We start from the raw sequence: 57388 nt of genomic DNA, 5'->3' as shown, positions 1-57388 counted from the left end.
GAGCTTACTCAACGTCCCTGCCGGTAAAGACCTGCCGGAAGATATCTACGTTGTTATCGAGATCCCTGCGAACGCAGATCCGATCAAATACGAAGTTGACAAAGAGAGCGGCGCCCTGTTCGTTGACCGCTTCATGTCCACCGCGATGTTCTACCCGTGCAACTACGGTTACATCAACCACACCCTGTCTCTGGACGGTGACCCGGTAGACGTTCTGGTCCCGACTCCGTACCCGCTGGAGCCAGGTTCAGTGATCCGCTGCCGTCCGGTTGGCGTACTGAAAATGACCGACGAATCCGGTGAAGATGCGAAACTGGTTGCGGTACCGCACACCAAGCTGAGCAAAGAATACGATCACATCAAAGATGTGACCGACCTGCCGGAACTGCTGAAAGCGCAGATCACCCACTTCTTCGAACACTACAAAGATCTCGAAGCGGGCAAATGGGTGAAAGTTGACGGTTGGGACAACGCTGAAGCTGCTAAAGCTGAAATCGTTGCTTCCTTCGAGCGCGCGAAGAAGTAAGTTCGCGTTAGCGTAAAGCCCTGAACACCAGCCCCTGGTTAGTAAGGGTTTTTTAATTTCTACTTTCTTTTCCCCCTCCCCTTCGCTGTTTTCTTTTTGACCTACCAGATTGGGTAGTCACATTTCATTTATCTTAATTGCGAATGAGATTAGATCTCATTATCATTCTCAGCATGTAAATAAATGTGAATAAAAGTCAATGAACCTCCACAATGTGAAGTCCCTGAAACGCTATTCCTGCGTGGCTCTCGCCACAGCACTGTTATTTACCAGCCTGTCCAGCGTGGCGCAGACGCTACCTGAGCAAGATTTTCTGACCCGCGACGTTGGCAACGGCGTGTATGAACTGGCGGTTGATAGCCAGCAGAATGCGCTTTTTGCTGCCTCGTCGCCGTCGTTTGATAAAGATAAAACCAGCGGGCTTATCTATAAACTCGATCTGGAGAAGCTCACCACGACTGAAGTTATCGAAACCAGCCGTCGTGCCTTTGCCACTGCCCTGGATGCAGAAAACCAGGTGCTCTATGTCGGCAACACGCTGGAGGGTTCGGTCACGCTCATTGATACCCGCAGCGGTAAAGAGCTGGCGATACTGCAACTGAGCGAAGCCAAAAACCCGAAAGAAATTGTCCATACCCGCGAAATGGTGCTCGATAAACAGCATCACCGCCTGTACGTTTCCGGCGTGGCTGAAAAGGGTATTGTCTGGGTGGTGGATACGCAAAAGCGCGAGAAAATCGCCACCCTTGAAAACATGGGCCAGTATCCGACCGGCATGGCCGTAGATGCCAATAAGAACCGCCTGTATGTCGTAAATGGCCGCAACGAACTTATTACGCTGGATACCACTAACCATCAAATTATTAACCGCTTTAGTATTGAGCCAGGCAAAAAACATTTTTTCCTGAATATTGCTTTGGATGCAAAAAATAATCGCGCATTCCTGACCGATCCTGATTTAGCGGATGTACTGGTTGTTGATATTAATACCGGTAAGGTTATTGCGCCCATTAAGGTTATCAACTCGCTGGCAGTGATATATAACGAAAAGCGCCAGGAAGTGTATATCACCCACCGTAATGCAAAGCGTATCAGCATTGTGGACAGCAAGACTTATCAGGTAGAACAAAGCATTGAAACCAATGCGTTACCTAATAGCCTGGCGCTCTCGTCTGATGCCAACACTCTGTATGTCAGCGTCAAACAGCCGGAAAAAACGGCAGGTGTGAAGCCCGATTACATGCTGAAAATCGACCTCTCCAAATATTAATAATTAATAACGCTTCTGACACCTTGCAGCTTTTCTGGGCTGCAAGGTGATGCTTTTATTTTTTACTTTTCAGGTGTCTATATTATGAAAACGCGTCAACTTATTACGCTGACAGGGATCGTTGCATTCTCAGGCGGTGTTATTTTCCCCACTCAGGCAGAAGAACTCACCGAAACCTCACGCAATAGCGAAGATGAAATGGTGATCACCGCATCCGGGTTCTCGCAGCAAAAGCGCGAAGCGCCGGCCACCATTTCCGTTATCGATCGTAAAACGCTGGATATTCAGCCGGACCGTAGCATTGGTGAAGCGATTAAAAACCTTCCTGGCGTCTCGGTCACCAACAGCAGCGGTATGAACGCTGGCAGCATTATGATTCGCGGCATGGACCCGTCCTATACCGCGTTTATGGTCAACAGCGTCAAACAAAATACCGGTGAATCTCGCCCTTACGGACATGACATCGGTACTGAAGCCAACTTCTTACCGCCGATGGAGGCCATTGAGCGTATCGAAGTTATCCGCGGGCCCATGTCCTCGCTGTACGGCTCAGATGCCATCGGCGGTGTGGTCAACGTGATTACCAAAAAACCGTATGGCGCAAAAGAGTGGACGACGGCAATTGCCGCCAATACCTGGCTTCAGGAACACCAGTATTTGGGTAATACCAGCCAGATGAATCTGTTTACCATGGGGCCGATTGTGCCCGATGTTCTCGGCCTTAGCGTAGCGGCCGACTGGCTCGACCGTCGCGATGACGATCGCAATAACTATTTCGGCAAACACAACCGTAAATCCGTTGATATGACGCTGGGCCTGGCCGCTAGCGAAAATAACCTGTTCGACCTCAATGTGGTCACCGGTGAGCAGGAGAAAAACCGTACCCAGAAGCGCGGCGCGCCGTGGTCATGGCTGTTCGATCGTAACGCCGCCACCTTAACGCATACCGGCTGGTATGCCGACGACACCATTGCAACGACCAACTACATAAATTATGAAAAAGGCCGTTCGAAGTACGTTTATGACGGCCAGTCGCCGCAGTATGTACAGATGGAGAACTACGTCGCTAATTCGCAAACCACCTTCACGCTCGACAACCATAAACTGACCGTTGGGGCGAATTTCACCCGCGAAGAGTTGAATGACCGCTTTGATGTGGCCAACAAAACGCTGCCCGGATCTGAGCCAGTGACAAAAATCAGCCGTAACGGTTGGGCATTGTTTGCTGAAGACGGCTGGAGCATTGACGACTTCATCCTGACCACATCAGCGCGTATGGACCAGGATGATAACTTTGGCACACATATTACGCCGAAAATGTACGGTAACTGGGCCTTCAGCAATGACTGGGCGCTGAAGGGCGGCGTTTCCGCAGGTTATAAAAAACCTGAGCTGCGTGCGACATCCAGCGACTTTGTCACCCCATACGGCTCGACCGTACCTTATCCCTTCCTGACCGTCGGTAACGACGATCTGAAACCAGAACAAAGCGTTAACTCTGAGCTGGGCCTCTACTGGACGGGGAATGCGCTGTCACTGGATAGCACCGTCTTCTATACGCAGTTCAAAGACAAAATTGCTGAACAAACCATTTGCGAAACTACATCGACGAATCAGTGCTCCGTGAATGGCTACAAGGCGGACTCCGTCAGTAAATACTTCAACGTCAGCAAGGCGGACGTGTACGGCATAGAACTGAATGCCGACTGGCAGATTAGCGCCGATGTAAAAGCCAACGCTAACTACACCTGGAACCATAGCGAACAGAAAAGCGGCGTAAACAAAGGCTACGCGCTCAACGATTACCCGCGCCATATGGCGAACCTGTCGCTGAACTGGGCGGCAACGCAGAGTCTGGACGTATGGAGTACGGTGAATTACCGCAGCAGTAACCGCAACAGCGGCAATAACTATAAGTACGATGACTACACGATGGTCGACGTAGGCGTACGTTATAAGCTCAATAAGCACACGCAGCTGATGGCAGGGATCTACAACGTGCTGGATGAAGATCCGAAACTGACGACTGCATGGAATGAATCCGCGCAGGTGGAAGGACGCCGCTATAACCTCGGCGCGCGCGTGGAGTTTTAAGCCTTTAATAAACAACGCCACCCGAAGGCGGCGTTGTTTATTCTGGTAGACGATATATCAGTACTGGTCTCTGTCTAACCAGTTACCGCTTTCAATCAGCGTTAAGCCATCAACCGGACGTTGGTACACGTACATCCATGCACTTCCGTACGGCGTTTGAATTAACTGGCGTGCGTATTCACCGCCACGGGTACGCAGAGCGTCAAGCTCTGCCAGCGTGGCGTTATCAATACGATAAACTTCCCCGTGTACTGTTCCATTTCCCGGAACCGCGCCTGGATAGTGGCCCAGGCTGTACAACTGGTAGTTATCGATACTGAAATTTCCCAGCAACAGGGCATTGGTCATCCAGTGGCTGTTGCCTTGTTTGGTTCGTAAACTGCCGTAGACAAATATTCGCATTGCTAAAACTCGAACTGATAGAGCAAATCAAGTGCCTGATCTACGCCAGACACTGCTTCCAGATATAGCTTAGGCATCAGACGATAACGTAGCGTGAGTGTCGCTAAGGAGTCAAATATACCCACACCATATTTCACCTGCAGACCTGGCAGTACGTATCCGCTGACAACCACCTGAGATGAGTCGCCCACCCCTTGCGTGTCCAGTGCCAGATTGCTTACGCCAAATGTCTCCCCGATTTTACCCACAACCTGACCACTTTGTGCAACCCCCAGACCAATAAGCATTGAAGTCATCGCTGCGCTATCGCTCTGTTCGCTATCCAGCCCTTGTCCACGTAGCAGGTAGGAAAGCGCCATTTGCTGCGACATTGCCGGGTCGGAGAAGATCTCCGCCTTCGGTTCATCGGCGGTACCGGTGACGCGAACGCCAGCGATCACGTCGTCTTCGGTGGCATCTGGGTTACGAATCGCTTCGATGTTGAGCAACGGCTGATCCGGCGGACCGGAGAACAACAGCTCGCCCTTACGCACAATCAGATCCTGACCATAGGCGTGGAAGCGACCGCTCGGGATATTAATTTGCCCGTTAAGTCCCAGACCTTGCTTATCCTGCACCACTTTCAGATCGCCCGTCAGACGCGCTTTCAGACCAAAGGCGTCAAGACGCACGTTGTTACCAACGTGGATGTTCAGGTTGCTGTTGATCGGAATGCCGGCGGTCTGCGGTTTCTCGGGCTGCAGGTTGTTGTTAAGCATGACCATATCGCTGGAAACCCCAACCGCACTTTCCGGCAGGTCATGTACCACGATACGCGCCCACGGCACATCCACGTTACCATCGAGAGTAAACAGGCTCGGCGTGGCTTCAAAGACCACGTCAGGCGATACGTCGAGGCGGACCATCGGCGGTACGGTAATACGTACCCTGCTGCCTTTAGCCGCGACACGCGCCCGCCAGTTGTCTATCTGACTCCAGTCGGCATCGCCGCTCAGGTTAATTTCTCCCTGCTGCGTACGCACCACGCCCGCCAGCGTTGAGCGTGTTCCATTGAAGTTAACGGCTAACTGGCTTGGCTGCATGTCAAACGGCATGAAGTTACCGTCGATATCCAGACCACTCAGTTGCAGCTGTCCGAGCAACTGCGGGCTTTGCACATCGCCGCCCAGCCGCAGGTTGGCGTTGATCATCCCTGCCGCTTTTTCACCGCGCGAGAAGATGGGGTTCACCATCGCCAGATTGAAGTTGCGAATATTGACGTTACCGCCCAGATTACGACGCCCTTGCGGGTCCGTTACCTGCACCTGTCCGTCAAACTGCCCGTTGTTGGTCAGACGAATCAGCCAGCCCAACTCGGCACGGTTGTTGTGCAGGTCGGCGGTCAGATTCAGCGTTTCAAACGCCACGGGGAGCGGGGCATCATTCACGCTTTGCGTGACCTTGACGTTACGTCCGCTCAGGGTGACCTGCCCCTGTGGCAGCCCCTCTTTGGTGGTGTCCCAGCTCACATCAGCTTTGCCAGTGAACACACCGCTGGCCTGGGTTGTCTCCGGCATAAACGGTTTTAGCATCGCCAGGTCGAAGCGGTTAAGATTCACCACCGCGCGACCTTCTGCACCGGCATCAATGGTTTGTGGTACGCACAGCTCCGCATTCGGGTTGTTCCAGCAGTGCGGTCCGATACTAATTTTCTGTTCCTGATTACGATAATCCAGCGCGATAGCCCGGTTGAGCGACCACGGACCGACCGGCGTCTGGAAGCGGGTATTGCTTAACTCCCCTTTCCAGCGCTGTTCTTTGCGATCAAAGCTCCCGGCAAGATCCAGTTGCCCTGAAACCGGCTCACCCTGAATGCGTAACTGCAGTTCATGCTGCTTTTCACTGCCTTTGGCGTTGAGCGTCACCAGACCAATATTCACGTCAGGTTGTACAATTCGCTCTACACGAACGTTGAGATTACCGGCGATTTGCTCGGCCGATTTCACATCGCCTTCGACGCGCACCTGAGCAACGGAAAGTTCCTGCCAGCGCAGACCACGGGCGGTAATATCCGCCAGCAGCTGTGGTGCTTCAACCGTACCGCGAACTTTTACCAGCCCTTTCGCCGTCCCGCCTAATCCCGGCAGCGCGTTATCCAGGCTTGGGGCATCAATCGTCGCGTCGAGGTTGAGGTCTTTAACCCCCAGTTCGCCTTTTACGTCCGCACTGTTGCGTCCCAGTTCCAGATGCAGGCCCGGAATCGTCCACTGCAGGTAGCTGTTCCCCTTCAGCGAACCGTTCACATTGACCTTGTTCTGCTTCACGTTGCCGGTCAGCTTCAGCTCCGGAACCTCCATCTGCCAGCTTCCGCCGTACAGACTGCCGCGCGTTTTCACCAGGCCATTCAGTTTTGACGGCCAGTCCGGGATCGCTTTCGCGGTATTGATACCATCCAGCGTTAGCTCCCCGCGCCAGCTGATCGCCTGCTGCCAGTCCACCAGCGCTTTCAGCTCGGTTTTCCCTTCCAGCGCCGCAACGCTGAGTTTGTCGAGATTAATCTGCTGCTCGTTGCCTTTGGCGTCCAGCGTGATGGTAGCTGGAGGAATATCCTGACCTTTCACGGCGGTACGCATCGACAGCGTATAGTCGGTCATCTTGCCGGTCAGTTTGAACTTGATGTCATCGGCCTGGAACTGTTTCTCACCGGTAAACGGCCAGTAAACCTGCTTACTCACCACCTCAATGTTGAGCGGCAATCCGGCTTCTGCCAGGCGCGTCTGAGCACGCAGGTCCATATCCACCGGACCAGACAGATTGACGCCGACTTCCAGCTGTTCGCGCAGCGCACCGCCGACCTTCAGCTTCACCTTTTCGCCTTTTAACGGGTCGATGTTTAGCGTGCTGTTTAACGTAATATCAACCGGCCACGTGTCGGTCAGTTGCGCCGTGCCGCTGGCTTTTACCGTTCCCTGATTCGAGTCGATATCCAGCGCGTCGAGCTTCATGTTGCCGTCTATGCTGCTCACTTTCAGCAGCATGCTATGTACCGTTAAATCCGTATCTCCGGTCACGCGCAGCTGCTCGCCGCGAAACTCTTCAATATTGAGATTGAGCGGCAGATGGACATCGGTCATTTCCGGCAGTACCGGCTTTGAGAACAGATCTTTTAGCGTTTCCCCGAGCGGCTTTTCATCCGGCTGCGGGTTTTGAATCTTCGGTTCGACAACCTCTTCCTGTGCCACTTCCGCCACTTTAGGCAGAGCAATCAGCAGCCCCTGTAATGACGTTGGCTTCAGCGTCAGCGTTTTTTCCTGCCAGTTCAGGCCGGAAGTAAAATCCAGCACTGAAACCGTGGTGTCATCGATTTTGATATTGATGTTGTTCAGCGCCACGCGCGAAAGCGTGATGGGGTAAGGCGTGGAAAGATTAAGCGGACCGCTCTCTTCTTCCTCAACCGGCGCGGATGGTGGCATCTTTTTGCTGTCGATCGCCACGTTGATGTTTTTCAGCGCCAGATCGTTGACGCACAGGCTGCTGTCCCACAGACAGTTAAGCCCCACGGCCAAATGCACTTCACCAGCATTCACCGCCACGCCAGGCTGGTCGTAGCGAATATTTTTCAGTGATAGATCCCGCCAGCCGCCGGTGACCTGACCAATTTCCAGACCCGGAACCCAACGATTAGCGGCTTTGAAGATCAGATGCAGGCCCGAGGTGGTACCGACGAGGAACGCCACCGTGCCTAACAACAGCAGGATAAAAACCAGCACGCCGAGGCTTATCTTCTTCCATAAACTCATAATTCAGGCCCCAGACCGATGTAAAACTGTAAACCATGTTCATCTTTGTCGCCGACCGGGACGGCAAAGTCGAGCTTGATAGGCCCAACCGGCGATTGCCAGCGTACGCCGACCCCGGCACCGGTTTTGAAATCGCTTCGGCGAATATCGCTGACCGCTTCACCGCTATCGACAAACATCGCGCCCCACCATTTACCGGTCACGTTGTACTGGTATTCCAGCGAGCCAGTTGCCAGCTTGGAGGCCCCTTTCAGCTTGCTGTCGCTGCCTTCCGGCGAAATAGATTTGTATTTGTAGCCACGAATACTGCGATCGCCCCCGGCGAAGAAACGCAGGTCCGGCGGCACTTTGTCGAAGTCTCCGGTTTCAATCCAGCCGAGATTACCGCGCATCACAAAGCGATGCCTGTCGTACAGCGTGCGGATCCAGACGTTTTGCGCCTGGAAAACGGAGAAATCAACATCTGAACCCCAGGCCGTGTTCGAGTAATCAATAGAGTAGCGCTGGGAATCGCCCCAGACAGGCATCAGGCCGCCGCGTGAACGCGTCCGGCTGATCATCACGCCCGGATAGAGCAGCATAGTGGTGTTGGTGACGTTACCCTGGGTAAAGTGGTCGAGGCTCCAGCGCAGGTTAATCGCGCGCTGCCAGCCGCTGGAGAGGTCCCAGTAGCGGGAAACCGCAAGCGTTGTGGAATCCTGCTCGGTGTCGTTTAAATCGGTACGCTTAAAGCCGCCCTGTACCAGGTAATACTGCTCCAGCGGGTTCTTTAACAGCGGCATTTTATAGCTGAAATCAAGCACCTGCTCTGGCGCCGAGATACTGGCGCTGGTCGTCAGGCTGTGCCCGTAGGAGTTCATCCACGGTTTTTTCCACGAGGTCTTCACCCGTGGCCCGACGTCAGTTGAATAACCGACCCCGGTTTCGATAGTGTTTTCGGTTCGCGGTGAGACCACGCCTTTCAGCGGCAGCACCTTGGTTTTGCGGGCTTTATCAAACTCCGGCGCGACGACCACGGAATTAAACCATCCGGTCGCCGACAGACGACGGTTCAGTTCGCCCAGATCTTTCGACTCGTACTCTTCACCTTCTTTAAAGGGCACCAGATTTTGCAGATACTCATCGCGAATTTGCGAGCCTTCAAAGGTGACATGCCCAAAGCGATAGCGTTCGCCGCTGTTGTAATCGATATCCCAGAACGCCTGGCGACGCTCAAGCGCTATCCCGAGCTGGCTTTTATTAAATTCACTATCGAAGTAGCCTTTGCGCAGCGCCACGCTGGTGAGTGACTTTTTGAAGTTGTCATAGTCCCCCTGATTCAGCACGGTGCCGATTGCCGGGCGCGTTTTCAGCAGATCCAGATAATCTTTATCCGTACGCGCGCCACCGCGCAAAATCACCTCGGTGCCACCAATCAGCACCGGCTCGCCGGGGGTCACTTTGGCAATCAGCACCTGGCGGCCTTTTGCCGGCGGTGGACGCAGTTCAAAATCAATGGTCGGCTCAAAGTAGCCCAGCGCTTTTAGCCCTTCGCGGATGGCATCATCAACGCGCGCACGAAAGCGTCGGTCTGGAGTGACTTCATCACTTTGAATCGTGGACAGCTGCGCACGGACGTTTTTCTCCAGCGGTCCTGATAATCCTTCGACCTGTAAGCGAACATTCGCGGCGGCGGCGGAGCCACTTAAGCACAGTAATCCCACCCAACATAACTGACGGATATGTGGCACATTTTCTCCTGAATATCCTTTTTTCCCACCCCTGGAAAAAAATACTATGCCGTTCCTCGGCTTAACAAAAAATCAACAATAAGAGTTGAAAAACAGACGACAACCCAAATATTTCTTATGTTTAACTCTAGACGTATTCACGCCGTTTATTGTGGGCAAAGACGCGTCTCGTTACAACCTTAACCCAAATGACTGATTTCGGGAGAACGGCCATGAGTTTATTTGATAGAAAGCATCTTGTTACTCAAGCAGATGCGCTACCTGGACGCAACACCCCGATGCCAGTGGCAACGCTGCATGCGGTTAACCAACATTCGATGACCAACGTGCCCGACGGTATGGAGATGGCTTATTTCGCCATGGGATGCTTCTGGGGCGTTGAACGTTTATTTTGGTCATTGCCAGGGGTCTACAGCACGGCGGCCGGGTACACCGGCGGCTACACCCCAAACCCAACCTATCGTGAAGTGTGTTCTGGCGATACCGGGCATGCCGAAGCGGTACGCATCGTCTATGACCCGCATGTTATCAGCTACGAACAACTGCTGCAGGTGTTCTGGGAAAATCACGACCCGGCTCAAGGCATGCGTCAGGGGAACGACCAGGGCACGCAGTATCGCTCCGCCATTTACCCGTTAACGCCGGAACAAACCGCCGCCGCACAGGCCAGCCTTGAACGTTTTCAGGCAGCAATGACCGCCGCAGGCGACGAGCGCACCATTACCACGGAAATCACTACGGCAACCCCGTTCTATTATGCCGAGGACGATCACCAGCAGTATCTGCACAAAAATCCTTACGGATATTGTGGCATTGGTGGTATTGGTGTTTGCCTGCCGCCACAAGGATAATTTCCCCCTCTGGCGACTTTACAGTGCCTTACGCTATACTAGCTTCTGAATTTACCGGCTCACTTCCACGAGCCGGTTTTCAATGAATATTCCATTGGATTTATACTCTAAGGATTTCGAGTTGCAGGCAGGCGGCAAACTCGTGAATCCCCAGGAGCACAGAAAACTATGTGACTGGGGTGAATGAGTGCAGCTAACGCACCTGCAGCTTGAAAGACGACGAGTATCAACTTCTCCCTTCCGAGGATCTGACCCGAACGGTCGGATAAGATATGTTAAACAGTATTTTAGTCATTCTCTGCCTGATCGCCGTGAGTGCGTTTTTCTCGATATCTGAGATCTCGCTTGCTGCATCACGCAAAATAAAACTTAAACTGCTTGCCGATGAAGGCAACGTAAACGCACAACGTGTTTTGAAGATGCAGGAAAACCCCGGCATGTTTTTTACCGTCGTGCAAATTGGCCTTAACGCGGTCGCCATTCTCGGCGGTATCGTCGGTGATGCAGCATTCTCCCCGGCGTTTTACAGCCTTTTCTCGAAGTACTTCACTCCAGAGCTGTCCGAACAGTTAAGCTTTATTCTGTCGTTCTCGCTGGTTACTGGCCTGTTCATCCTGTTCGCGGATTTAACCCCGAAACGCATCGGTATGATTGCGCCAGAAGCTGTGGCTTTGCGTATCATCAACCCGATGCGCTTCTGCCTGCTGGTCTTCCGCCCGCTGGTGTGGTTCTTTAACGGTCTGGCAAACAACATTTTCCGTCTGTTTAAGATCCCAATGGTGCGTAAAGACGACATCACCTCGGACGACATTTACGCCGTGGTCGAAGCGGGTGCGCTGGCGGGTGTTCTGCGCAAGCAGGAGCATGAGCTGATTGAAAATGTATTCGAACTGGAATCCCGTACCGTCCCGTCTTCAATGACCTCGCGCGAGAATATTATCTGGTTCGATCTCCATGAAGATGAGCAAAGCCTGAAGAATAAGGTGGCGGAACATCCGCACTCCAAATTCCTGGTGTGTAACGAAGATATCGACCACATCATTGGCTATGTCGATTCAAAGGATCTCCTCAACCGCGTACTGGCAAACCAAAGTATGGCGTTGAACAGTGGCGTACAGATCCGCAATACGCTGATCGTCCCGGACACGCTGACGCTCTCTGAAGCGCTGGAAAGCTTCAAAACCGCAGGCGAAGACTTTGCCGTCATCATGAACGAGTACGCGCTGGTGGTGGGGATTATCACGCTCAACGACGTTATGACGACGCTGATGGGCGATCTGGTAGGCCAGGGTCTGGAAGAGCAGATTGTGGCACGCGATGAAAACTCATGGTTAGTCGACGGCGGTACACCGATTGATGACGTGATGCGCGTGCTGGATATCGACGAGTTCCCGCAGTCCGGCAACTATGAAACCATTGGCGGTTTTATGATGTTTATGCTGCGTAAAATCCCGAAACGTACCGACTCGGTGAAGTATTCAGGCTACAAATTTGAAGTGGTGGATATCGATAACTACAAGATCGATCAGCTGCTGGTGACGCGTCTGGACAGCAAACCTACTGTTCTGGTACCAAAACTGCCAGATGCAAAAGAAGAGGCAAAGGCGTCTTAACGTCTTACAGAAACATCAACGGCTCCCATCAGGAGCCGTTTTTTTAACTACTGCATAGCACTTTGATCAAGCCATCTCAGTTTGCAGACGCAAGACCTGACGGTTAACTTCGGACATCACGGAAAAATGCAGTTTGTCCTTCACTTTTGGGATAAGAATCTTACCCTTATCAAATTCAAAAGCGCCTACATCCTTGATATATAACCGTCCACGAAACAGGATCTTCACGTACTTCGCCACCTGCAGCGGGTTGTATCGTTGGAAAATTTTCATTGTTGTCTCCTGCTGAGCATTACGCCTTTGCGGTACCACAATCGGTCCGACAATCCTCAGGCGCAAATTTTAATGCCCTATGACTATAGACTATCTCGTTGATGTTTCCAGCGTGTATAAGTTTATTTACCTTCAAGTTACAATTATTCAGAATTATCTTTTCAACGCTTCGCTGTCTTCAGTATAAGCCTTCATTTTTCGCAGGATTTGTGCGCCCGTCCGCAAACTGGCATCGCGCTTGCGGGAAAAAGCATCATTCGCACATATGATTAAATTCCAGACCCAAGTGGTCGGATCACCTGCAAAATAAAAGAAAGAAGGAAAACCTATGACCTTACGAAAACTGCTGGCGCTGTCGTGCCTGCTACTGCCGATGATTGCCTCCGCACATAAGTTTGAGACTGACCAGCGCGTACCGCCGGTGGGGATCGCCGATCGCGGCGAACTGATTCTCGATAACGATAAGTTTAGCTACAAAAGCTGGAATAGCGCGCAGTTGCCTGGGAAAGTGCGAATTGTGCAACACATTGCCGGACGCACCTCCGCCAAAGAGAAAAACGCGACGCTGATCGAGGCAATCAAGGCGGCCAACCTGCCGCATGACAAGTACCAGACCACCACTATCGTCAACACGGATGACGCCATTCCCGGCTCCGGTATGTTTGTGCGCAGCAGTCTGGAGAGCAATAAGAAGCTCTACCCGTGGTCGCAATTCATTGTCGACAGCAATGGCATTGCGCGTAAAGCCTGGCAACTGGATGAAGAGAGTTCCGCTATCGTCGTACTCGACAAGGACGGACGCGTGCAGTGGGCAAAAGATGGCGCATTAACGCAGGAAGAGGTGCAGCAGGTAATTGCCCTGCTGCACAAATTACTCAGTAAATAGAGACGCGGAAGCCGGGGTTGAGGAACGATTCACGTGGGGTGTAATCCAGAGGTTTCCCCTGCCAGTCGTGAACGTGCGCTCCGGCTGCGGCGGCAACGGCATGGCCAGCGGCGGTGTCCCACACGTTGGTTGGCCCAAAACGCGGATACAGCTGTGCGTGCCCTTCCGCCACCAGGCAGAACTTCAGCGATGAGCCAATCGAGGTGGTCTGGTGCTCGCCCAACTGTTGCAGATACTCTTTTAACTCATTGTCGGCATGCGAGCGGCTAATGACCACCAGCGGCGGACGCGCGTCACGAACCTGAATTTGTTTGCGTACGCCGCACTCTTCTTTCCACGCTTTACCTTCTGCTGCGCTGTACATCACTTTCATTACCGGCGCGTAAACCACGCCCAGAACCGGCTTTCCTTTCTCGATCAGCGCAATATTGACGGTAAATTCACCATTACGCTTAATGAACTCTTTGGTCCCGTCCAGCGGGTCCACCAGCCAGTAGCTCTGCCAATGCTGGCGAACATCCCAGCCAGGAGGCGCCTCTTCAGACAGAACCGGAATATCCGGCGTCAGCGCCAGTAATCCTTCGAGGATCACCGTATGTGCGGCGATATCTGCCGCCGTGACCGGAGAATCATCCTGCTTGCTGGTAATCTCCATCGGTTTGATTCCATCGTAGACCTGCATAATGGCATCGCCCGCGTTCCGTGCAAGCTGGCATACATGTTCTAGCATTCTCCACCTCGTTTCTGTCAGTGGTGTTAACTCGTTGTTTTACTTATACCCGATCGTCAGGGGATCCGCCAACTGTGATAGCGTCTGCGGTTTTAAACGCTATATTCATGTCATGATTCACAGTTCTGTAAGCAAGAAGATTTATATACATTTTCTTTTGTGGCTTAGATCTTAAAAGGATGCCCCTGATGATTAAGTTTAGTGCAACGCTTCTGGCAACGCTGATTGCAGCCAGCGTCAATGCCGCGACCGTCGATCTGCGTATAATGGAAACCACTGATTTGCATAGCAATATGATGGATTTCGATTATTACAAAGATACACCGACTGAAAAATTCGGTCTGGTACGTACGGCAAGTCTGATCAACGCTGCGCGTGGTGAAGTCAAAAACAGCGTGCTGGTTGATAATGGCGATCTGATTCAGGGCAGCCCGCTCGGGGATTACATGGCGGCCAAGGGGCTGAAAGCGGGCGAAACTCACCCGGTATATAAGGCGCTGAATACCCTGGATTACGCGGTGGGTAACCTCGGCAACCATGAATTCAACTACGGTCTGGAGTATCTGCACAACGCGCTGGCCGGAGCGAAGTTCCCTTACGTTAACGCCAATATCATCGACGTGAAGACCAAAAAGCCGCTGTTTACGCCTTACTTGATCAAAGACACTGAGGTGGTCGACAAGGAAGGGAACAAGCAGACGCTGAAGATTGGCTATATCGGCTTTGTGCCACCGCAGATTATGACCTGGGATAAAGCCAACCTCAGCGGCAAAGTCACGGTGAACGACATTACGGAAACTGCACGCAAATACGTTCCGGAAATGAGAGAAAAAGGCGCCGATGTCGTGGTGGTGGTTGCTCACTCCGGGCTTTCTGCCGACCCATATCAAACGATGGCGGAAAACTCCGTTTATTACCTCAGTGAAGTACCGGGCGTGGATGCCATTATGTTTGGTCACGCTCACGCCGTCTTCCCGGGTAAAGACTTTGCCAATATTAAAGGCGCAGATATCACAAAAGGTACGCTGAATGGGGTTCCTGCGGTGATGCCGGGTATGTGGGGCGATCACCTGGGCGTGGTGGATTTAGTGCTGAATAACGACAGCGGTAAATGGCAGGTCACTCAGGCGAAAGCCGAGGCACGTCCGATCTATGACGCCGCAGCCAAAAAATCACTGGCAGCAGAAGACAAAAAAATCGTTGAGATCCTGAAAGCTGATCACGACGCCACGCGTGAGTTTGTCAGCAAACCGATCGGTAAATCCGCCGACAACATGTACAGCTATCTGGCGCTGGTACAGGATGACCCGACCGTACAGGTGGTGAACAACGCGCAGAAAGCCTATGTAGAACACTTTATTCAGGGCGATCCGGATCTGGCAAAACTACCGGTACTTTCTGCCGCCGCGCCGTTTAAGGTCGGTGGACGCAAGAACGATCCGGCAAGCTTCGTAGAAGTCGAAAAAGGTCAGTTAACCTTCCGTAACGCCGCTGATTTGTATCTCTATCCCAACACTCTGGTGGTGGTGAAAGCCAGCGGTAAAGAGGTGAAAGAGTGGCTGGAATGTTCTGCCGGGCAGTTCAATCAGATTGATATCCACAGCAGCAAACCACAGTCGTTGATTAACTGGGATGGCTTCCGTACCTATAATTTCGACGTGATTGACGGCGTGAATTATCAGATTGATGTTTCACAACCTGCTCGCTACGACGGTGAATGTCAGACCATTAACCCGAAAGCGGAACGTATTAAAAATCTGACCTTTAACGGCAAACCAATCGATCCGAATGCCACCTTCCTCGTCGCGACCAACAACTACCGCGCCTACGGCGGTAAGTTTGCCGGAACCGGCGACAGCCACATCGCGTTTGCCTCTCCGGATGAAAACCGCTCGGTGCTGGCCGCGTGGATTGGTGCTGAGACGAAGCGTGCCGGTGAAATTCACCCGGCGGCAGATAACAACTGGCGTCTGGCGCCAATTCATCGCGACACACCACTGGATATTCGCTTTGAAACATCACCGTCTGATAAAGCCGCGGCATTTATTAAAGAGAAAGGCCAGTATCCGCTGAAGAAAGTCGCGACCGATGACATCGGTTTCGCTATTTATCAGCTGGATTTAAGTAAGTAATTTTCGTGCCGGATGCGGCGCAATAGCGTCTTATCCGGCCTACAAAACTACGCAGCCCGTTCGTCCCGCTGCGCTAAAACCTGCGGCAAATTCAGTTCTATCCAGTCCGCAAGCGCGGCGACTTTATCGCTCACCTGCTCACCCAACGGCGTCAGGCTATACTCCACGTGCGGCGGCACCACCGGATACGACACCCGATTGATAAACCCGTCATGTTCTAACGCTTGCAGGGATTGCGCCAGCATCTTTTCACTGACCCCGCCCATCTTACGGCGCAAATCGCTGAAACGGTGCGTACCGTCGCGCAGCGCCACCAGAATCAACACGCCCCAGCGGCTGGTGACGTGTTTTAACACCTCACGGGAGGGACACTGTTCGGCAAACAAGTTGCCATCGCGTAACTGCTGGGAGAGCGTCGATGCTGTCATTTTCATACTAACCTTTTTGTGCGTACTTACTAAAAGTAAGTTTAGGTGTTAGCGTGATTAAACACAAGACCAATACCAAGGAGTCACCCCATGATCGCAATTACCGGCGCCACCGGCCAACTGGGCCAACACGTTATTGAATCTCTGCTGAAAACCGTTCCTGCCAGCCAGATTGTGGCAATTGTGCGTAATCCCGCTAAAGCGACGGCGCTTAGCCAGCAGGGCATTACCGTTCGTCAGGCGGATTACAGCGATGAAGCCGCCTTTACAACTGCCTTACAGGGTATCGACAAACTACTGCTAATCTCCTCCAGCGAAGTGGGACAACGCGCCCCGCAGCATCGCAACGTGATTAACGCAGCGAAAGCCGCGCACGTGAAATTCATCGCCTACACCAGCCTGCTGCACGCCGACACCTCCCCGCTGGGGCTGGCTGATGAGCATGTGGCAACCGAGAAGATGCTGGCTGAATCCGGTATCGCCTACGCGCTGCTGCGTAACGGCTGGTACACCGAAAACTATCTCGCCAGCGCACCGGCTGCACTGGAACACGGCGTGTTTATCGGGGCTGCAGGTGAAGGCAAAATTGCCTCAGCGACCCGCGCCGACTATGCCGCTGCCGCCGCGCGCGTCATCAGTGAAGACGGTCACGCCGGTAAAACTTATGAACTGGCGGGCGACGCAGGCTGGACCCTGAGCCAGTTGGCTGCCGAGCTGGCAAAACAGAGTGGTAAAAAAGTGGTGTATCAGAACCTGAGCGAAGCAGATTTTGCCGCCGCGCTAAAAGGTGTAGGCCTGCCTGCCGGGCTGGCGGACATGCTGGCTGACTCAGACACTGGCGCCTCCAAAGGTGGTCTGTTCGACGACAGCCATACGCTGAGCAAACTGATTGGTCGCCCGACCACCTCGTTGTCTGACAGCGTCAAAGGCATCGTGTAAGTGTTAAAAATTAGTTAATTGTGGTGGCATCCCCGCGCATCCTCTCTGATAATGACAGGATGATGCGTGGGGAGAGAAAACGTGCAAGGTGTACCTGAGCAGTTTATTGATGAGAAAGACAGCGCCCGCTTTCGCCATCTGGCGCAGGTGCCGGGCGTTGAGCTGTATCATGCACACATCTCGCGTTACGCTTTCGAGCCGCACACCCATGAAGCGTTTGGCATTGGCGCGATAGAAGCCGGAGCCGAACGTTTTCGCTATCGCGGCACGCAGTATGTTGCCCCCGCCCATTCCGTCGTCACCATGAATCCCGATGAGCTGCATACCGGCGAGGCCGAAACCGCCGACGGCTGGCGCTATCGGATGATTTATCTTGAACCCGATCTTCTGGAAGAGGTCACCGGGATCCGCCACTGGTGGTTTCATGACGTAACGCGTCACGATCCGCTGCGCTCGCGCCAGATCTGCTCGCTGATCCACGGCCTGTGGAACACGGAGGATCCGCTGGCGCAAAAAGGCCTTCTACTCGATCTGATCGACACGTTCCAGCCGCTGGCCCGCCATGCGCCAGTATTAACGGAGGGGGCGCATCGCTTTGAACGGGTACGTGAGTATCTGCACGATAATTATATGCATCCGGTCACGCTCGACGAGCTGGCGCGGGTTGCATCGCTGAGTCCCTGGCATTTTCAGCGCCAGTTTAAGTCTCATTTCCACGTCACGCCGCACCAGATGCTGATGGCGATCCGGCTGTGGCGAGCCAAAGGTTTTCTCACTTACGGTATGCCCGCCGCAGAGGTCGCCGCCGCAACCGGCCTCACCGACCAGTCGCATCTCACCCGCGCGTTTACCCATCGCTACGGCATTACGCCGGTGCGTTATCAGAAACAAGTCGTCCGGCGTTGATCAGCAATCTCATACAATACGGCAGCATTTTTCCTGCCTACACTCGACGTATTGTTAAACGATGTGGATGTCCAAAATGATTAGCGGTGTGTTGTATGCCCTGTTGGCCGGGCTGATGTGGGGATTAATTTTTGTTGGACCGCTGATCGTACCGGAATACCCGGCGGTATTGCAGTCGATGGGGCGTTATCTGGCGCTGGGGCTGATCGCATTGCCGATTGCCTGGCTGGGACGTGCGCGCCTGCGTCAACTCGTGCGGAAAGACTGGGTAACTGCGCTGACGCTAACAATGATGGGGAATCTGATTTATTACGTTTGCCTGGCAAGCGCCATCCAGCGCACCGGCGCACCGGTCTCCACGATGATTATTGGTACATTGCCGGTGGTGATCCCAGTCTTCGCTAACCTGCTCTACAGCCAGCGTGACGGCAAATTATCATGGTGGCGTCTGTCGCCTGCGCTGGTATTGATTGGTATAGGACTGCTGTGCGTGAATATCTCGGAGCTGAATCAGGGGTTACCAGACTTTAGTGGCTGGCGTTATGGTTCCGGCATCGCGCTGGCGCTTGTCTCGGTGGTGTGTTGGGCATGGTACGCGCTGCGTAATGCCCGCTGGCTGCGCGAGAATCCGGATAAGCACCCGATGATGTGGGCGACGGCCCAGGCTCTGGTAACGTTGCCCGTTTCTCTGCTCGGTTACATTGCCGCCTGCCTGTGGCTTAACGGGCAAACGCCGGACTTCGCTCTACCCTTCGGTCCGCGTCCGGGCGTGTTTATCGGTCTGATGATAGCCATTGCGGTATTGTGTTCGTGGGTTGGCGCACTGTGCTGGAACGTCGCCAGCCAAAAATTACCGACGGTGATCCTCGGCCCGCTGATTGTCTTCGAAACGCTGGCCGGTTTGTTGTACACCTTTATTCTGCGTCAGGAATTTCCACCTCTGCTGACGGTTAGCGGTATTGCGCTGCTGATGGTTGGGGTGGTGATAGCCGTCAGAGCCAAGCCGCAGAAACCGAGCATCGTGGTGGTTTCACAATCATAATGTGCCGGATGGCACTGCTTATCCGGCCTACAAGGACTGTACGATCTCATGTAGGCCGGATAAGGCGTTTACGCCGCCATCCGGCGCGACACCTTAAACACCGCTACCGTCTGGTTCAACCGCGCGGCCTGCTCTTCAAGCGCAGCAGCGGCGGAAGCGGATTCTTCTACCAGCGAGGCGTTTTGCTGCGTGACGCGATCCATTTCGGCAACCGCCTGGCCTACCTGATCGATACCCCGACTCTGTTCATCAGAGGCCGAGGCAATCTCGCCCATGATATCGGTCACGCGAGTCACGGCGCTAACTATTTCCGCCATCGTTTCGCCCGCTTCATGCACCAGCGCCGTACCGGCATTGACCCGATTCCCTGAGTCATCTATCAGCGCTTTGATCTCCTTCGCCGCCTGAGCGCTACGCTGCGCCAGCGTCCGAACCTCGCCTGCGACCACGGCAAATCCGCGCCCCTGCTCGCCCGCACGCGCCGCTTCCACCGCCGCGTTTAGCGCAAGGATATTGGTCTGGAAGGCAATACCGTCGATAACATTGGTAATTTGCGCGATTTTGCTGGAACTGGTGGCGATTTCATCCATCGTACGCACCACACCATCAACCACGGTTCCGCCTTTTTGCGCCGTCTGTGAAGCATTTTTTGCCAGACTGGTCGCCTGACGCGCGTTATCTGCGTTCTGTCTCACGGTTGCGGTAAGTTGTTCCATGCTGGCTGCGGTCTCTTCCAGAGAGGCGGCCTGCTGCTCGGTACGTGAAGAGAGATCGTTACTGCCTGCGGCGATTTCACCCGCGCCGGTATAGATGGTATCGGCCCCGTCACGCACCACGCTGACCGTATTCGCCAGCGCCTGCTGCATGTCACGGACGTTGCTTGCCAGCAGCGCCATTTCATTACTGCCGTCGGCGCTGATGGGGTGCGTCAAATCGCCTGCGGCAATGTGGCGAATATGCCCCATCACCTCGTGGAGCGGCTTGAGCAGCACTCGCTGCATCGCCAGCCAACTGGCGATAATCACGGTGACGACAATCAGCATCACCGCGGACAGCAGCCAGATTATCTTCTGGTAATCACTCTCATTGTCCTGCACTCCGGCAGTGGCCAGCGCCGTTTGCGCGCTACGCCATTGCCGATAAACTTCCTGCATGGCCGTTTGCTTTTGCTCGGCATTCTGCTTAAACATCTCTTCCAGCTTTCCTTCAGCCAGCAGCGCGTTCATTTTTGCCAGCGTCGCAGAATAGATGCCGTACTGCTCTTCCAGTCGATCGGCCAGATGCTCATCCAGCCCCGGCGTTTCAGGCAGAGCGTAGTATTTATCGTAATGCTCTTTCGATTCGGCCAACAGGCGATTTGCCGTGTTCACCAGCTCCTGCAACTGACCGCCGTTAATATCGCTGGCCATGGTTCCCTGTAAACGCAGCATGCCCCGGTTGAGCGTGACGCGAGCCTGGTTCAGGCTAATCCACGCATCGGTAAACTCGGCCACGTTCTGGCTGGAAAGTTGAGACACGTTAAAGTTCTGCTTATCGTTATTGAGTGCGCCAATAAAGACGCCCGCGGAGATGAGCTGCATTGCGCCCAGCGCGAGTAACACGGTGATAAGTAAGGTTATCACTTTGATTCGTTTGAACATCTGTAGCCTTTTATTATGCAGGTATTGTCTGAGGTCTAACTATCGGCAGCGGCGTGCGCTTATTTAATCCTATCGTGCGGCTTTTTTCGCCGTACTTCTCCTTTCCAATAAGATTCAGCATCTTAACGAGATAAGAAATTTTCGTGACGCCCATCACAAAACACCCCACCCCGAAAGGGTTATATCCTTCGCCATAAGTTGCATTTAAAATGCATCTTATATTATTGAGAATGAGGTAACGGCAATGTCTTATCGCGATCAACCTTTAGGTGAACTGGCGCTCTCTATTCCTCGCGCTTCGGCCCTGTTTCGTAAATACGATATGGATTACTGCTGCGGCGGTAAGCAAACGCTGGCACGCGCTGCCGCGCGTAAAGAGCTGGATTTAGACGTTATTGAGGCGCAGCTCGCGCAGCTGGCTGAACAGCCGCTGGAGAAAGACTGGCGTACCGTGGCTCTGGCTGAAATCATCGACCATATCATCGTGCGTTATCACGACAGACACCGCGAACAGCTGCCGGAGCTGATCCTGCAGGCCACTAAAGTTGAACGCGTTCACGCAGACAAACCGAACGTACCGCGCGGTCTGGCGAAAAACCTGACCATGCTGCATGAAGAGCTGTCCAGCCACATGATGAAAGAAGAACAGATCCTGTTCCCGATGATCAAACAGGGCATGGGTAGCCAGGCGATGGGGCCAATCAGCGTGATGGAAAGCGAACATGACGATGCGGGTGAACTGGTGGAAGTGATCAAACACATCACCCATAACGTAACGCCGCCACCAGAGGCCTGCACTACCTGGAAAGCCATGTATAACGGCATTAACGAGATGATCGACGACCTGATGGAACACATCAGCCTGGAAAACAATGTGTTGTTCCCGCGTGCCCTCGCAGGTGAATAAAAAAGCCCGGTGGCGCTAGCGCTTACCGGGCCTACAACGACCTCAAACGTAGGCCTGATAAGGCGAAGCCGCATCAGGCAATCCCGCCAGCATAGTGCCGGATGCGGCGTAAACGCCTTATCCGGCCAACATCTCACTGCTTAGCGATTATCGCACGCCTGCCATACGTTTCTTACCGATAAACAACCAGCCCAGACCCAGCGCGATGAACCACAGCGGCGTGACGATCAGCGCCTGACGGGTATCATCTTCCAGCGTCAGCAGTACCAGTACGAAGACGAAAAACGCCATACATACCCAGCACATCAGCTTGCCTAACGGCATCTTGTAGATTGATTTTTCATGCAGGTGAGGACGCTGCTTGCGGTACACCAGGTACGAGCAAAGAATGATGGTCCAGACGAACATGAACAGAATCGCCGATACAGTGGTGATCATGGTGAAGGCGCCAATCACGCTCGGGTTCACGTACAGCATCACCACGCCGCCCAGCAGACAGATACAGGAGAAGGTTAAACCCTTCGCCGGAACTGCGCGTTTAGACAGCTTGGCAAACGCTTTAGGCGCAACGCCTTCCTGCGCCAGACCGAACAGCATACGGCTGGTAGAGAACACGCCGCTGTTTGCAGAAGAGGCAGCTGAAGTCAGCACCACAAAGTTGATCAGACTCGCCGCAGCAGGTAGACCAACCAGCACAAACAGTTCAACGAATGGGCTCTTGGTTGGTACTACCGAGCTCCACGGCGTGACGGACATAATCACGATCAGCGCGAACACGTAGAACATGATGATACGGATTGGAATCGAGTTAATGGCGCGCGGCAGAGATTTCTCCGGATCCTTGGTTTCTGCTGCGGTCGTACCCACCAGCTCAATACCCACAAATGCGAACACCGCTATCTGGAAGCCGGCAAAGAAGCCGCTCAGACCTTTCGGGAACCAGCCACCGTCATTCCACAGATGCGTGAACGATGCCTGAACGCCGGTTGGTGACTGGAAGTGCGTCAGCACCATCACCAGACCGACGACAATCAGGCCGATGATGGCGACGATTTTGATCATCGCAAACCAGAACTCCATCTCACCAAACATTTTTACAGTGGCAAGGTTGAGGCTCAGCAGCAGCACAATCACCGCCAGCGAGGCGACCCAGTCTGACAGTTCGGGGAACCAGAATTGCGCATACGCGGTAATCGCGACAACGTCTGCCATTCCGGTAACGACCCAGCAGAACCAGTAGGTCCAGCCGGTAAAATACCCGGCCCATGGCCCGAGCAGGTCGGAGGCGAAATCACTAAACGATTTGTACTCCAGATTCGAGAGCAGCAATTCACCCATTGCGCGCATCACGAAAAACAGCATAAAACCGATGATCATATACACAAAGATGATCGACGGTCCGGCGAGACTGATGGTTTTACCGGAGCCCATAAACAGGCCAGTACCGATAGCGCCACCAATAGCAATAAGTTGAATATGACGGTTTGTGAGATTGCGCCGTAGCGACTGTTCAGACGACGCCTCTTCAGCGGTGTCGACTTTTACCTGATCTACCATGTTTTTTCTTCCTGTACCTGTCTGTGTTGTTCAGGCTCTACGGCCTTTAGTGTGTCTATGATACGACGATCCTGTTATCAGGACTCATCGATATTAGGTAAGAATTGGCGGGATGAATACTAAGATTTAGATATAATGTTAATTTAATGTTTAAAGTGAGTGTCATATCACTCTGATAGCGCGAATCAGCTCACAAAAATACACACTGACGGGGCATTTGCAAGATAAAATATCGACAACGACGTAACTATAGCTTTTCACGCTATTTTTTTGCTCCCCCCGGCCTCGGGGGGAACAGAAGTCACTGCTTACAGGATCTCAAGCAGCTCAACTTCGAACACCAGCGTGCTGAACGGAGGAATGGACGCGCCAGCACCACGCTCGCCGTAAGCCAGTTCCTGAGGAATAGTCAGTTCCCATTTGGAACCTACCGGCATCAGGGTCAGCGCTTCAATCCAGCCTGGGATTACGCCGTTAACCGGGAATTCAGCCGGTTCGCCACGTGCGACAGAGCTGTCAAACACGGTACCGTCGATCAGCTTACCGGTGTAGTGCACGCGAACGCGGTCAGTACGTGCCGGAATAGCACCTTCCCCCTGGGTCAGAACACGGAACTGCAAACCAGATTCAGTGCTGTTCACACCGTCTTTCTCACGGTTTTCTTCCAGATATTTGACGCCATCAGCCGCCATAGCCTGGAAACGCTCGCGACGAACTGCATCAGCACGTTCGTGGATTTCACGCAGTGCGCGATGCACAACATCAACCGGCACTGCCGGGTGCTTACCTTCCAGCGCGTCAGCGATACCCGCTACCAGCGCTTCAGGCAACAGTCCTTCTAGTCCGGATTCGCTCAGCTGTTGTCCTACCTGCAAACCAATGCCGTAGCTTGCTTGCGCTTCGATAGTGTCAAAAGTCGGGTTAGCCATCATATTTCCTTTCATCGGATGTAAAGTAGCGGGCAGCATATCAGCCATGCCGCATCCGGTAAAACTTTGTCTCGGGAACAGATGACAAATCGCGAGGAAACATAAACAATAGGAATATCCCGCGTTGACGTCACGAAAGCGGGTAATATGACGAACATCATAGCGTTAGCCATCTATACTCTATGATCGAGGAACGAGACGCGGAGCAGGAGGAAAGCCATGCCCGGGCGCTTTGAATTAAAACCAACCCTGGCGAAAATCTGGCATGCACCGGACAATTTTCGCATTATGGACCCGCTACCGCCTATGCACCGCCGCGGCATTATTATTGCTGCTATTGTGTTGGTGATAGGTTTCCTGCTCCCTTCCAGTGACACCAGCGATACCCCTGTGGTGACGCGTACTGCCCAGCTGGATTTACAGTCACAGTCGCAGCCACCGACCGAGGCTCAGCTACAGGCACAGCTTGTCCCGCCGCAAAATGATCCCGGCCAGGTCGCTCCGGTTGCGCCAGAGCCAATCCAGGAAAGCGAACCTGATGCGCAGCCTCAGGTCCAGCAATCTCAGCCTCAGACACAACCTTTCCAACAGGATAGCGGAATTGACCAGCAGTGGCGCTCCTACCGCGTAGACTCAGGTAAAACGCTGGCGCAGGTATTCCGTGACCATAACCTCCCGCCAACCGATGTGTATGCGATGGCACAGGTTGAAGGTGCCGGAAAACCACTGAGCAATCTGAAAGACGGTCAGATGATACAGATCAGGCAGAATGCCAATGGCGTGGTGACGGGATTAACCATTGATACCGGGAATGGTCAGCAGGTACTGTTTACCCGCCAGCCTAACGGCAGTTTTATCCGCGCCCGTTAAGCACTGTGACCCCGCGATTCCAGGCCTGATAAGAGATAGCGCCATCAGGCATCAAGGTGAAACGTCAGCGTTTCACCTTGTTCACCCACCAGATCCCCGAACACACCAGCACCAGCGCTACCGCATATTTCCATTCGAGAATGTTTTCACCGAGGAATATTACCGACAGCACTGCACCCGAAACCGGGATCAGGAAGTTAAACGGCGCAATCATCCCCACGCGATTATGCTTGAGCAGAATACTCCACAAGGCGAAAGCGACCGAAGAGAGTAACGTCAGGTAGCCGAGAATCGCCACCGAAGACGCACCGTGTACGGTTAGCGTGCCGCCAAAAGCGTAGCCGCCGATAACCAACGCCAGACCGCCACCGCCCAACTGGTACCCTGTCATTACCGTCGGGTCCACCGTCTGAGAAATACGTTTTCCATATAGCGTGGCAGCAGAGAGAATAAAGGCTGCCATCACTACTGAGCCGTCTCCTAACAGGCTGAAGCTAAAATCCATTCCGCTGCTAAAGTTCACCACCATTACACCGGTAAAGCCCAGAATACAGCCCAGCGCTTTGTTGTAGCTCAGTTTGTCGTTATGGTAGATAAAATGGGCCAGCAGCACGCTGAAGAAGGTCCCGGTCGCATTCATGATGGACCCTTTCACTCCCGTCGTGAACGCCAGGCCAATGTAGAAGAAGATATATTGCAGCGAGGTTTGCGTTAGTCCCAACAGCGTGAGTTGGCCGTACTGACGCGGGCTTAACCGGCCAATCGGTTTACGCTGCGCTACCGCCAGCAGTAGCAGCAATAATCCCGCAAACAGAAAGCGATATCCGGCAAAGACAATCTTTGAGGGAATGTCATCCGTGGCAATCTGGAAGATCTCATATCCGCTTTTGATCGCCGGATAGGCGCTCCCCCACAGCAGGCAGCAGAACGCCGCGCTCAGGTAGACAACATTTTTACGCGCAAACAGAGGTTGGTGCGTTGGTTCCATTCCATCACCACTTTGAAATAATGTTTTATTTTTGTGATTATCCCGAAAAGGATAAAGAATAGCCAGAGAGAAAAGCGGGGGAACAGAAAAGCAAAACGCCGGCACAGGGCCGGCGCTTTTACGCGGTCATCAGAATAAAAACTTATTCTGCAACTACGTTTACAGTCAGCTTAGCAAACACTTCGCTGTGAACCTGGAAGCTCACTTCGTGCTCGCCAGTGGTACGCAGAACGCCGTTCGGCAGACGAACTTCGCTCTTAGCTACTTCAACGCCAGCTGCAGTTACAGCGTCAGCGATGTCGCGAGTACCGATGGAACCGAACAGTTTACCTTCGTCGCCAGCTTTAGACGCGATGGTTACGGTTTCCAGTGCGTTGATTTTCTCAGCACGAGCTTCAGCAGCGGACAGAACGTCAGCCAGTTTAGCTTCCAGCTCAGCGCGACGCGCTTCGAAAAATTCAACGTTTTTCTTGGTAGCAGGAACAGCTTTACCCTGTGGTACCAGGAAGTTACGAGCATAGCCCGCTTTAACGTTAACCTGATCACCCAGGCTACCCAGGTTTGCTACTTTATCAAGCAGAATAACTTGCATTACCTTATCCTCTCAAAGTCGTATTAATGGACCGTGACCGATTACTGATGACGATCAGTGTACGGCAGCAGGGACAGGTAGCGAGCGCGTTTGATAGCGCGAGCCAGCTGACGCTGGTATTTTGCACGGGTACCGGTGATACGGCTTGGGACAATCTTACCGCTTTCGGTGATGTAGTTTTTCAGCGTAGCGATATCTTTATAGTCGATCTCTTGAACGCCTTCCGCGGTGAAACGGCAGAACTTGCGACGACGGAAATAACGTGCCATATGGCTAGTCTCCAGAATCTATCAATTCAATCTGCTCGGCATGCAGAACCATTTTGCTCAGGCCGTTCTTTGCCTTGTGGCAAGAGATGAACCCCTGAACGGTCACTGCGCTACCGACCGTTATACTGTGAGTAATGGCCTGGTTTTCTTGTCCGCTAATAATAACGGGCATTTGGCACCACGCCTGCCGGTGAAATCCGGCTTCCTCCTGCACAGAACGATGCTCAAGCACGAACTGGCAATGAGGAATTCCTGATGGACTGACCTTTCGAAGGGGGGCCCTGCACACAGTGCCGGACAACACCAGACGGTTGGTCATCAGAAATTACTCTTCAGAATCCCCAGCTTCAGCATCATCTGCGGTTTCGTTAGCGAAATCATCGCGACGTTCACGACGCTCGTCTTTCGCTTTAACCATCGGAGATGCTTCGGTAACAGCGTGTTTAGTACGCATAACCATGCTGCGGATAACGGCATCGTTGAAGCGGAAGGTAGTTTCCAGCTCATCGATCACTTCCTGCGGCGCTTCAACGTTCATCAGAACGTAGTGAGCTTTGTGCAGTTTGTTGATCGGGTAAGCCAGCTGACGGCGGCCCCAGTCTTCCAGACGGTGGATCGTGCCTTCTGCACCAGTGATGGCAGCAGTGTAGCGTTCGATCATACCCGGAACCTGTTCGCTCTGGTCAGGATGGACCATAAAAACGATTTCGTAATGACGCATCGAATTGCTCCTTACGGATTATTCAGCCTCCTGTCTGGGTCAGCCGAGGCCCATGGAGGCAAGGAACGTGTTAAAGGTCGGCTGAAAAATGACGCGTCATAATACTGGGGTCAGCAGGTAAACTCAAGGTGCTTGTACGATTATTTATCATGTCGCCATTAATACATATCCAGCAGCATTTTGATGCTGATACAAATGGAGACAATGACAATCATGGGTCGGATGACTTTCTTACCGCGCGTCAGTACGACTGTCGCACCAAGACGTGCGCCAAGGGATTGCCCTGCAAACATCACCAAACCCAGCGACCAGATCATTTTACCGCCGAAAATGAAGAACAAAATCGAGGCGATGTTCGACGCCAGGTTAATAAAATTCGAGTGGATTTGCGCTTTATCAATACTGTATCCCCACAGCAGAATATAGCTGAGGGTATAAAAGGAACCTGCCCCTGCACCGAGAAAGCCATCATAAAAACCAATACATCCCCCACCGATCAACGAGAAGAGAAACAGGGATACCTGCTGCTTTCTTTTCGGTTCGCTAAGGTTTGGCGCAAAAATAAAGTAAATGGCGACTGCGATAATCAGGATTGGGAGCAGTTTCTTCAGCAGTTCCGGTTCAATGAACTGGATAAGCGTCGTTCCCAGCGCAGAACCGATAAAGGCAGATAAAAACACATACTTGTGCTCCTGCACGTTGATATGTCCTCGGCGTAAAAAGTAAATTCCGGAGGTCAGCGAGCTACCCAGAGCCTGAATTTTATTGGTTGCCAGCGCATTAGCCGGGGGTAAACCAGAAATTAAGAGTGCGCCAATAGAGAGAAATCCACCACCACCCGACACCACGTTAATAAAGCCAGCCACCAGCGCGACCATAAACATAACTACGAAATAGCTGAGATCCATGAATGAAGTATCCATAAGTTTTTGCCTTATTATCATAAAGTTATATTAATTATCCGGCTCACTATAAACGGCGTACTCACCCGATTAAATTGACTATTTGGTAAGAGCTTATGCGCGAAAGGCAGGTATTTTTTCACCGCAGCGGTATACACCAGCAGACTGTTAATTAAAGAAAAGATGGTTATGCGGTAATTTTTTGAACAACTGCATCAGAAATGGTCGCTATCGACTGCGCTGGTAGCGGTTAAAATTACATCAGAAGTTAATCACTCACAGGAGAGAGGCAACCAGAGACCGCAGTCGAGGAGGTACATATGCGAGCCCGTGTTTTGACCCTTCTGGCTGTGCTTTTGCTCAGTGCAAATGCAACGGCAGCCATCAAAATTGATAACCATCAGGCCTGGAACATGGATGATGTGCAGAGCTTAGGCGTCATTTACATAAATCATAACTTCGCCACTGAAAGTGAAGCCACTCAGGCCCTGAATGAAGAGACCGATGCGCAAGGCGCAACCTACTACCACGTGATCCTCACCAGGGAACCCGGTAGTAACGGAAATATGCACGCCAGTGCAGATATTTATCGTTAACACCAGAAATAACCAACGAGAACATTGCCACAGTTTGACTTGCCCCCTTCACTGGGGGCTTTTTTTGCAAAACAATCCCGAAGCCAGACCGATCTCATCCCCATGAAGAGTTGGCTCCGGAACGTTTTTTCCTACTTCTGCCCGTAATAGGCATTTGGGCCGTGCTTACGCATGAAGTGCTTATTCATCAGATAACTGTCGATAGCGCTGAGTGCCGGATTAATGCCACGCGCAATCCATGCCATTTTTGCCACTTCTTCCATCACCACCGCGTTATGTACCGCGTCATGAGCGTCTTTGCCCCAAGCAAACGGGCCATGTTGGTACACCACTACGCCTGGCGTATGCAAAGGTTCCACCTCCCCCAGCGTTTCAACAATCACCCTGCCGGTATTCAGCTCATACTCATCCTGAACTTCCGCTTCAGTTAACGCCCGGGTGCAGGGGATATCACCAAAGAAGTAGTCCGCATGCGTCGTGCCTAGCGCAGGAATTGCCAGACCTGCCTGCGCCCATGCCGTCGCGTGGGTTGAGTGGGTATGCACCACGCCGCCAAGAGAGGAATAGCGACGATACAGCGCCAGATGGGTGGCGGTATCGGAAGAAGGACGATAGCGTCCTTCCACCACGTTGCCGTGCAGATCCACAACCACCATGTCGTCCACTGTCATTGTCTGGTAGTCGACGCCGCTGGGCTTAATCACCACCATCCCGCGTTCGCGGTCGATGGCGCTGACATTACCCCAGGTAAACGTCACCAGCCCGTAGTGCGGCAGATCCATATTAGCCTCAAAAACCTGCTGTTTGAGTTTTTGCATTACACCGCCTCCACCAGACCGGCGCTGGCCATACGCGCTTTCACCCAGTCGCGCGCCTTCACCACTTCACGTGCCGGGTCGTCCGACGTTTCACTCCACATCTCAATCAGGTATGGCCCGCAATACCCACTCTGTTTGAGCGTCGCAAAACAACGTTCGAAATCGACAACCCCTTCACCAAACGGCACATTTTTGAATACGCCGGGTTTGGTATCCTTCACGTGTACGGCAACAATATGGCCCATTCCCGCCTGCAGCTCCATCTGCACATCGTTGTCCCACGCCGACAAATTGCCGATATCGGGATACAGCTGGAACCACGGATTGTTGAGATAGTGAGCGTATCCCAGCGCCTTACTGATCGAATTCATCAGTGGATAATCCATGATTTCCATCGCCAGCGTCACCTGTGCACGGCTCGCCATCTCTACGCTTTCTTTCAGCCCATCGCGAAACCGACGACGCGTTTCGTTATTGGCCTGCTGGTAATAAACGTCGTAACCCGCCAGTTGAATAACGCGAATACCGATATCCTGCGCAAACTGAATCGCTTTACGCATGATCTCCAGCCCTTGTTCGCGTACCGCATCATCTTCACTGCCCAGCGGGAAACGTCGATGAGCGCTCAGGCACATGGACGGCACCCGTATCCCTGTCTCGGCGATAGCGGCCACCAGCGCCAGTCGCTGCTCGCGGTTCCAGTCAAGACGCGCCAGGCGAGCGTCGGTTTCATCAACCGACATTTCGACAAAGTCAAAGCCCAGTTCCTTCGCCAGCTGCAAGCGCTCCAGCCAGCACTCCCCGCCGGGGAGTGCCTTTTCATAAATACCGAGCGGGACCTGTTTCGACAACATAGTCGCTCCTTATCCCCACAGCTGGGCGATAGAACGTTTGAACTGACGGGCCGCTTCCACCGGAGAGGCGGCATCGCGAATGCTGCGACCGGCAATAAATACGTGAATCGGAATTCCCTGGAACAGCGGCAGATCTTCCAACGCCAGACCGCCGGTGACGGTGACTTTAAATCCCATCTCGGACAGGCGTTTGATCGCGCTGATATCTGCCTCTCCCCACGCCACACCTGCTGCCTGCGCATCACGGCTGCGGTGATACACAACTTGCCCAATGCCCGCGTCACGCCACTCTTGCGCCTGCTCCCAGGTCCAGTAACCCGTCAGTTCAATCTGTACATCACCGTTAAATTCTTTCGCCACCTCCAGTGCCCCCTTGGTGGTGTTGATATCCGCACAGCAGATGACGGTGACCCAGTCAGCGTTGGCTTCGAAACACATGCGGGAGAGGATTTTTCCCGCATCGGCAATTTTGGCGTCCGCCAGCACAATTTTATGCGGGTAAAGCGCCTTTAGATCGCGAACGGCGCGCACGCCCTCTGCCACGCAAAGAATAGTGCCCACCTCAATGATATCGACCTCTTCGGCAATCAGACGCGTCGTTTCATACGCGGAAGACATTGATTGGTTATCCAGCGCAACCTGCAACATAGGTAATGACATTTTGTGTATCCTTTTAAACAGCCGCCGCAGTGGCGTTATCAATTAAATCCAACACTTCCTGCGCGGTGCGACAGGCGCGTAAACGGTCGAAATTGGCTTCGTCATCAAAGAGATTCACGATCTGCATGATGCCCACTTCCTGATGCGTGTTGGCATCAACTGCCGCCATCGTTATCAGAATATCGACCGGGTCGTTATCTTCGTGGTTAAACACCAGCGGCGTTTTCAGCGTCACCAGCGCAAAACCGGTTTTCTTAACTCCTTCCTCCGGACGGCCGTGCGGCATTGCCAGGCCTGGTGCAATCACAAAGTACGGGCCAAACTGCTCAACGCCATCAAGGATGGCCTGGTAGTAGCGTGGTTCAACCACATCAGCCTGAACCAACAGATCCACACCAAGCTTTACCGCTTCCTGCCAGGTACTGGCCTCGGCTTGCAAAAGGATGGAATTATTGTCTGCCAGCGAGTCACGTAATTTCATATGCCGCCCCTTACTTCACGTCCTGCGGGAAATGCGCTTTGATCACTTCCAGCAGTTTTGGTCCAAAATCGGCAGGAGACAGCATGTTGCGTACGCCGACGACATATTTATTGCCAGAAACGGTAATCTCACCGGCGATATGCGTAGAAGCGATGATGATATCCGCACCGCTCAGTTCACTTTTGTATTCACCCACGGCGCAGCTGTTTACCGTATGGTCAATATTTGACTGGGTTAAAAACTGGTCCACCTTCATTTTCATGATCATGGAACTGCCCTGCCCATTGCCACACACAGCCAGAATACGTACGGTCATAATCGGAACTCCTTATTAAGCAGAGTGTTCTGCCAGTTGTTTTTCTGCGTCTTCCTCAGCGCGCAACGTGCGTCCTGCGAAAAACATATAAGCCAGTGCAATCAAAATAATGACGGCCATAAACACGATGCCGATGGAGGCAAAGCCTTGCATCATCGGCGGTGCCAGAATTGACCAGTCCGCCATGCCCATCCAGGCGCTCATACCGGTGAGTTTCACCGCCCAAACGCAGCCGAAGATTTCGATCATCCCCATCACCAGGCAAATCTTGAGCGCCGCGCGCCAGCCGCCAAAGTGGTTAGCAAATACGCCGATAGTGGCGTTCGAGAAGAACATCGGGATAAAGCCTGGGATAATCAGGATGGAAGAGCCGCAGGCAACCAGAATACCTACCGCAATCAGTTGGCCGATGGTGCCCCACATAAAGCCCCAGACCACCGCGTTGGGGGCAAAGCTGTAAATCGCTGCGCAGTCGATAGCCAACACCGCGCCGGGGATCAGACGTTGAGAGATACCGTTGAACGCTTCTGAAAGTTCAGCAACGAACATACGTACGCCCTGGGTGATGATGAAGATAGCGACAGCAAACGAAAAACCGGTTTGCAGGATATAGACCGTCCAGTGGGTTTTACCCGCCATCGCCTGAACCACATCTATGCCGAAAGAGAGCAGGATCGCCCCGAAAAAGATGGTCATCACAATCGCGGTGGAAACGATGTTGTCATGGAAGATATTCAGCCAGCCTGGCAGCTTGAGATCTTCTACGCTCTCCTCTTTCTTACCCAGATACGGCGCGACTTTGTAAGCAATCCAGGAGGCGAACTGCTGCTGGTGACCGATGGAAAAACCACAGCCGTCAGTTACTTCCTGCGTCGGTTTGTACATCATATTGGAGGTAATGCCCCAGTAGAGCGACACCAGCACCGCGGTACAGATGATGGTGGTCCACATCGGGTAACCAAAGATGTAGAAAGAGACAGCAATCAGCCCCGCCTGCTGGAACATGATGTGCCCAGTCAGCATGATGGTTCGAATGCCGGTAATACGCCGTAGCAGTACGTAACAAATGTTCAGCGCCAGCGCTAACAGTACGGCGTACCCTACCCAACTGTAGGCATCCCCCATTCGTTCAATGGTTGCCATCATGGAGGCATAGGTATCGGAGATCGCGCCATTGATACCGTAAACCTCAGACATCTTCGCCACCACCGGTTTAAACGTGCTGGTCAGAATGCCCGACCCTGCCTGCAATAACATAAAACCGATAATCGTTTTGATCGTGCCTTTGATAATGACGCTGACACTTTTACGCAACAGGATGTAGCCGAGGCAGGTCACAATACCCAACAGCAACGGTGCATTGGTCATGACCTGATTAAAAAAGACGGTAAAGATGTTGTAGAGGATCTCCATAACGATCTCCAGTAGACGAAGTTGCTGAACATTCATTACAGATGCCCAGGATGTTGTGCCCTCACTCTAATTTTCAAAAGTAATCACAACAAGATTGAATTTGATTAAATGTGATGAAGTACGCAAATAATTCTCTTACTTGCAGAGTGGATTTACTTCAAATTCCTACACGTCAAAATAAATTCATTTAAAACAATAAAATACAAAAATACATTTCATATAAACCCTCTTGTCACGTTGTAATTTGTTCACATTTTCCCATTCAACACCAAAAATCAGCGCATTGCCTTCTTGAGAAAATGATGTCAGTATCAATCAAAACAAATCATCATTTGATTCAACTTGAACAAACATGAAGGTAATTGCGATGAGTAAAGTAAAAAGCATCACGCGTGAATCATGGATTCTGAGCACATTCCCGGAGTGGGGAAGCTGGCTCAATGAAGAGATCGAGCAGGAACAGGTCGCACCTGGCACTTTCGCTATGTGGTGGCTTGGCTGTACCGGAATTTGGCTAAAGTCTGAAGGCGGAACTAACGTCTGCGTCGATTTCTGGTGCGGTACGGGTAAACAGAGTCACGGTAACCCGCTGATGAAAACCGGTCACCAGATGCAACGCATGGCGGGCGTGAAGAAGCTGCAGCCAAACCTGCGCACCACGCCGTTTGTTCTTGATCCGTTTGCCATTCGTCAGATCGATGCGGTGCTGGCCACGCACGATCATAACGATCACATCGACGTAAATGTTGCAGCAGCCGTCATGCAGAACTGTGCCGACGACGTGCCGTTTATTGGACCGCAGACTTGTGTGGATCTGTGGATCGGTTGGGGTGTACCAAAAGAGCGATGCATCGTGGTAAAACCTGGCGATGTGGTGAAAGTGAAAGATATTGAAATTCATGCGCTTGATGCGTTTGATCGTACGGCATTGATCACGCTTCCTGCCGATCAAAAAGCGGCAGGCGTGCTGCCGGATGGTATGGATGCCCGCGCCGTAAACTATCTGTTCAAAACGCCGGGCGGTACGCTTTATCACAGCGGTGATTCACACTACTCCAACTACTATGCAAAGCATGGCAATGAGCACCAGATCGACGTCGCGCTCGGATCCTACGGCGAGAACCCACGGGGTATTACGGACAAAATGACCAGTTCCGACATGCTGCGTATGGCGGAGGCCCTGAATACAAAAGTGGTGATCCCTTTCCATCACGATATCTGGTCAAACTTCCAGGCCGATCCTCAGGAGATCCGCGTACTGTGGGAGATGAAAAAGGATCGGCTGAAGTATGGCTTTAAGCCTTTTATCTGGCAGGTGGGTGGCAAGTTCACCTGGCCGCTGGACAAAGATAACTTTGAATATCACTATCCGCGCGGCTTTGACGACTGCTTCACGATTGAACCGGATTTACCGTTTAAATCGTTCTTGTGATCCACACAAAATGCCGGGCCATCCCGGCATTTTTTCCCATTTACTTTAGTATTTCCAGGCTATTTCAAATATCATCTTTTCAAATCAATTTGTATCGGAATAGCTCATGACTGAAGCACAAAGACATCAAATATTGCTGGATATGCTGGCGCAGTTGGGCTTTGTTACCGTTGAGAACGTGATTGAGCGTCTGGGGATTTCACCCGCCACAGCACGCCGGGATATCAACAAACTCGATGAAAGCGGCAAACTCAAGAAAGTCCGCAACGGCGCAGAAGCTATTACCCAGCAGCGACCGCGCTGGACGCCAATGAATCTGCACCAGGCACAGAACCACGATGAAAAAGTTCGCATTGCCAAGGCGGCATCCCAGCTTGTGAATGCGGGTGAAAGCGTGGTGATCAACTGCGGATCGACCGCCTTTCTGCTGGGTCGCGAAATGTGCGGCAAGCCGGTGCAGATCATCACTAATTATCTGCCGCTGGCGAACTATCTGATCGACCAGGAGCATGACAGTGTGATCATCATGGGAGGGCAATATAACAAAAGCCAATCCATCACGCTTAGCCCGCAAGGCAGTGAAAATAGCCTGTATGCCGGGCACTGGATGTTCACCAGTGGCAAAGGGTTGACCGCGGACGGACTGTATAAAACCGATATGCTGACCGCTATGGCCGAGCAGAAGATGCTTAACGTGGTGGGCAAACTGGTGGTGTTGGTCGATAGCAGTAAAGTCGGTGAACGTGCGGGAATGCTGTTCAGTCGCGCTGACCAAATCGACATGCTGATTACTGGCAAAAATGCAAACCCTGAGATTCTGCAACAGCTTGAAGCCCAGGGTGTGAGCATTATGCGCGTTTAAAGGTGCTGGCGGAAAAACGTCACCGTTGCGGCCAACGCTTCTGGCGTGATGCGATGTCGTACACCCGCTTCCCACAGGCAGGTCAGATTGTTGTCCAAACCTGCCTGAATCAGCGCTTGCTGTAAGCGGAAAGTTTCAACAGCCGGTACAACATCATCATCCTGTCCATGCCACAGCAGCAACGGCCTGTCAGCGAGGCGTGGTAACTGATGCGTAACATCCCATTCGGCAAGCGGGGCGATAACAGCATCAAATTCCGCCTGCTGCTCTGGGGTCTGAACCAGTAAAGGGGGAAACAGCGTCTGCGCAAGCCGGGTAAAATAGCCTGAACCCATCAGGCTGGCTACACATTTAACCTCAGGATGGCGCGCCATTATGCCCAATGCTGTCATTCCCCCCATCGACGCCCCACCGACGGCAAGCCGCTCATCTGAAAGCCAATTTTCCGCCACCAGCGCCGCACGTAACGTCGTAAACTCCTGCATATTTTGCTGCAAAATATGCCAGAAGCGGTGCATTCGCACCTGGGCATCGCTTTTGAAGCGAGCGCCATGGTCGGGCGCATCTGGCATGACGACGCGGAACCCGGCCTGAGCCAGCGCAACGGCAAAATAGCTGTAAACCAGGCTTGAAGAGGTAAACCCGTGATAGAAGATAATACAAGGGAGTGAACATTCGCGTTTGCCAGCCGGAACGGCGTGCAGGACAGGGATACCCGCCAACTGTCGTGTTTCAATTTCGATCATTTGTCGCCTCTTTCTTTCTGGTATGCCATGCAGCAATACTTAACGCAAGCGAATGTGTTCGGCAATGATTCATAATGTTGAGAACTGGGTTACGCTTTCGCAACATTTTCATTCGAAAATCGCGTGAGAGATAACAATTCGGGAACATTCCCCTAAAGGGAAATTAATAAGGCACTACACTATGGCTATCAGGAAACGAGATAGAGTTATGCGTCGGTTTGCCTCTTTGTTGTTGGTTATGTTTTTAAGCGCCTGTAGTGTGCTACAGGGAACGCCACAACCCGCACCGCCAGTTGCCGACCACCCGCAGGAGATCCGCCGTGACCAGAGTAATGGGTTACAGCGATTAGGGACGGTTAGCGCGCTGGTAAGAGGCTCTCCGGATGATGCGCTGGCAGAGATCCGTGCCAAAGCCGCCGCGGCTAAAGCTGATTACTACGTGGTTTTATTAGTGGATGAAACTATCGTGACAGGCCAATGGTATTCACAGGCTATTTTGTATCGTAAATAACATTGGGTTGAAATTTAGTCAGCTTTACATTGCTTTGCGCCCCTATGCGTTTACCTGTGCACAATAAACCAACAGCAGGAAGCTTGAGGTTTATTATCGCGATGGAATGCCCTGCCGTGTGTAGGGGTACGAATAATGGAGCTGACGATGAAACAATCACTTGCCTTATCCTCACTGCTGCTTTCTGCCGGACTGGTAGGTACTACGGCGCAGTCTGCCGAATTCGCCAGTGCTGACTGTGTTACTGGCCTGAACGAAATTGGCCAGATATCTGTCAGTAACATTGCAGGAAATCCGCAGGATGTAGAACGTGTTGTCGCGTTAAAAGCGGATGAACAAGGTGCCTCATGGTATCGGATCATTCAAATGTACGAAGATCAGCAGCCCGACAACTGGCGCGTACAGGCCATACTCTATGCTTAACACATTGCCGGATGGCGTAAACTTATCTGAGCTACAGTGAACTGTAGACATGATAAGACGCGAAAGCGTCGCCATCAGGCATATTATTACCGTAATCCCCCCGTTGCCCGCAGAAGCAAATCATTCAGCACCTGCTCAGACAATCGTAGTCCCCCCCGCGTATCAAGCATCATTTGGCACCAGGCCTGCGCCACTGGTGGAGAGGCATAGCGCAACATCTGCGCTCCGCAACCGAGCAGGAAAAGCTGCTGCGTAATCTCCCGCCCCAATGCCTCGCTAGGTTTACGTAAACGCTGCTGGAGCTGACGCACCATTCGATCGTAATGTCGGTCTTGCCCTTTGACTTCCGCAAAGGCTTCACTGAGCATCTCGTATATGCCGGGTTGTTTGGTCAGTACCCGCAATACATCAAGGCACATAATGTTGCCAGAGCCTTCCCAGATACTGTTTACCGGCATTTCACGATACAAACGCGGCAGCTCGCTCTCCTCGCAATAGCCAATCCCACCCAGCACTTCCATCGCTTCTGCCACAAATGGCATACCGCTTTTGCACACGGAGAATTTCGCCGCTGGTGTGAACAATCTGGCCCACAGCGCTTCTTTAGCATCAGCACGGCGGTCCCAGGCCCGCGCCAGTCGAAACAGTAACGCCGTTTGACCTTCCAGTTGGAGCGCCATCCGACCTAACACTTGACGCATCATCGGCTGTTCAATCAATGGCTTGCCAAAAACTTGCCGCTGGTGCGCATGGTAAATCGCGACGGAAAAAGCACGTCGCATCATACCGTGACTGCCGAGCGCACAGTCAAAACGCGTCATCCCCCCCATTTTCAGGATATGGCGTATACCTTCCCCTTCTTCACCCAATAGCCAGCCAATCGCTTCATGGAATTCAACCTCGCAGCTGGCGTTGGAGCGGTTGCCTAACTTATCTTTCAATCTCTCAAGACGGATAGCATTACGCTGCCCGTCAGGTAAAAATCGCGGCACAAAAAAGCAGGATAATCCTCCCTTAGCCTGGGCCAGCACTAAATGGGCATCGCTTTGCGGCACGGAGAAAAACCACTTATGTCCCACCAGCCGAAACGAGCCGTCAGCAAGACGTTCTGCCTGAGTGGTATTGCTCAGCACATCTGAACCACCCTGCTTCTCGGTCATGCCCATACCGATAAGCAGCCCACGCTTTTGCCCACCGGGCAGCAAATGCGAGTCATAACGGTCGCTTAGCAGCGGCGTAAGCCAGTCGTGAAAGGGGGCGGGTAACATTTGAAGTAACAGCGGCGTGGCGGCAAAAGTCATGGTCACCGGACACAACGTGCCAGCTTCAACCTGCGCATGCAGCATGAAACGCGCCGCCCGGGCAACAAATGTTCCCTGCCTCGCATCTTCTTCCCAGGCCAGATTATGTACGCGGTTGGCGCACAATCCCTGCATCAGCAAATGCCAGGCAGGATGAAAACGCACATCATCCAGCCGCTGCCCCTGCGGGTCGTAGCGCAACAGTTCAGGTGGAAAAGCATTGGCCAGACGCCCCAGTTCGAGCGACTCGGCAGTCCCTAGCTGCTGACCAATACTGGCGAGAAGATCGCTGTCCCAACCAGCGCCTTCGCGGATAACCGCTTCGCACAGCGCGCCATCGGACAAATATAAGTTACTGTTATTGAGCGGTACAGGTTGGTTAAAAACGGTATGCGTTTGCCAGTGCATTGTGTCTCCCTCCGTCAATGGCCGTCGCTTTAAGTATGGTCAGCCAGACAAGAGAGTGCCTGGGATTCAGGTCACAAAAAAGCCATCCCGAGGGATGGCTTAAGAGACATAGAGAATGAATTAGCCGCGCTGGCGGACGGCTTCAAACAGGCAGATGCCCGTCGCAACTGAAACGTTCAATGACGAAACGCTCCCTGCCATCGGGATGCTGATCAGTTCGTCACAGTGTTCGCGGGTCAGACGGCGCATACCTTCACCCTCTGCGCCCATCACCAGCGCCAGACGACCGGTCATTTTGCTCTGATAGAGAGTATGGTCGGCTTCACCTGCGGTTCCGACGATCCAGATATTCTCTTCCTGCAGCATACGCATGGTGCGCGCCAGGTTGGTCACGCGGATCAGCGGTACGCTTTCTGCCGCACCACAGGCCACTTTTTTCGCCGTCGCATTCAACTGTGCGGAACGATCCTTCGGTACGATTACAGCATGTGCGCCAGCAGCATCAGCGCTACGCAGGCATGCACCCAGGTTATGCGGATCGGTGACGCCATCGAGAATCAAAAAGAACGGCTGATCGAGCGTAGCAATCAGATCCGGCAGATCGTTTTCCTGATACTGACGGCCCGGCTTCACGCGAGCAATAATCCCCTGATGTACCGCACCCTCGCTTTTCTCATCCAGAAACTGACGGTTAGCCAGTTGAATGACAACACCCTGTGCTTCCAGTGCATGGATCAGCGGCAGCAGGCGTTTATCTTCACGACCTTTGAGAATAAAGACGTCCTGGAAGCGCTCAGGCGCACGTTCCAGCAGGGCCTGCACCGCATGGATGCCGTAAATCATTTCACTCATGAATGTACTCGTTAATAGTTTATGCGTAACGCCGGGCAACGCGAAGGTTGCCCGACTTACAGTCTATGGCTGTTATTGTGCGACTTTCTTTTTCGCCGCACGTTTAGCTTTAGTGGCGGCAGCAATTTTAAGCGTTTTTGCCGAAGGCTTTTTCGCTTTTTTATCACCTTTCTTCTCAGCCGCATTCTTATCCGCCTGAGGTTTGGCTCTGCCTTTCTTCTCGCCGCGGAAAGCGCTGTCCGGCTCGAAATTCACCTTTTTGCCCATCTGACGACGTTTACCGGTATTTTTACCCGCATCGCCTTTTTTGGCTTTTTCGCGCGCGGTTTTACCCTCATTACGCGGCGCACGTTCACTGGAGATCAAGCTGAAGTCGATCTTACGTTCGTCCATGTTGACTGCTTCCACGCGAACTTCCACGCGATCGCCCAGGCGATACATCTGGCCGCTGGATTCCCCCGTCAGGCGCTGCCCAACCTGGTCGAAACGATAGTAGTCGTTATCCAGAGAAGAGACATGCACCAGACCGTCGATAAACAGTTCATCAAGACGGACAAAGAAACCAAATCCGGTCACGCTGGCAATCACGCCTTTGAAGACATTACCCACCTGGTCCAGCATGAAGTCGCACTTCAGCCAGTCAGAGACATCACGCGTGGCTTCATCAGCACGGCGCTCGGCCATCGAACAGTGCTGACCCAGTTGCAGCATCTCTTCCATCGAATAATGGTAGCCACCGGTTTCCGTGGTGTTGCCCTTATGGCCCTGCTCCTGCGCCAGCAGATACTTAATCGCCCGGTGCAAGGAGAGATCCGGGTAACGACGGATCGGTGAAGTAAAGTGTGCATAAGATTGCAGCGCCAGGCCAAAGTGACCACGGTTTTCCGGATCGTAAATCGCCTGCTTCATCGAACGCAGCAGCATGGTTTGCAGCATTTCTGCGTCAGGACGGTCAGCAATCGACTCCAGCAGTTCAGCGTAATCACGCGGCTCAGGTTTGTTGCCACCAGGCAGCTCCAGCCCCAGCTCTGACAGGACGGAACGGAACGAGTTAATCGCTTCGGTCGTCGGCTTATCGTGAATACGGAACAGCGCTGGCTCTTTGGCTTTCTCAACGAATCGTGCCGCGGAGATGTTCGCCATGATCATGCACTCTTCAATCAGCTTGTGCGCGTCGTTACGCTGCGTCTGCTCAATACGCTCAATACGGCGTTCAGCATTGAAGATAAACTTCGCCTCTTCACTTTCAAACGAGATACCGCCACGCTCTTCACGGGCCTTATCCAGCACTTTGTAGAGGTTATGCAGCTCTTCAATGTGTTTAACCAGCGGTGCGTACTGCTCACGCAGCTCCTGGTCGCCTTGCAGCATATGCCAGACCTTGGTGTAGGTCAGACGCGCATGGGAGCTCATGACCGCTTCGTAGAATTTAAAGCCAGTTAAGCGGCCTTTCGACGAAATGGTCATTTCACAGACCATACACAACCGGTCCACCTGCGGGTTGAGTGAACACAATCCGTTAGACAGCACTTCCGGCAGCATCGGAACAACCTGCGACGGGAAGTAAACGGATGTGCCACGGCTACGAGCTTCCTGGTCCAGCGGAGTCGGCGGGCGAACGTAATAGCTTACGTCAGCAATCGCCACCCATAAACGCCAACCACCGCCGCGTTTCTTCTCGCAATAAACCGCATCGTCGAAGTCGCGCGCATCTTCGCCATCGATAGTCACCAGCGGCAGATCGCGCAGATCGACACGTCCTACTTTCGCCTCTTCCGGCACTTCTTCTTTCAGTCCGGCGACCTGTTTCTCAACCGCCTGAGGCCAGATATATGGGATTTCATGAGTACGCAGGGCCATATCCACGGCCATGCTGGTTCCCATGTTATCGCCCAGCACTTCAACAATTTTGCCCACCGCTTTGGTGCGGCGAGTCGGACGCTGGGTCAGTTCAACGACGACCACAAAGCCCATACGAGCGCCCATTACCTCTTCCGGCGGGATCAGGATATCGAAGCTCAGGCGGCTGTCGTCTGGGACGACAAACCCAACACCAGCGTCGGTGAAGTAGCGACCGACAATCTGGCTGGTTTTCGGCACCAGTACGCGCACAATTCGCGCTTCGCGGCGACCTTTACGGTCCGCGCCCAACGGCTGCGCCAGCACCTGATCGCCATGAATGCAGGTTTTCATTTGCTCGCTGGACAGATACAGGTCATCTTTGCGGCCTTCAACGCGCAGAAAGCCGTAGCCATCACGGTGGCCAATAACGGTACCTTTCAGCAGGTCGAGACGCTCCGGCAGCGCATAGCATTGACGACGGGTGAAGACCAGTTGTCCGTCACGCTCCATCGCGCGCAGGCGACGACGCAGCGCTTCTTGCTGCTCTTCACCTTCAATATTGAGTTCAGCGGCCAGCTCATCGCGGTTGGCCGGCTTTTCACGTTTAGTTAAATGTTCGAGGATAAATTCCCGGCTCGGGATAGGATTCGCGTATTTTTCTGCTTCGCGTTCCTGGAAAGGATCTTGTGACATGTCGGTTCCTCCGTCATCATCGCTGCTGGCGGGAGTCGTTACTCCACCAGCAATAATTTATAAAGCGGTTGATTCTTTTCAACCAAATCAGCAAGTGTGTAGTTGTCCAGTTCCGTGAGAAAACTTTGCACTGCTTTAGAAAGCGCCTGTTTGAGTCGACAGGCCGGGGTAATGTGGCAAAACTCGCTGCTACAGTTGACCAACGATAAGGGTTCCAGCTCGCGAACCACATCACCAATACCAATATCCTTAGCGGGTTTACCCAGGCGGATACCGCCATTTTTTCCTCGAATAGCAGTAACAAAGCCCGCCCGGCTAAGTTGATTGATTATTTTGACCATATGATTACGGGACACGCCGTAGACTTCTGTCACCTCAGAAATACTGGTCATACGTCCTTCGGGAAGTGACGCCATGTAGATTAGCGCACGTAATCCGTAATCGGTGAAACTTGTTAACTGCACATCAACCTCAGGAAAAGGGATAAAACGGATAAACCTGGTAGTATTAATTACATTGATGATAAACCAGCCACCAGCCAGGTCGCTAATTTATTTCAGTTCGGGAAGGAAAAAAGCGAGGAACTTACGTGATTTTAAGCCGGATTCTGATGCAAAGCACCTTATCCGGCCTAAATTAGTGCAAGCGCAGCGCCGTTTGACGCTACGCTATAACCAGAATTATGCGTCGAACGGGTCGCGCAGGATCATGGTTTCAGTACGGTCTGGGCCAGTTGAGATAATATCAATCGGCACACCGGTCAGTTCTTCAATACGCTTGATGTAGTTCAGCGCTGCCTGCGGCAGACCGCTACGTTCCTTCACGCCGAAGGTGGATTCAGACCAACCCGGCATGGTTTCGTAAATCGGCTCGATACCTTTCCAGTCGTCAGCTGCCAGCGGAGTAGTCGTTACTTCGCGGCCATCCGGCATACGGTAAGCGACACAGATTTTCACCTCTTTCAAACCGTCCAGTACGTCCAGTTTGGTCAGGCAGAAGCCAGACAGGGAGTTAATCTGTACTGCACGGCGTACAGCAACGGAGTCCAGCCAACCGGTACGACGACGACGACCGGTGGTCGCGCCATACTCGTTACCTTGTTTGCACAGGAACTCGCCAACGTCATCAAACAGCTCTGTCGGGAACGGCCCCGCACCTACACGAGTAGAGTAAGCTTTGATGATACCCAGAACGTAGTCCACATAACGTGGGCCCAGGCCGGAGCCGGTTGCCACGCCACCTGCGGTGGTGTTGGAGGACGTTACGTACGGATAGGTACCGTGGTCGATATCCAGCAGCGTACCCTGCGCACCTTCAAACATGACGAAATCGCCACGCTTACGCGCCTGGTCCAGCAGATCGGAAACATCAACAACCATTGAGGTCAGGATGTCGGCGATAGCCATCACATCATCCAGCACTTTCTGGTAGTCAACTGCTTCAACTTTATAGAAATTCACCAGCTGGAAGTTGTGATATTCCATCACTTCTTTCAGTTTTTCAGCGAAAGTTGCTTTATCAAACAGATCGCCAACACGCAGACCGCGACGAGCTACTTTGTCTTCATAAGCCGGACCGATACCACGACCGGTAGTACCGATCGCTTTCTCGCCACGCGCTTTCTCACGAGCGTTATCCAACGCAACGTGATAATCAAGGATCAGCGGACAAGCTTCAGACAGCAGCAGGCGCTCGCGAACCGGGATACCACGATCTTCCAGTCCTTTCATTTCTTTCATCAGCGCGGACGGAGACAGAACAACACCGTTACCGATGATGCTGATTACGTTTTCGCGAAGAATGCCTGATGGAATAAGATGGAGGACGGTTTTTTCACCGTTGATTACGAGAGTATGGCCTGCGTTGTGACCACCCTGGTAGCGCACAACATATTTAGCCCGTTCAGTCAGAAGATCGACGATCTTCCCTTTACCTTCGTCACCCCATTGGGTGCCCAGTACGACGACGTTGTTACCCATTTTTCAAAATCACCGTTTGCTTAAAAATGGATTCTACCACCGCTTTTTCAGATATACAGCACTTTTTGCATGCGAAAATCCGCAAATTAGTCTACTTATTGTTCAGCCAATCGTTTTCCTCAACATGTAGTAGACCACAACGCCCGCAACCACAAGACCTCCACCAAAACGACGCAAAATATTTTCGGGAAGTTGCGCCATTGCAGAGATCATTTTCTTCCATGCGCTGGGATAAAGCATCGGACCCAGCCCTTCCAGCACCAAAACCAGCGCGAGCGCCAGCAAAATTGTTGAATTCATCCATCGCCCTTGTATAAAAAGAAAACCACCGCATCCCTGGAGATGCCGGTGGTTTTGCTGCTTTAAAACCGCTGGAACGCGATTAGCGTGTCGCGGTATTTGGTGTCTTCATGTAGCGGAAGAAATCGCTGTCCGGGCTCATGACCATTACGTCCTGATTCCCTTCAAAGCTCTTCTCGTAAGCACGCAGGCTACGGATGAAGGCGTAGAAGTCCGGATCCTGACTGAACGCATCGGCAAACAGCTTAGCGGCTTCTGCATCACCTTCACCGCGCATAATACGGCCCTGACGCTCAGATTCTGCCAGCGTTTTAGTGACTTCATAGTCAGCCGTTGCACGCAGTTTTTCCGCCTCTTCCTGGCCTTGTGAACGATGGCGACGCGCTACCGCTTCACGCTCAGCGCGCATACGGTTGTAGATAGCCTCGGACACTTCAGCAGGCAGGTTGATTTGCTTAATACGCACGTCAACTACTTCGATGCCCAATGCTGCCATACTGTTCGGGTTGATGACCGGTACTTTACCGTTCGTTTCAGCCTGAACACGTTCAGCCGCTTCGGCAATCGCGCTATCTGCTGCCGGAGTCGCCACTTCATCTTCCGTGCCAGCAGAACCGGAGTTCAGCGCGTCACGAACTTCCAGGGTCAGACGACCGCGGGAATCGGTAACGATGTCCTTCACGTCCAGACGACCAATTTCAGAACGCAGACGGTCAGAGAACTTACGTTTCAGCAGGACTTCCGCCTGAGAAACATCGCCACCGCCCGTTGCCAGGTAGTAACGGCTAAAGTCACTGATGCGCCACTTGATGTAGGAGTCAACGATCAGGTCTTTCTTCTCTTTGGTAACAAAGCGATCGGCCTGGTTGTCCATAGTCTGAATACGCGCATCCAGCATCTTCACAGATTCAATAAACGGAATCTTGAAGTGCAGGCCAGGTGCTACGACCAGCGGCTTGTTTTCATCGTCACGCAGAACTTTACCAAAGCGCAGAGTAATACCGCGCTCGCCTTCTTTGACCACAAAGACAGACATGAACAGAACTACCAGAACGATGATGATAATCGCAATAACTGACTTACGCATCGTTATTCCCCCTGACGCTGGTAGTCGTTACGCTGCGCATTCGCGCGGCGTTGGTCCATAATATCGCCCTGACTGGTGGACGATGTGTTGCTTGCTCCAGTGCTGGAAGTCGTTGCTGGCGGCAGACGCAGCAGGTTTGAACTGCTGTCAGTCTTTGCTGCTGGCGCACTACCACCTTTCAGCATTTGATCCAGCGGCAGAACCATCAAATTGCTGCCTTTATCGTTAACCAGGACTTTGCGGGTATTGCTCAACACTTTTTCCATGGTTTCGATATACAGACGCTCGCGGGTAATTTGCGGTGCGGCTTTATATTCCGGCAGAATTTTTGCGAAGCGAGCCACTTCACCCTGTGCTTCCAGGATTGTCTGAGTCTTATACGCACGCGCTTCTTCCAGAATACGCTGCGCCTGACCGTTTGCACGCGGCTGAACTTCGTTGGTGTACGCTTCCGCTTCACGGATGTACTGCTGTTCGTTTTCACGTGCTGCGATAGCATCGTCAAACGCGGCTTTTACTTCTTCCGGCGGACGTGCAGCCTGGAAGTTGACGTCCAGCAGGGTGATACCCATGTTGTACGGACGGATCGTTTCTTCCAGTTCACGTTGGGTATCGCTACGAATAACGGTACGACCTTCGGTCAGGATACGGTCCATGGTGTATTTACCGATAACCCCACGCAGGGCACTGTCGGTAGCCTGACGCAGACTGTCATCCGCGCTGGTTACGCTAAACAGGTAACGCTGCGGATCGGTCACGCGGTACTGTACGTTCATTTCGACGCGCACGACGTTTTCGTCAGAGGTCAGCATGACGCCGGATGCGGCAAGTTCACGCACGGCTTCAACGTTGACCGGTGTCACTTCGTCGACAAAGGTCGGTTTCCAGTTCAGACCCGGTTCAACCAAATGGCTGAATTTACCGAAGCGTGTCACCACGCCGCGTTCCGCTTCTTTAATGGTATAGAAACCGCTGGCCGCCCAGATAATGACGATAGCGGCCGCTGCGATAGTAAAGACTCGACCGCCCAGTTGCGGACGCGGGCCTTGCGATGAACTACCGCCGCCAGAGCCAGTACCTTTACCGCCACCCAGACCACCGAGCTTTTTACTCAGTTTGCGGAAGATATCGTCCAGATCGGGAGGTCCCTGCTCGCGACCACCTTTGTTTCCATTTCCCTCAGGGTTGCCGCCAGGTTTGCTGCTTCCCCAGGGGTCGCGGTCTTGTCCGTTATTACCGGGCTGATTCCACGCCATTTTTGTGCTCCATATTTGTTATGCGATGCTATACCTGCGTCTTTTGCGCTGCCGTTGCGTTGGCTGCGTCCCTCAACGCCAGTCACATAGTTGACTATGCTCCTGGAGATTTCAGGACTTGCCGCCTTCCTGCCGCACAAAATCCACAAGGTATAGAGGCGAAAAAATCTTCAGGCCATATCCGTCAGATCAGACAACATAGTCTTCCAGTGCCGGTTCTTGTTTACAGAGGCGACGCCAGTCTACGATCGGCATACGAACCTGCAGACCTACGCTGCCGTCCTCCTCCATCCACTCTTTTTCTATTGCCTGAAGTTGATAAAACCGGCTTCTCAAACGCCCTTCCTGCGGCGGCAAACGCAACGTATGCTGCGCCACCTCACCGGAAAGTCGCTCAGTCAAAGCCTGAAAAAGTTGTGGTATACCAATCCCCGTTTGCGCTGATACCCAAACGCGAATGGGTTTATTCTCTTCATCTCTGTCGATACGCGGCTCAAAGTCATCCAACATATCGATTTTATTCATCACCAGCAGGGTCGGGATCTCATGCGCATCGATCTCTTCGAGCACCGTATCGACGGCCTCAATGTTTTCCTGCACACGAAAATCTGCTGCATCAATAACGTGCAGCAGCAATGTCGCCTGACGTGTTTCCTGCAAGGTGGCCTTAAACGCCGCCACCAGGTCGTGCGGCAAATGACGGATAAACCCAACGGTATCCGCCAGCACAGTCTCACCCACGTCCGCAACGTCTATTCTGCGTAGCGTCGGGTCCAGGGTCGCAAACAGCTGATCTGCTGCGTAGACCTGGGCTTCGGTGATCTGGTTGAACAGGGTGGATTTTCCGGCGTTGGTATATCCCACCAGTGATACGGTTGGGACATCCGCTTTCTTGCGCGACTGTCGCCCCTGCTCACGTTGCTTTTCAACTTTTTCCAGGCGCGACTGTATCTGCAAAATGCGATTACGCAGCAAACGACGGTCGGTTTCGAGCTGGGTTTCACCCGGGCCGCGCAAACCAATCCCGCCCTTTTGCCGTTCAAGGTGAGTCCAGCCACGGACCAGACGCGTAGCCATATGGCGCAACTGCGCCAGCTCAACCTGCAACTTACCCTCATGGGTTCGCGCACGCTGGGCAAAAATATCTAAAATGAGACCAGTCCTGTCGATAACAAGACACTGGCACAACTGTTCCAGGTTACGTTCCTGGGCAGGGCTTAGAGCATGATCAAAAATCACCACCGCAGCGCCAGTCGCTTTTACGGCTTCGGCAATTTCGATTGCCTTACCTTCACCAACAAAATACTTCGGGTGCGGTGCTTTACGGCTCCCGGTAATCACCTGCATTGCTTCGACACCGGCGGAAGAAACCAGAGATTCAAACTCCTGGAGGTCTTCCATATCTTTGTCTTGCGAAAAATAGATGTGTACCAGTACCGCCTGCTCACCGGCATCATAACGGTCAAACAAGCGTCAACCCCTTAATATAAATCAACGGGGAACACAGGATCGCTGGCTCCCCGTATGTAAAACAGCTAATAACCTTATTCGGTTTCTTCGCTGTCCTGTTGCGCAGATGAACCTTGCGCGTTGCTACCGTGATGGTAGTTGCTGCCTGTGCCGCCGGTGGCATTATTGCTGTGATGAGAAACCGGACGAGACGGGACAACAGTAGAAATCGCGTGCTTATAAACCATCTGGCTGACCGTGTTTTTCAACAGGATCACGAACTGATCAAAAGACTCGATTTGACCTTGCAGCTTAATACCATTCACCAAATAAATAGAAACTGGAACACGTTCCCGACGCAGTGCGTTCAGGAACGGATCTTGTAAAGATTGCCCCTTAGCCATTCTCTCTTTTCCTTATATGCTTATTTGTACTTTGAACCTTTCGATTCTGAAAAATTGCGCACGATACGTTTCAATTGTACACATTCAGTTCGCGATAGCACCAACAACCTGTAATACTTCGTTTCGCGCCTGGTCAGGCTTTTCACTGTCAAGCCAGTGCACCCCTTCCCAACCACGCAACCAGGTTACCTGTCGCTTCGCCAACTGCCTCGTGGCGCAAACACCTCTATAAACCATTTCATCGTATGAAATTTCACCTTCAATGTATGACCACATCTGGCGATACCCTACACAACGAATGGAAGGCAAATCCGTATGCAAATCTCCACGGGCAAAAAGCGCCCGGACTTCTGCTTCAAAACCTGAAGCTAACATCTGATGAAAACGCTGCTCAATTCGCTGATGGAGCAGTTCACGGCTCGCCGGGGCGATTGCAAACTGATGCACCTGATACGGCAAAGCATCTCCTGACGTTTGCGTCAGCTCCGTTAAAGTTTTACCCGAAATGAAAAAAACTTCCAGTGCCCGGGAAAGTCTTTGCGGATCATTTGGATGAATACGCGCCGCTGCCACGGGATCGATGTCCTGAAGCTGTCGGTGTAACGCGTCCCAACCCTGCTCTGCCGCCTGCTGCTCAATTCTGGCCCTGACTTCCGGGTCCGCCGACGGTAACGGCGACAGTCCTTCAAGCAAGGCTTTGAAATATAACATTGTGCCGCCCACCAGCAACGGGATACGGCCCGCGGCGGTGATGTCGGCCATCTCGGCTAACGCATCGCGACGAAAATCCGCAGCGGAGTACGCCTGCGATGGATCGCGGATATCCAGCAATCGGTGCGGTGCGGCCTGTAATTCAGCTGCATCAGGCTTAGCTGTACCGATATCCATCCCCTTGTAAATAAGGGCGGAATCAACGCTTATCAACTCTATGGGCAAAACTTTACGCAATTCAATTGCTAATGCCGTTTTACCGGAGGCCGTTGGCCCCATCAAAAAAATCGCCTTTGGCAGGCTCGCCTTACGGGTATCACTCATGTTTCAGGGCATTCATTACCGAATGTAAATCAACAGATTGTAACAGACCACCCGGCGGTGCCTTCACGAGTTGTGGGCAGAGCCGCTCAACATCCGCTAATAGCGTAATCGCCTGTGCCATGCTCCACTGTGGATGCTCGCTCATCAGGTTACGTGCGATCCACTGTGCAATATTGCCCGGCTCGAATACGGATTGCTGCGCCAGGTAGCCTATCAGTTCAGGAATCAAGATTTGTAAATTTTGTTGGCGTAAGGGTAAAGGCACCGCCCGGATGGTCACATGCTGCGCATCCAGCTGAAATTCAATGCCCAACTCAGCCAGTTGGCTCTGTCCTTTTTGCAGTGCCGCTTTTTCATCAGCGGTCACTTTTAGACGTAAAGGGATCAGTAACGGTTGAGCACAAACCGCTCCCTGACCCGGCGTTAACTGCGCCTGACGCAACCAACGCTCAGCCACCGGTAATGCCAACAACCGAATATGGCCATCACACTCGAGTAACGCGCAGTCTGCACCAACAATCGTTAGCACCCGGCCAAAGCCCTGACTGTTGCCAGTCAGAGGCGTCGATGGCGTTTCAGAGACCGGCGTTTTACGCGTTGGAGCAGGCGTCTGCATCAGTTGCTGATAAATTTCGCCCTGCTGCTTTTGGTATCCGGGTTGAGCATGAGGCCAACTGGCTCCCGCCTGACGGCCACCGCCACCACTACTGCCACCACTATTGCCACTTCCAGTGCCAGCGGATGCTGAGTACCGCGGTGTCGCAGGTTCACGCGCGGGAGCCGGCTCGGCAAAATGGTTGCGTCCAGCAGCAACGCGGTTTTCCGGAATGTGCCTTGGGGCGGGTTCGTCGTCATCAGCCAACGGCAGCGGCGTTTCAAGCTGCTGTTGCAGGACACTCAACACGCCCTGGTAAATAAAATCGTGCACCAGCCGGGATTGATGGAAACGGACCTCATGTTTAGCTGGGTGTACGTTGACATCCACTTGATGCGGATCGATTTCCAGATACAACACAAAAGCGGGCTGTTGATCGGCTCCCAGCTTATCTTCACAGGCCTGGCGGATAGCATGGTTGATCAGCCGGTCGCGCATCATCCGACCATTCACGTAGCAGTACTGGATTTCTGCCAGTGCTGCCGTTGTGTGGTTAGGATCGGCCACCCAGCCGCGCAATGTTAAATCGCCATGCTGCCATTCGATCGCCAGCGCATGCTCCAGAAACGGCGTGCCGCAAATCGCGCCCAGTCGGCGCTCTTTCTGCCCATCCGCGGCCACTGCCCGGTACTGACGCACCACTTTGCCGTTGTGCGACAAATTTATCGTCACATCAAAACGCGCCAGCGCAATGCGGCGAATAATCTCGTCGATATGATTAAATTCGGTTTTCTCGGTGCGCATAAATTTGCGCCGCGCCGGGGTGTTGTAGAACAGATCTAGCACCTCCAGCGTGGTTCCCACCGGATGCGCAGCGGGTTTAACTGTGACATCCATGTCACGCCCTTCGGCATACGCCTGCCAGGCTTCGGGTTGTTCTTGCGTACGCGACGTCAGGGTTAAACGAGACACGGAGCTGATACTGGCCAGCGCTTCGCCGCGAAATCCGAGGCTTACGATGGCTTCAAGATCGTCAAGCGAGGCTATTTTACTGGTGGCATGACGCGCCAACGCCAACGCCAGCTCGTCTTTTTTAATCCCGCAGCCGTTGTCACGAATACGGATAAGCTTCGCGCCGCCGCGTTCAATATCGATATCAATGCGCGTCGCACCGGCATCGATGCTGTTTTCCACCAGCTCTTTCACCACTGACGCAGGCCGTTCTACCACCTCGCCTGCGGCAATCTGGTTCGCCAGCTGTGGCGGTAGAACCTGAATCGGCATGGCTAATCCTTAATTTGTTAACGTGTTACCCGGCGATATGGCGCTGACGGTTTGCGCCGGTGCGCCCTGCGGCCCGGTTTGCATCGGGTGCGCCTGGAAATAGTTACGCAATCCTTTGTAAATCGCCTCAGCCAGTTGCTGCTGGTAATCATCGCTCGCCAACAGACGTTCTTCGCTGTTGTTACTGATAAAGCCAGTTTCAACCAGCACTGACGGGATATCAGGCGAACGCAGTACGCCAAGACTGGCGTGTTCTGGACGACGCTTATGCATCGAACCAATACGTTCTAACTGGCCGATCATGCTGGTCGCCACATCATACCCGACGCGCTGCGAATGACCGAACTGCAGATCCAGTACGGCCTGGCTGAGATAAGGATCGGACTGGCTGTTTGCCAGCACATCGCCCGCGCCGCCCAACAGCTCCGATTGCTTCTCGTGCTGTTCCAGCCAGCCGGCCATCTCACTGTTCGCCCGACGGTTTGACAGCACCCAAACGGAAGCACCTGTGGCATCACGATTTGGCGCGGCATCCGCGTGAATAGAAACCAGGAAATTGGCGTTTTGTTTACGCGCGACGTCTGAACGCCCCATCACCGAGATAAAGTAATCACCATCACGGGTGAGTACACCTTTAAACATCGGGTCATCATTGAGCAAACTGCGCAGCTTGCGCGCCACGGCAATCGTGACGTTTTTCTCACGCGTGCCGCCAGGACCAATAGCGCCAGGATCCTGTCCACCGTGTCCGGCATCAATGGCAATCACCACCTTATCGCCGTTGCTGGTGCTGGCGCGCGCCGCAGGGCGCGTGGAGGTATTGCTGTTAGTCACAGCCGTAGTGCGATCGTTTTCTGCTTTAAACGGATTGCGCGCTGGCTCGACAGGACGTGGGGCAACAATCGGCGCTTCAACACGCTTTGCAACCACGGGAGGTGGAGGCGGCGGCGCATCAGCGTTGATGGTAAACACGACGGTATAATTGCCGCCGTTCTGGCGTTTTACTGCTTCGGCTTTACCGTTCTCGGTTAAATCCACCACCAGGCGCAGAGATTGCGCATCTTTTGGCGTGCCGGAACGGATAGATTTCACCAGATTATTGCCGCTAAACAGCAGCGGTAACCCCTGAATCACACCGGTTTGTTTAATATCCAGCGCGACGGTTCGTTTCCCGTCCTGCGAAACGGCATATTCAGGATCGCCAATAAAGCTCAGCGTAATCCGCGCCTGTTGATCGCCATTGGACACCTGAAGATCGGAGAGGCTGGCGGCCCCTGCCTGCGCGCACAGCAGGACCAGGGTTGCCATCAGCCAGTTTCTGATGCGATAAATCATCCCGCCACCCTTAAGGTTAATCGGCTAAACGCGCCAGCAATAAATCACCTGATGAGGAGACTGCGCTTACACGCGCCTCTCGACCTTGCGCCTGGTATTCAATGTGTATTTCGACGTCCGGGTCTGGCAGTACACCTTTACCTTGTTGCGGCCATTCCACCAGGCAGATGGCATCATTGGCAAAATAATCGCGGATCCCCATAAATTCCAGCTCCTCTGGGTCCGCAAGTCGGTATAAATCGAAGTGATATACCATCAAGTTATCGAGTGAATAGGGTTCAACCAGCGTGTAGGTGGGGCTTTTTACATTACCTTTATGACCTAACGCCTGCAGAAATCCCCGGCTGAAGGTGGTTTTACCCGCCCCCAGGTCGCCGTACAAATATATAACCGTCGCGCCGTCACAGGCTTTGGCTACCCGCAGTCCCAGGTCTAAAGTCGCCTGCTCATCAGGTAGTGGAATTACTCGATTCATCATGATAAACGTCAATCACATCAGGGTTAACAATACGCTGTAGCGTGGTAAAGAGATCTGTCGCCAGCATGCCGCGCGTACCAAAACGCGCCGCCAGCACATCCGCCGCCGCTCCGTGCGCAACACATCCCGCACATGCTGCATCATACGGGGTAAGCTTCTGTCCGAGCAATGCGCCAATAATACCGGAAAGCACATCCCCCATTCCGCCACTGGCCATCCCGGCATTGCCGGTATCAATAATACCCAACTCCGCCTGTTCAGCAGCAACAACCGTACCCGCGCCTTTCAGCACCACCACGCCTCCGTACCGTTTTACCAGACGTTGTGCACAAAGTAAGCGATCGTCTTCAATTTCTGCAATGGAACAACCCAGCAGTCGCGCGGCTTCACCTGGATGCGGCGTGATCACGCGATTGTGACGTTTATCGGGGTTGATTGCCAGCAGGTTCAGCGCATCCGCATCCCAGAGCATCGGTTTGCGAAAATTCTCCACTTTTTGCAGCGCTTTTTTGCCCCACTCCTGCTGACCAAGCCCGGGGCCTATCACCACTACATCCGCCCACGCCAGGCTCTCTTCCAGCGTCTGCGGCGTCAGCGCATCGACCATCAGTTCCGGTCTGGCTGTCAAAATAGGCGCAATGTTTTCACTGCGCGTCAGCACTTTGACCAGCCCGGCACCTGCTCGCAGCGCGGCTTCCCCGGCCATGCGTATTGCGCCAGCCGTACCGTGGTCACCGCCGATAATCACCAGCCGCCCGTGGGAGCCTTTGTGCGAGGTGGGTCGACGCGGCGTTAGCCAGTGCGCAAGCTGTTGAGCATCAAAACGTTGTATTGGCGCATTCTGCCCCGCCAGCCAGTCGCCCAGCCCAAGTGCGTTAACATGCAGACGCCCGGTGACATCGCGCGCTTTACCGGTGAGCAGGCCCGGCTTGAGTGCAATAAAGGTAATGGTATGCGCTGCGTTGATGACCGCGCCCGGCGTCGCTCCCGTCTGCGCCAGCAGGCCAGAGGGAATATCTATCGCCACGGTGGGGGCTGGGTGAGAATTGGCACGTTCAATCAATACCGAGAGAGACTCACGCGGCGCATGTTTTAAGCCAGTGCCTGACAGCGCATCAATAATGACGTCCACGTTATTTGGCCAATTGATATCCGCCGCGTGAATGACGCCACCAGCGTTAAGCCAGGCATCACGTGCCTGCTTCGCCTCCTCGGGGAGCGGTTTGTCACTTTCCTGCGCCAGCAACGTAACTTCAAGACCCAGCGCTTTGGCAAGTCTTGCCACTACGTAACCATCGCCGCCGTTGTTGCCATGACCACATAGCACCAGCCAGTGCCGGGCGTTCGGATAAGCCTCACGAGTGACCTGAAACGCCGCCTCTCCCGCCCGTTGCATGAGTTCGTAAAGCGTCAGCCCTGAACTGTCTGCCGCCTCTCGCTCCATCCGCCTGATGTCATCGGCGTGCCAGATGGAGTGTGGTATACTTGCGGGGTTTTTCTTCATTGTATGGTCCGTCATGTCAGAGCCCCTCGATCTCAATCAGTTAGCGCAAAATATTAAGCAGTGGGGGCTGGAGCTTGGCTTTCAGCAGGTCGGGATTGCCGATACCGACCTCAGCGAAGCGGAACCCAAACTGCAGGCCTGGCTGGATAAACAATACCACGGCGAGATGGACTGGATGGCCCGTCACGGCATGATGCGCGCCCGACCTCACGAATTATTGCCCGGTACGCTACGTGTCATCAGCGTACGTATGAACTATCTTCCAGCCAATGCGGCCTTCGCCAGCACATTGAAGAATCCTTCTCTGGGTTACGTCAGCCGTTACGCGCTGGGGCGCGACTATCATAAGCTGCTACGTAACCGCTTAAAAAAGCTGGGAGAGATGATTCAACAGCACTGCGTTTCGCTGAATTTTAGACCTTTTGTCGATTCTGCGCCCATTCTTGAGCGTCCGTTAGCGGAAAAAGCTGGGCTTGGCTGGACAGGTAAGCACTCACTTATCCTCAATCGCGAAGCAGGTTCATTTTTCTTCCTCGGGGAATTACTGATCGATTTACCCTTGCCGATCGACCAACCAGTAGAAGAAGGATGCGGGAAATGCGTCGCCTGCATGACCATCTGTCCCACCGGGGCCATTGTTGAACCCTATACGGTGGATGCGCGCCGCTGTATCTCTTATCTCACTATCGAACTGGAAGGCGCGATCCCGGAAGAATTTCGTCCCTTGATGGGGAATCGAATTTATGGCTGCGATGATTGCCAGCTTATTTGCCCGTGGAACCGCTATTCACAGTTGACGGCAGAGGATGACTTCAACCCGCGCAAGCAGCTTCATGCTCCGGAGTTAATAGAGCTGTTTAGCTGGAGCGAAGCGTGGTTTTTAAAAGTCACGGAGGGGTCTGCCATTCGTCGTATTGGCCACCTGCGCTGGCTGCGAAATATCGCCGTTGCGTTGGGTAATGCCCCCTGGAATGAAGCCATTCTTCGCGCACTGGAAAGTCGCAGAGGTGAGCACCCACTTCTCGACGAACACATAGAATGGGCAGTTGCTCAGCAAATTGAGAAGCGAAATGCCTGCGTAGTTGAGGTGCAGCTACCGCAGAAACAACGTTTGGTCAGGGTCATTGAGAAGGGTCTGCCGCGCGACGCTTAAGTCATCCACAGCTTGTGTATAAAAATAAAAACACATTGATATTCAAGAGGGAAAAAATCGTCAAGTGATCGTATTAACAATTTGAAATGATAATTAAATTAATAATTTCAGATAGTTAAAATGATACTATTCACCCGGCGAAGTTTTTTGCATTCCAGGAATAATACCCGAACCTGTGGATAAGTCTGTTTACAAGAGTATGTCAATGACGAAACAAAACGTCCCCAACGCGATTATTCGTTGTGGATATTTTTATTGGGGTAAGAATTTGGAGCGGGAAACGAGACTCGAACTCGCGACCCCGACCTTGGCAAGGTCGTGCTCTACCAACTGAGCTATTCCCGC

At 53.0% G+C, this 57388-nt stretch carries 55 protein-coding genes and 1 tRNA gene (1 of these 56 cut by a window edge); 18 read left to right on the top strand and 38 right to left on the bottom strand.

The annotated features are described in order from the left end of the window. The 3 genes from ppa to OGY68_RS00940 form a co-directional block, all read left to right on the top strand. Window positions 1–526 carry the 3' portion of an inorganic diphosphatase gene (gene ppa / locus OGY68_RS00950; RefSeq protein WP_003025726.1) on the top strand. The gene continues 2 nt to the left of window position 1, outside the view, so only the last 526 of its 528 coding nucleotides appear in the window; its start codon straddles the left edge of the window (only 1 of its three bases is visible, at window position 1); it ends in the stop codon at window positions 524–526. A 199-nt stretch (window positions 527–725) separates the two neighbouring features. Continuing rightward, window positions 726–1796: a 7-bladed beta-propeller protein YncE gene (yncE, locus tag OGY68_RS00945; protein ID WP_286616742.1), complete on the top strand. Its 1071-nt coding sequence runs from the start codon at window positions 726–728 to the stop codon at window positions 1794–1796. An 84-nt stretch (window positions 1797–1880) separates the two neighbouring features. Continuing rightward, complete coding sequence (locus OGY68_RS00940) at window positions 1881–3890, top strand: TonB-dependent receptor domain-containing protein (protein WP_020996258.1); 2010 nt, start codon at window positions 1881–1883, stop codon at window positions 3888–3890. Between the two features lie 57 nt (window positions 3891–3947). Here OGY68_RS00940 and OGY68_RS00935 read toward each other — a convergent pair whose 3' ends face one another. The 3 genes from OGY68_RS00935 to tamA are packed head-to-tail and all read right to left on the bottom strand — an operon-like array spanning window position 3948 to window position 9801. Next, entirely contained in the window at window positions 3948–4292 is a 345-nt protein-coding gene (locus tag OGY68_RS00935; protein WP_003025723.1) for a gamma-glutamylcyclotransferase family protein, read from the bottom strand. Window positions 4293–4294: 2 nt separating this feature from the next. Then, window positions 4295–8071, bottom strand: a complete 3777-nt coding sequence (gene tamB, locus OGY68_RS00930; protein WP_057066564.1) for an autotransporter assembly complex protein TamB — start codon at window positions 8069–8071, stop codon at window positions 4295–4297. Continuing rightward, complete coding sequence (gene tamA / locus OGY68_RS00925) at window positions 8068–9801, bottom strand: autotransporter assembly complex protein TamA (RefSeq protein WP_286616739.1); 1734 nt, start codon at window positions 9799–9801, stop codon at window positions 8068–8070. The genes tamB and tamA overlap by 4 nt, the downstream gene beginning before the upstream one ends. A 212-nt stretch (window positions 9802–10013) precedes the next feature. On the opposite strand from tamA, the gene msrA reads away from it, so the two are divergent. Together msrA and paeA are read left to right on the top strand one after the other, a co-directional pair. Continuing rightward, window positions 10014–10652 carry a peptide-methionine (S)-S-oxide reductase MsrA gene (gene msrA / locus OGY68_RS00920; RefSeq protein ID WP_057066566.1) on the top strand — a complete coding sequence of 213 codons (639 nt, stop codon included), beginning with the start codon at window positions 10014–10016 and terminating at the stop codon, window positions 10650–10652. 272 nt (window positions 10653–10924) lie between these two features. Continuing rightward, on the top strand, window positions 10925–12265 hold the full coding sequence (paeA, locus tag OGY68_RS00915) for a polyamine export protein PaeA (protein WP_003830418.1): 1341 nt from the start codon (window positions 10925–10927) through the stop codon (window positions 12263–12265). A 66-nt stretch (window positions 12266–12331) separates the two neighbouring features. Here paeA and OGY68_RS00910 read toward each other — a convergent pair whose 3' ends face one another. Further along, on the bottom strand, window positions 12332–12538 hold the full coding sequence (locus OGY68_RS00910; protein WP_003025710.1) for a DUF1107 domain-containing protein: 207 nt from the start codon (window positions 12536–12538) through the stop codon (window positions 12332–12334). Between the two features lie 328 nt (window positions 12539–12866). On the opposite strand from OGY68_RS00910, the gene OGY68_RS00905 reads away from it, so the two are divergent. Continuing rightward, on the top strand, window positions 12867–13424 hold the full coding sequence (locus tag OGY68_RS00905; RefSeq protein ID WP_003830421.1) for a YtfJ family protein: 558 nt from the start codon (window positions 12867–12869) through the stop codon (window positions 13422–13424). On the opposite strand, the gene cysQ is transcribed toward OGY68_RS00905, so the two are convergent. Continuing rightward, a complete protein-coding gene (cysQ, locus tag OGY68_RS00900; protein WP_057066569.1) occupies window positions 13414–14154 on the bottom strand; it encodes a 3'(2'),5'-bisphosphate nucleotidase CysQ in 741 nt (246 codons plus the stop codon). The two genes, OGY68_RS00905 and cysQ, sit on opposite strands and share 11 nt — an antisense overlap. A 188-nt stretch (window positions 14155–14342) precedes the next feature. On the opposite strand from cysQ, the gene cpdB reads away from it, so the two are divergent. Continuing rightward, window positions 14343–16286, top strand: a complete 1944-nt coding sequence (gene cpdB, locus OGY68_RS00895; RefSeq protein ID WP_057066571.1) for a 2',3'-cyclic-nucleotide 2'-phosphodiesterase — start codon at window positions 14343–14345, stop codon at window positions 16284–16286. Window positions 16287–16333: 47 nt separating this feature from the next. On the opposite strand, the gene OGY68_RS00890 is transcribed toward cpdB, so the two are convergent. Next, complete coding sequence (locus OGY68_RS00890; RefSeq protein ID WP_032934267.1) at window positions 16334–16714, bottom strand: winged helix-turn-helix transcriptional regulator; 381 nt, start codon at window positions 16712–16714, stop codon at window positions 16334–16336. Window positions 16715–16804: 90 nt separating this feature from the next. On the opposite strand from OGY68_RS00890, the gene OGY68_RS00885 reads away from it, so the two are divergent. The 3 genes from OGY68_RS00885 (at window position 16805) to OGY68_RS00875 (ending at window position 19601) form a co-directional block, all read left to right on the top strand. Beyond that, entirely contained in the window at window positions 16805–17653 is an 849-nt protein-coding gene (locus OGY68_RS00885) for an SDR family oxidoreductase (protein ID WP_057066573.1), read from the top strand. Between the two features lie 81 nt (window positions 17654–17734). Further along, window positions 17735–18559 carry an AraC family transcriptional regulator gene (locus OGY68_RS00880; RefSeq protein ID WP_020996259.1) on the top strand — a complete coding sequence of 275 codons (825 nt, stop codon included), beginning with the start codon at window positions 17735–17737 and terminating at the stop codon, window positions 18557–18559. Window positions 18560–18635: 76 nt separating this feature from the next. Further along, window positions 18636–19601 carry a DMT family transporter gene (locus OGY68_RS00875; RefSeq protein WP_020996260.1) on the top strand — a complete coding sequence of 322 codons (966 nt, stop codon included), beginning with the start codon at window positions 18636–18638 and terminating at the stop codon, window positions 19599–19601. A gap of 68 nt (window positions 19602–19669) precedes the next feature. Here the strand turns inward: OGY68_RS00875 and OGY68_RS00870 are convergent, their stop codons facing one another. Further along, complete coding sequence (locus tag OGY68_RS00870; protein WP_008786021.1) at window positions 19670–21241, bottom strand: methyl-accepting chemotaxis protein; 1572 nt, start codon at window positions 21239–21241, stop codon at window positions 19670–19672. 244 nt (window positions 21242–21485) lie between these two features. Here OGY68_RS00870 and ytfE point away from each other — a divergent pair, with 244 nt between their 5' ends. Continuing rightward, window positions 21486–22148 (top strand): iron-sulfur cluster repair protein YtfE, encoded by a 663-nt coding sequence (gene ytfE, locus OGY68_RS00865; RefSeq protein ID WP_003025690.1) that lies wholly within the window; start codon window positions 21486–21488, stop codon window positions 22146–22148. A gap of 147 nt (window positions 22149–22295) precedes the next feature. Here the strand turns inward: ytfE and cycA are convergent, their stop codons facing one another. Then, entirely contained in the window at window positions 22296–23705 is a 1410-nt protein-coding gene (gene cycA / locus OGY68_RS00860) for a D-serine/D-alanine/glycine transporter (protein ID WP_008786019.1), read from the bottom strand. Window positions 23706–24013: 308 nt separating this feature from the next. Then, window positions 24014–24634 carry a BamJ family beta-barrel-assembly machinery protein gene (bamJ, locus tag OGY68_RS00855; RefSeq protein WP_032934269.1) on the bottom strand — a complete coding sequence of 207 codons (621 nt, stop codon included), beginning with the start codon at window positions 24632–24634 and terminating at the stop codon, window positions 24014–24016. A 219-nt stretch (window positions 24635–24853) separates the two neighbouring features. Here bamJ and OGY68_RS00850 point away from each other — a divergent pair, with 219 nt between their 5' ends. Beyond that, window positions 24854–25504 (top strand): LysM-like peptidoglycan-binding domain-containing protein, encoded by a 651-nt coding sequence (locus tag OGY68_RS00850; protein WP_057066574.1) that lies wholly within the window; start codon window positions 24854–24856, stop codon window positions 25502–25504. A 64-nt stretch (window positions 25505–25568) separates the two neighbouring features. Here OGY68_RS00850 and OGY68_RS00845 read toward each other — a convergent pair whose 3' ends face one another. The 6 genes from OGY68_RS00845 to OGY68_RS00815 all read right to left on the bottom strand — a co-directional run bounded on the left by OGY68_RS00845 (window position 25569) and on the right by OGY68_RS00815 (window position 28997). Continuing rightward, the gene (locus OGY68_RS00845) at window positions 25569–26492 is read right to left on the bottom strand and encodes a DMT family transporter (RefSeq protein WP_286616737.1); all 924 of its coding nucleotides are present in this window, start codon (window positions 26490–26492) and stop codon (window positions 25569–25571) included. A 142-nt stretch (window positions 26493–26634) separates the two neighbouring features. Next, entirely contained in the window at window positions 26635–27084 is a 450-nt protein-coding gene (rplI, locus tag OGY68_RS00840) for a 50S ribosomal protein L9 (RefSeq protein WP_003025676.1), read from the bottom strand. Between the two features lie 41 nt (window positions 27085–27125). Next, the gene (gene rpsR, locus OGY68_RS00835) at window positions 27126–27353 is read right to left on the bottom strand and encodes a 30S ribosomal protein S18 (RefSeq protein WP_000135199.1); all 228 of its coding nucleotides are present in this window, start codon (window positions 27351–27353) and stop codon (window positions 27126–27128) included. Between the two features lie 4 nt (window positions 27354–27357). After that, window positions 27358–27672 carry a primosomal replication protein N gene (priB, locus tag OGY68_RS00830; RefSeq protein ID WP_057066577.1) on the bottom strand — a complete coding sequence of 105 codons (315 nt, stop codon included), beginning with the start codon at window positions 27670–27672 and terminating at the stop codon, window positions 27358–27360. 6 nt (window positions 27673–27678) lie between these two features. Continuing rightward, complete coding sequence (gene rpsF, locus OGY68_RS00825) at window positions 27679–28074, bottom strand: 30S ribosomal protein S6 (RefSeq protein ID WP_003025672.1); 396 nt, start codon at window positions 28072–28074, stop codon at window positions 27679–27681. A gap of 158 nt (window positions 28075–28232) precedes the next feature. Then, window positions 28233–28997: a TSUP family transporter gene (locus OGY68_RS00815; protein WP_057066579.1), complete on the bottom strand. Its 765-nt coding sequence runs from the start codon at window positions 28995–28997 to the stop codon at window positions 28233–28235. A 299-nt stretch (window positions 28998–29296) separates the two neighbouring features. On the opposite strand from OGY68_RS00815, the gene yjfY reads away from it, so the two are divergent. Continuing rightward, complete coding sequence (yjfY, locus tag OGY68_RS00810) at window positions 29297–29572, top strand: DUF1471 family protein YjfY (RefSeq protein ID WP_286616735.1); 276 nt, start codon at window positions 29297–29299, stop codon at window positions 29570–29572. 131 nt (window positions 29573–29703) lie between these two features. Here the strand turns inward: yjfY and OGY68_RS00805 are convergent, their stop codons facing one another. From OGY68_RS00805 to ulaA, 6 genes are read right to left on the bottom strand one after another with little or no spacing between them, the layout of a single operon-like run. Next, a complete protein-coding gene (locus OGY68_RS00805) occupies window positions 29704–30390 on the bottom strand; it encodes an L-ribulose-5-phosphate 4-epimerase (protein WP_057066581.1) in 687 nt (228 codons plus the stop codon). Further along, complete coding sequence (locus OGY68_RS00800; protein ID WP_003830452.1) at window positions 30390–31244, bottom strand: L-ribulose-5-phosphate 3-epimerase; 855 nt, start codon at window positions 31242–31244, stop codon at window positions 30390–30392. The genes OGY68_RS00805 and OGY68_RS00800 overlap by 1 nt, the downstream gene beginning before the upstream one ends. 9 nt (window positions 31245–31253) lie before the next feature. Then, window positions 31254–31904, bottom strand: coding sequence for a 3-keto-L-gulonate-6-phosphate decarboxylase UlaD (gene ulaD / locus OGY68_RS00795; RefSeq protein ID WP_003025660.1), 651 nt, complete (start codon window positions 31902–31904; stop codon window positions 31254–31256). Window positions 31905–31917: 13 nt separating this feature from the next. Then, window positions 31918–32385, bottom strand: a complete 468-nt coding sequence (gene ulaC, locus OGY68_RS00790) for a PTS ascorbate transporter subunit IIA (protein ID WP_057066583.1) — start codon at window positions 32383–32385, stop codon at window positions 31918–31920. 10 nt (window positions 32386–32395) lie between these two features. Beyond that, a complete protein-coding gene (gene ulaB / locus OGY68_RS00785; protein WP_003025655.1) occupies window positions 32396–32701 on the bottom strand; it encodes a PTS ascorbate transporter subunit IIB in 306 nt (101 codons plus the stop codon). 15 nt (window positions 32702–32716) lie between these two features. Further along, window positions 32717–34114, bottom strand: a complete 1398-nt coding sequence (gene ulaA, locus OGY68_RS00780; protein WP_003830456.1) for a PTS ascorbate transporter subunit IIC — start codon at window positions 34112–34114, stop codon at window positions 32717–32719. Window positions 34115–34481: 367 nt separating this feature from the next. On the opposite strand from ulaA, the gene ulaG reads away from it, so the two are divergent. Next, window positions 34482–35546 carry an L-ascorbate 6-phosphate lactonase gene (gene ulaG / locus OGY68_RS00775; protein ID WP_003025649.1) on the top strand — a complete coding sequence of 355 codons (1065 nt, stop codon included), beginning with the start codon at window positions 34482–34484 and terminating at the stop codon, window positions 35544–35546. 106 nt (window positions 35547–35652) lie between these two features. Next, entirely contained in the window at window positions 35653–36408 is a 756-nt protein-coding gene (gene ulaR, locus OGY68_RS00770; protein ID WP_003025646.1) for an HTH-type transcriptional regulator UlaR, read from the top strand. Here the strand turns inward: ulaR and yjfP are convergent. Then, complete coding sequence (gene yjfP, locus OGY68_RS00765; protein ID WP_048227203.1) at window positions 36405–37154, bottom strand: esterase; 750 nt, start codon at window positions 37152–37154, stop codon at window positions 36405–36407. The two genes, ulaR and yjfP, sit on opposite strands and share 4 nt — an antisense overlap. Window positions 37155–37335: 181 nt before the next feature. Between yjfP and bsmA the strand changes: the two genes are divergently transcribed. Next, window positions 37336–37665: a biofilm peroxide resistance protein BsmA gene (bsmA, locus tag OGY68_RS00760; protein WP_057066585.1), complete on the top strand. Its 330-nt coding sequence runs from the start codon at window positions 37336–37338 to the stop codon at window positions 37663–37665. A 147-nt stretch (window positions 37666–37812) separates the two neighbouring features. After that, window positions 37813–38088: a DUF1471 family protease activator YjfN gene (gene yjfN / locus OGY68_RS00755; protein ID WP_003830465.1), complete on the top strand. Its 276-nt coding sequence runs from the start codon at window positions 37813–37815 to the stop codon at window positions 38086–38088. Between the two features lie 86 nt (window positions 38089–38174). Here the strand turns inward: yjfN and OGY68_RS00750 are convergent, their stop codons facing one another. The 15 genes from OGY68_RS00750 to nnr all read right to left on the bottom strand — a co-directional run bounded on the left by OGY68_RS00750 (window position 38175) and on the right by nnr (window position 55905). Further along, a complete protein-coding gene (locus OGY68_RS00750; RefSeq protein ID WP_057066587.1) occupies window positions 38175–39797 on the bottom strand; it encodes an isovaleryl-CoA dehydrogenase in 1623 nt (540 codons plus the stop codon). Between the two features lie 120 nt (window positions 39798–39917). Next, window positions 39918–40649 carry a 23S rRNA (guanosine(2251)-2'-O)-methyltransferase RlmB gene (gene rlmB / locus OGY68_RS00745; RefSeq protein WP_057066589.1) on the bottom strand — a complete coding sequence of 244 codons (732 nt, stop codon included), beginning with the start codon at window positions 40647–40649 and terminating at the stop codon, window positions 39918–39920. 72 nt (window positions 40650–40721) lie between these two features. Continuing rightward, window positions 40722–43184: a ribonuclease R gene (gene rnr / locus OGY68_RS00740; RefSeq protein ID WP_057066591.1), complete on the bottom strand. Its 2463-nt coding sequence runs from the start codon at window positions 43182–43184 to the stop codon at window positions 40722–40724. Between the two features lie 38 nt (window positions 43185–43222). After that, window positions 43223–43648: a nitric oxide-sensing transcriptional repressor NsrR gene (gene nsrR, locus OGY68_RS00735; protein ID WP_003830485.1), complete on the bottom strand. Its 426-nt coding sequence runs from the start codon at window positions 43646–43648 to the stop codon at window positions 43223–43225. Between the two features lie 216 nt (window positions 43649–43864). Beyond that, a complete protein-coding gene (purA, locus tag OGY68_RS00730) occupies window positions 43865–45163 on the bottom strand; it encodes an adenylosuccinate synthase (protein WP_003025606.1) in 1299 nt (432 codons plus the stop codon). A gap of 102 nt (window positions 45164–45265) precedes the next feature. Next, the gene (locus tag OGY68_RS00725; RefSeq protein WP_003025602.1) at window positions 45266–45463 is read right to left on the bottom strand and encodes a DUF2065 domain-containing protein; all 198 of its coding nucleotides are present in this window, start codon (window positions 45461–45463) and stop codon (window positions 45266–45268) included. An 82-nt stretch (window positions 45464–45545) separates the two neighbouring features. Next, a complete protein-coding gene (gene hflC / locus OGY68_RS00720; protein WP_003830491.1) occupies window positions 45546–46550 on the bottom strand; it encodes a protease modulator HflC in 1005 nt (334 codons plus the stop codon). Window positions 46551–46552: 2 nt separating this feature from the next. Further along, window positions 46553–47806 (bottom strand): FtsH protease activity modulator HflK, encoded by a 1254-nt coding sequence (gene hflK, locus OGY68_RS00715; RefSeq protein WP_008786005.1) that lies wholly within the window; start codon window positions 47804–47806, stop codon window positions 46553–46555. 189 nt (window positions 47807–47995) lie between these two features. Next, the gene (hflX, locus tag OGY68_RS00710; protein ID WP_003830495.1) at window positions 47996–49276 is read right to left on the bottom strand and encodes a ribosome rescue GTPase HflX; all 1281 of its coding nucleotides are present in this window, start codon (window positions 49274–49276) and stop codon (window positions 47996–47998) included. A 74-nt stretch (window positions 49277–49350) separates the two neighbouring features. Then, on the bottom strand, window positions 49351–49659 hold the full coding sequence (gene hfq / locus OGY68_RS00705) for an RNA chaperone Hfq (RefSeq protein WP_003025584.1): 309 nt from the start codon (window positions 49657–49659) through the stop codon (window positions 49351–49353). A gap of 84 nt (window positions 49660–49743) precedes the next feature. Continuing rightward, window positions 49744–50694, bottom strand: a complete 951-nt coding sequence (gene miaA, locus OGY68_RS00700) for a tRNA (adenosine(37)-N6)-dimethylallyltransferase MiaA (protein ID WP_008786004.1) — start codon at window positions 50692–50694, stop codon at window positions 49744–49746. Next, complete coding sequence (gene mutL / locus OGY68_RS00695) at window positions 50687–52573, bottom strand: DNA mismatch repair endonuclease MutL (protein WP_057066593.1); 1887 nt, start codon at window positions 52571–52573, stop codon at window positions 50687–50689. The genes miaA and mutL overlap by 8 nt, the downstream gene beginning before the upstream one ends. Window positions 52574–52582: 9 nt before the next feature. Beyond that, window positions 52583–53908 carry an N-acetylmuramoyl-L-alanine amidase AmiB gene (gene amiB / locus OGY68_RS00690; RefSeq protein WP_286616733.1) on the bottom strand — a complete coding sequence of 442 codons (1326 nt, stop codon included), beginning with the start codon at window positions 53906–53908 and terminating at the stop codon, window positions 52583–52585. Between the two features lie 16 nt (window positions 53909–53924). Next, a complete protein-coding gene (gene tsaE / locus OGY68_RS00685) occupies window positions 53925–54386 on the bottom strand; it encodes a tRNA (adenosine(37)-N6)-threonylcarbamoyltransferase complex ATPase subunit type 1 TsaE (RefSeq protein WP_008786002.1) in 462 nt (153 codons plus the stop codon). Beyond that, window positions 54358–55905: a bifunctional ADP-dependent NAD(P)H-hydrate dehydratase/NAD(P)H-hydrate epimerase gene (gene nnr / locus OGY68_RS00680; RefSeq protein ID WP_057066597.1), complete on the bottom strand. Its 1548-nt coding sequence runs from the start codon at window positions 55903–55905 to the stop codon at window positions 54358–54360. The genes tsaE and nnr overlap by 29 nt, the downstream gene beginning before the upstream one ends. On the opposite strand from nnr, the gene queG reads away from it, so the two are divergent. Further along, complete coding sequence (gene queG, locus OGY68_RS00675; protein WP_219987353.1) at window positions 55904–57043, top strand: tRNA epoxyqueuosine(34) reductase QueG; 1140 nt, start codon at window positions 55904–55906, stop codon at window positions 57041–57043. The two genes, nnr and queG, sit on opposite strands and share 2 nt — an antisense overlap. A gap of 269 nt (window positions 57044–57312) precedes the next feature. Here queG and OGY68_RS00670 read toward each other — a convergent pair. Continuing rightward, a tRNA-Gly gene (locus OGY68_RS00670) sits at window positions 57313–57388 on the bottom strand.

It is taken from the genome of Citrobacter sp. Cpo065 (genome assembly GCF_030332805.1).
GTDB classification, from domain to species: domain Bacteria; phylum Pseudomonadota; class Gammaproteobacteria; order Enterobacterales; family Enterobacteriaceae; genus Citrobacter; species Citrobacter portucalensis.
This window is presented reverse-complemented; position numbering and strand designations above follow the sequence as displayed.

What these genes read in the sequence shown, in the direction of transcription:
- msrA (WP_057066566.1), top strand. Translation starts at nt 10,014, where the DNA reads ATGAGTTTATTTGATAGAAAGCATCTTGTTACTCAAGCAGATGCGCTA.
- OGY68_RS00890 (WP_032934267.1), bottom strand. Translation starts at nt 16,714, where the DNA reads ATGACAGCATCGACGCTCTCCCAGCAGTTACGCGATGGCAACTTGTTT.
- OGY68_RS00940 (WP_020996258.1), top strand. Translation starts at nt 1,881, where the DNA reads ATGAAAACGCGTCAACTTATTACGCTGACAGGGATCGTTGCATTCTCA.
- tamB (WP_057066564.1), bottom strand. Translation starts at nt 8,071, where the DNA reads ATGAGTTTATGGAAGAAGATAAGCCTCGGCGTGCTGGTTTTTATCCTG.
- cycA (WP_008786019.1), bottom strand. Translation starts at nt 23,705, where the DNA reads ATGGTAGATCAGGTAAAAGTCGACACCGCTGAAGAGGCGTCGTCTGAA.
- OGY68_RS00875 (WP_020996260.1), top strand. Translation starts at nt 18,636, where the DNA reads ATGATTAGCGGTGTGTTGTATGCCCTGTTGGCCGGGCTGATGTGGGGA.
- OGY68_RS00815 (WP_057066579.1), bottom strand. Translation starts at nt 28,997, where the DNA reads ATGGATACTTCATTCATGGATCTCAGCTATTTCGTAGTTATGTTTATG.
- hfq (WP_003025584.1), bottom strand. Translation starts at nt 49,659, where the DNA reads ATGGCTAAGGGGCAATCTTTACAAGATCCGTTCCTGAACGCACTGCGT.
- priB (WP_057066577.1), bottom strand. Translation starts at nt 27,672, where the DNA reads ATGACCAACCGTCTGGTGTTGTCCGGCACTGTGTGCAGGGCCCCCCTT.
- yjfP (WP_048227203.1), bottom strand. Translation starts at nt 37,154, where the DNA reads ATGATCGAAATTGAAACACGACAGTTGGCGGGTATCCCTGTCCTGCAC.
- ytfE (WP_003025690.1), top strand. Translation starts at nt 21,486, where the DNA reads ATGTCTTATCGCGATCAACCTTTAGGTGAACTGGCGCTCTCTATTCCT.
- ulaR (WP_003025646.1), top strand. Translation starts at nt 35,653, where the DNA reads ATGACTGAAGCACAAAGACATCAAATATTGCTGGATATGCTGGCGCAG.
- OGY68_RS00850 (WP_057066574.1), top strand. Translation starts at nt 24,854, where the DNA reads ATGCCCGGGCGCTTTGAATTAAAACCAACCCTGGCGAAAATCTGGCAT.
- cpdB (WP_057066571.1), top strand. Translation starts at nt 14,343, where the DNA reads ATGATTAAGTTTAGTGCAACGCTTCTGGCAACGCTGATTGCAGCCAGC.
- OGY68_RS00870 (WP_008786021.1), bottom strand. Translation starts at nt 21,241, where the DNA reads ATGTTCAAACGAATCAAAGTGATAACCTTACTTATCACCGTGTTACTC.
- rlmB (WP_057066589.1), bottom strand. Translation starts at nt 40,649, where the DNA reads ATGAGTGAAATGATTTACGGCATCCATGCGGTGCAGGCCCTGCTGGAA.
- ulaA (WP_003830456.1), bottom strand. Translation starts at nt 34,114, where the DNA reads ATGGAGATCCTCTACAACATCTTTACCGTCTTTTTTAATCAGGTCATG.
- OGY68_RS00750 (WP_057066587.1), bottom strand. Translation starts at nt 39,797, where the DNA reads ATGCACTGGCAAACGCATACCGTTTTTAACCAACCTGTACCGCTCAAT.
- rnr (WP_057066591.1), bottom strand. Translation starts at nt 43,184, where the DNA reads ATGTCACAAGATCCTTTCCAGGAACGCGAAGCAGAAAAATACGCGAAT.
- bamJ (WP_032934269.1), bottom strand. Translation starts at nt 24,634, where the DNA reads ATGGCTAACCCGACTTTTGACACTATCGAAGCGCAAGCAAGCTACGGC.
- OGY68_RS00910 (WP_003025710.1), bottom strand. Translation starts at nt 12,538, where the DNA reads ATGAAAATTTTCCAACGATACAACCCGCTGCAGGTGGCGAAGTACGTG.
- tsaE (WP_008786002.1), bottom strand. Translation starts at nt 54,386, where the DNA reads ATGATGAATCGAGTAATTCCACTACCTGATGAGCAGGCGACTTTAGAC.
- amiB (WP_286616733.1), bottom strand. Translation starts at nt 53,908, where the DNA reads ATGATTTATCGCATCAGAAACTGGCTGATGGCAACCCTGGTCCTGCTG.
- yncE (WP_286616742.1), top strand. Translation starts at nt 726, where the DNA reads ATGAACCTCCACAATGTGAAGTCCCTGAAACGCTATTCCTGCGTGGCT.
- paeA (WP_003830418.1), top strand. Translation starts at nt 10,925, where the DNA reads ATGTTAAACAGTATTTTAGTCATTCTCTGCCTGATCGCCGTGAGTGCG.
- hflK (WP_008786005.1), bottom strand. Translation starts at nt 47,806, where the DNA reads ATGGCGTGGAATCAGCCCGGTAATAACGGACAAGACCGCGACCCCTGG.
- ulaD (WP_003025660.1), bottom strand. Translation starts at nt 31,904, where the DNA reads ATGTCATTACCTATGTTGCAGGTTGCGCTGGATAACCAATCAATGTCT.
- ulaG (WP_003025649.1), top strand. Translation starts at nt 34,482, where the DNA reads ATGAGTAAAGTAAAAAGCATCACGCGTGAATCATGGATTCTGAGCACA.
- yjfN (WP_003830465.1), top strand. Translation starts at nt 37,813, where the DNA reads ATGAAACAATCACTTGCCTTATCCTCACTGCTGCTTTCTGCCGGACTG.
- yjfY (WP_286616735.1), top strand. Translation starts at nt 29,297, where the DNA reads ATGCGAGCCCGTGTTTTGACCCTTCTGGCTGTGCTTTTGCTCAGTGCA.
- OGY68_RS00805 (WP_057066581.1), bottom strand. Translation starts at nt 30,390, where the DNA reads ATGCAAAAACTCAAACAGCAGGTTTTTGAGGCTAATATGGATCTGCCG.
- cysQ (WP_057066569.1), bottom strand. Translation starts at nt 14,154, where the DNA reads ATGCTAGAACATGTATGCCAGCTTGCACGGAACGCGGGCGATGCCATT.
- purA (WP_003025606.1), bottom strand. Translation starts at nt 45,163, where the DNA reads ATGGGTAACAACGTCGTCGTACTGGGCACCCAATGGGGTGACGAAGGT.
- hflC (WP_003830491.1), bottom strand. Translation starts at nt 46,550, where the DNA reads ATGCGTAAGTCAGTTATTGCGATTATCATCATCGTTCTGGTAGTTCTG.
- nnr (WP_057066597.1), bottom strand. Translation starts at nt 55,905, where the DNA reads ATGACGGACCATACAATGAAGAAAAACCCCGCAAGTATACCACACTCC.
- OGY68_RS00885 (WP_057066573.1), top strand. Translation starts at nt 16,805, where the DNA reads ATGATCGCAATTACCGGCGCCACCGGCCAACTGGGCCAACACGTTATT.
- bsmA (WP_057066585.1), top strand. Translation starts at nt 37,336, where the DNA reads ATGGCTATCAGGAAACGAGATAGAGTTATGCGTCGGTTTGCCTCTTTG.
- OGY68_RS00905 (WP_003830421.1), top strand. Translation starts at nt 12,867, where the DNA reads ATGACCTTACGAAAACTGCTGGCGCTGTCGTGCCTGCTACTGCCGATG.
- ulaC (WP_057066583.1), bottom strand. Translation starts at nt 32,385, where the DNA reads ATGAAATTACGTGACTCGCTGGCAGACAATAATTCCATCCTTTTGCAA.
- ulaB (WP_003025655.1), bottom strand. Translation starts at nt 32,701, where the DNA reads ATGACCGTACGTATTCTGGCTGTGTGTGGCAATGGGCAGGGCAGTTCC.
- rplI (WP_003025676.1), bottom strand. Translation starts at nt 27,084, where the DNA reads ATGCAAGTTATTCTGCTTGATAAAGTAGCAAACCTGGGTAGCCTGGGT.
- rpsR (WP_000135199.1), bottom strand. Translation starts at nt 27,353, where the DNA reads ATGGCACGTTATTTCCGTCGTCGCAAGTTCTGCCGTTTCACCGCGGAA.
- OGY68_RS00935 (WP_003025723.1), bottom strand. Translation starts at nt 4,292, where the DNA reads ATGCGAATATTTGTCTACGGCAGTTTACGAACCAAACAAGGCAACAGC.
- OGY68_RS00800 (WP_003830452.1), bottom strand. Translation starts at nt 31,244, where the DNA reads ATGTTGTCGAAACAGGTCCCGCTCGGTATTTATGAAAAGGCACTCCCC.
- queG (WP_219987353.1), top strand. Translation starts at nt 55,904, where the DNA reads ATGTCAGAGCCCCTCGATCTCAATCAGTTAGCGCAAAATATTAAGCAG.
- mutL (WP_057066593.1), bottom strand. Translation starts at nt 52,573, where the DNA reads ATGCCGATTCAGGTTCTACCGCCACAGCTGGCGAACCAGATTGCCGCA.
- rpsF (WP_003025672.1), bottom strand. Translation starts at nt 28,074, where the DNA reads ATGCGTCATTACGAAATCGTTTTTATGGTCCATCCTGACCAGAGCGAA.
- OGY68_RS00845 (WP_286616737.1), bottom strand. Translation starts at nt 26,492, where the DNA reads ATGGAACCAACGCACCAACCTCTGTTTGCGCGTAAAAATGTTGTCTAC.
- miaA (WP_008786004.1), bottom strand. Translation starts at nt 50,694, where the DNA reads ATGAGTGATACCCGTAAGGCGAGCCTGCCAAAGGCGATTTTTTTGATG.
- OGY68_RS00725 (WP_003025602.1), bottom strand. Translation starts at nt 45,463, where the DNA reads ATGAATTCAACAATTTTGCTGGCGCTCGCGCTGGTTTTGGTGCTGGAA.